The sequence below is a fragment of the Streptomyces sp. NPDC088354 genome, from assembly GCF_044753585.1.
Taxonomy (GTDB): Bacteria; Actinomycetota; Actinomycetes; order Streptomycetales; family Streptomycetaceae; genus Actinacidiphila.
The window spans coordinates 54,311-109,386 of record NZ_JBIVNJ010000028.1 but is presented as its reverse complement, the minus strand read 5'-3'; the positions used below and the strand labels follow the sequence as shown (position 1 = coordinate 109,386).

General features: G+C 72.7%; 48 protein-coding genes and 1 pseudogene (1 of these 49 cut by a window edge). 19 read left to right on the top strand and 30 right to left on the bottom strand.

Annotated elements, in window-relative coordinates; all coding sequences use genetic code 11:
* Nucleotides 1-203 precede the first annotated feature (203 nt).
* Nucleotides 204-1,910, bottom strand: a complete 1,707-nt coding sequence (locus tag ACIP98_RS30735; protein WP_401979021.1) for a glycerol-3-phosphate dehydrogenase/oxidase — start codon at nucleotides 1,908-1,910, stop codon at nucleotides 204-206.
* Between the two features lie 571 nt (nucleotides 1,911-2,481).
* Between ACIP98_RS30735 and ACIP98_RS30730 the strand changes: the two genes are divergently transcribed.
* The 9 genes from ACIP98_RS30730 to ACIP98_RS30690 all read left to right on the top strand — a co-directional run bounded on the left by ACIP98_RS30730 (nucleotide 2,482) and on the right by ACIP98_RS30690 (nucleotide 14,444).
* On the top strand, nucleotides 2,482-3,717 hold the full coding sequence (locus ACIP98_RS30730; RefSeq protein ID WP_319658546.1) for a nucleotide sugar dehydrogenase: 1,236 nt from the start codon (nucleotides 2,482-2,484) through the stop codon (nucleotides 3,715-3,717).
* Nucleotides 3,718-3,852: 135 nt separating this feature from the next.
* Entirely contained in the window at nucleotides 3,853-4,947 is a 1,095-nt protein-coding gene (locus ACIP98_RS30725; protein ID WP_401979020.1) for a LamG domain-containing protein, read from the top strand.
* Nucleotides 4,948-5,260: 313 nt separating this feature from the next.
* Complete coding sequence (locus ACIP98_RS30720; RefSeq protein WP_401979019.1) at nucleotides 5,261-5,890, top strand: hypothetical protein; 630 nt, start codon at nucleotides 5,261-5,263, stop codon at nucleotides 5,888-5,890.
* Between the two features lie 19 nt (nucleotides 5,891-5,909).
* Entirely contained in the window at nucleotides 5,910-7,019 is a 1,110-nt protein-coding gene (locus tag ACIP98_RS30715) for a glycosyltransferase family 4 protein (protein ID WP_401979018.1), read from the top strand.
* Nucleotides 7,016-9,544, top strand: coding sequence for a hypothetical protein (locus tag ACIP98_RS30710; protein ID WP_401979016.1), 2,529 nt, complete (start codon nucleotides 7,016-7,018; stop codon nucleotides 9,542-9,544). The genes ACIP98_RS30715 and ACIP98_RS30710 overlap by 4 nt, the downstream gene beginning before the upstream one ends.
* Nucleotides 9,541-10,680, top strand: a complete 1,140-nt coding sequence (locus tag ACIP98_RS30705) for a glycosyltransferase family 4 protein (RefSeq protein ID WP_401979015.1) — start codon at nucleotides 9,541-9,543, stop codon at nucleotides 10,678-10,680. Before ACIP98_RS30710 ends, ACIP98_RS30705 begins: the two co-directional genes overlap by 4 nt.
* The gene (locus ACIP98_RS30700; protein WP_401979013.1) at nucleotides 10,673-12,001 is read left to right on the top strand and encodes a lipopolysaccharide biosynthesis protein; all 1,329 of its coding nucleotides are present in this window, start codon (nucleotides 10,673-10,675) and stop codon (nucleotides 11,999-12,001) included. Before ACIP98_RS30705 ends, ACIP98_RS30700 begins: the two co-directional genes overlap by 8 nt.
* Nucleotides 11,998-13,281, top strand: a complete 1,284-nt coding sequence (locus ACIP98_RS30695; RefSeq protein WP_401979011.1) for a polysaccharide pyruvyl transferase family protein — start codon at nucleotides 11,998-12,000, stop codon at nucleotides 13,279-13,281. The genes ACIP98_RS30700 and ACIP98_RS30695 overlap by 4 nt, the downstream gene beginning before the upstream one ends.
* Nucleotides 13,281-14,444: a glycosyltransferase family 4 protein gene (locus tag ACIP98_RS30690; RefSeq protein ID WP_319658538.1), complete on the top strand. Its 1,164-nt coding sequence runs from the start codon at nucleotides 13,281-13,283 to the stop codon at nucleotides 14,442-14,444. Before ACIP98_RS30695 ends, ACIP98_RS30690 begins: the two co-directional genes overlap by 1 nt.
* 19 nt (nucleotides 14,445-14,463) lie before the next feature.
* Here ACIP98_RS30690 and ACIP98_RS30685 read toward each other — a convergent pair whose 3' ends face one another.
* The 6 genes from ACIP98_RS30685 to ACIP98_RS30660 all read right to left on the bottom strand — a co-directional run bounded on the left by ACIP98_RS30685 (nucleotide 14,464) and on the right by ACIP98_RS30660 (nucleotide 21,446).
* The gene (locus tag ACIP98_RS30685) at nucleotides 14,464-15,681 is read right to left on the bottom strand and encodes a cellulase family glycosylhydrolase (RefSeq protein WP_319658537.1); all 1,218 of its coding nucleotides are present in this window, start codon (nucleotides 15,679-15,681) and stop codon (nucleotides 14,464-14,466) included.
* Nucleotides 15,682-15,846: 165 nt separating this feature from the next.
* On the bottom strand, nucleotides 15,847-16,680 hold the full coding sequence (locus tag ACIP98_RS30680; protein WP_401979009.1) for a glycosyltransferase family 2 protein: 834 nt from the start codon (nucleotides 16,678-16,680) through the stop codon (nucleotides 15,847-15,849).
* 391 nt (nucleotides 16,681-17,071) lie between these two features.
* Entirely contained in the window at nucleotides 17,072-18,193 is a 1,122-nt protein-coding gene (locus ACIP98_RS30675; protein WP_319658535.1) for a GuaB3 family IMP dehydrogenase-related protein, read from the bottom strand.
* A 144-nt stretch (nucleotides 18,194-18,337) separates the two neighbouring features.
* Complete coding sequence (gene guaB / locus ACIP98_RS30670) at nucleotides 18,338-19,840, bottom strand: IMP dehydrogenase (RefSeq protein ID WP_319658534.1); 1,503 nt, start codon at nucleotides 19,838-19,840, stop codon at nucleotides 18,338-18,340.
* A gap of 122 nt (nucleotides 19,841-19,962) precedes the next feature.
* On the bottom strand, nucleotides 19,963-20,574 hold the full coding sequence (locus tag ACIP98_RS30665; RefSeq protein ID WP_319658533.1) for a sigma-70 family RNA polymerase sigma factor: 612 nt from the start codon (nucleotides 20,572-20,574) through the stop codon (nucleotides 19,963-19,965).
* Nucleotides 20,575-20,834: 260 nt separating this feature from the next.
* Nucleotides 20,835-21,446, bottom strand: a complete 612-nt coding sequence (locus ACIP98_RS30660) for a response regulator transcription factor (protein WP_003948568.1) — start codon at nucleotides 21,444-21,446, stop codon at nucleotides 20,835-20,837.
* Nucleotides 21,447-21,924: 478 nt separating this feature from the next.
* Here ACIP98_RS30660 and ACIP98_RS30655 point away from each other — a divergent pair, with 478 nt between their 5' ends.
* The 4 genes and pseudogenes from ACIP98_RS30655 (at nucleotide 21,925) to ACIP98_RS30640 (ending at nucleotide 24,934) form a co-directional block, all read left to right on the top strand.
* Nucleotides 21,925-22,239: a WhiB family transcriptional regulator gene (locus ACIP98_RS30655; protein WP_319658532.1), complete on the top strand. Its 315-nt coding sequence runs from the start codon at nucleotides 21,925-21,927 to the stop codon at nucleotides 22,237-22,239.
* A 134-nt stretch (nucleotides 22,240-22,373) separates the two neighbouring features.
* Nucleotides 22,374-23,429 (top strand): aminotransferase class V-fold PLP-dependent enzyme, encoded by a 1,056-nt coding sequence (locus tag ACIP98_RS30650; protein ID WP_401979007.1) that lies wholly within the window; start codon nucleotides 22,374-22,376, stop codon nucleotides 23,427-23,429.
* A 48-nt stretch (nucleotides 23,430-23,477) separates the two neighbouring features.
* Nucleotides 23,478-24,138 (top strand): annotated as a pseudogene (locus ACIP98_RS30645) (MOSC domain-containing protein).
* Between the two features lie 10 nt (nucleotides 24,139-24,148).
* Complete coding sequence (locus ACIP98_RS30640) at nucleotides 24,149-24,934, top strand: SDR family oxidoreductase (protein ID WP_319658529.1); 786 nt, start codon at nucleotides 24,149-24,151, stop codon at nucleotides 24,932-24,934.
* A gap of 91 nt (nucleotides 24,935-25,025) precedes the next feature.
* Here ACIP98_RS30640 and groL read toward each other — a convergent pair whose 3' ends face one another.
* The 4 genes from groL to ACIP98_RS30620 all read right to left on the bottom strand — a co-directional run bounded on the left by groL (nucleotide 25,026) and on the right by ACIP98_RS30620 (nucleotide 29,192).
* The gene (groL, locus tag ACIP98_RS30635; RefSeq protein WP_319658528.1) at nucleotides 25,026-26,654 is read right to left on the bottom strand and encodes a chaperonin GroEL; all 1,629 of its coding nucleotides are present in this window, start codon (nucleotides 26,652-26,654) and stop codon (nucleotides 25,026-25,028) included.
* Nucleotides 26,655-26,778: 124 nt separating this feature from the next.
* The gene (gene groES / locus ACIP98_RS30630; protein ID WP_018562788.1) at nucleotides 26,779-27,087 is read right to left on the bottom strand and encodes a co-chaperone GroES; all 309 of its coding nucleotides are present in this window, start codon (nucleotides 27,085-27,087) and stop codon (nucleotides 26,779-26,781) included.
* Nucleotides 27,088-27,246: 159 nt separating this feature from the next.
* A complete protein-coding gene (locus ACIP98_RS30625) occupies nucleotides 27,247-27,822 on the bottom strand; it encodes an NUDIX hydrolase (RefSeq protein WP_319658527.1) in 576 nt (191 codons plus the stop codon).
* Complete coding sequence (locus ACIP98_RS30620) at nucleotides 27,822-29,192, bottom strand: hypothetical protein (RefSeq protein ID WP_401979005.1); 1,371 nt, start codon at nucleotides 29,190-29,192, stop codon at nucleotides 27,822-27,824. The genes ACIP98_RS30625 and ACIP98_RS30620 overlap by 1 nt, the downstream gene beginning before the upstream one ends.
* A gap of 60 nt (nucleotides 29,193-29,252) precedes the next feature.
* Between ACIP98_RS30620 and ACIP98_RS30615 the strand changes: the two genes are divergently transcribed.
* Nucleotides 29,253-30,434 (top strand): methyltransferase domain-containing protein, encoded by a 1,182-nt coding sequence (locus ACIP98_RS30615; RefSeq protein WP_401979004.1) that lies wholly within the window; start codon nucleotides 29,253-29,255, stop codon nucleotides 30,432-30,434.
* 468 nt (nucleotides 30,435-30,902) lie between these two features.
* On the opposite strand, the gene ACIP98_RS30610 is transcribed toward ACIP98_RS30615, so the two are convergent.
* The 4 genes from ACIP98_RS30610 to tsaB are packed head-to-tail and all read right to left on the bottom strand — an operon-like array spanning nucleotide 30,903 to nucleotide 33,427.
* Nucleotides 30,903-31,154, bottom strand: a complete 252-nt coding sequence (locus tag ACIP98_RS30610; protein WP_401979002.1) for a hypothetical protein — start codon at nucleotides 31,152-31,154, stop codon at nucleotides 30,903-30,905.
* Nucleotides 31,151-32,251, bottom strand: a complete 1,101-nt coding sequence (gene tsaD, locus ACIP98_RS30605) for a tRNA (adenosine(37)-N6)-threonylcarbamoyltransferase complex transferase subunit TsaD (RefSeq protein WP_401979000.1) — start codon at nucleotides 32,249-32,251, stop codon at nucleotides 31,151-31,153. The genes ACIP98_RS30610 and tsaD overlap by 4 nt, the downstream gene beginning before the upstream one ends.
* Nucleotides 32,244-32,756, bottom strand: a complete 513-nt coding sequence (rimI, locus tag ACIP98_RS30600) for a ribosomal protein S18-alanine N-acetyltransferase (RefSeq protein ID WP_319658812.1) — start codon at nucleotides 32,754-32,756, stop codon at nucleotides 32,244-32,246. The genes tsaD and rimI overlap by 8 nt, the downstream gene beginning before the upstream one ends.
* A gap of 17 nt (nucleotides 32,757-32,773) precedes the next feature.
* Nucleotides 32,774-33,427, bottom strand: coding sequence for a tRNA (adenosine(37)-N6)-threonylcarbamoyltransferase complex dimerization subunit type 1 TsaB (tsaB, locus tag ACIP98_RS30595; RefSeq protein WP_319658522.1), 654 nt, complete (start codon nucleotides 33,425-33,427; stop codon nucleotides 32,774-32,776).
* A gap of 137 nt (nucleotides 33,428-33,564) precedes the next feature.
* Here tsaB and ACIP98_RS30590 point away from each other — a divergent pair, with 137 nt between their 5' ends.
* Complete coding sequence (locus ACIP98_RS30590) at nucleotides 33,565-34,134, top strand: hypothetical protein (RefSeq protein WP_401978998.1); 570 nt, start codon at nucleotides 33,565-33,567, stop codon at nucleotides 34,132-34,134.
* 43 nt (nucleotides 34,135-34,177) lie between these two features.
* On the opposite strand, the gene ACIP98_RS30585 is transcribed toward ACIP98_RS30590, so the two are convergent.
* The 10 genes from ACIP98_RS30585 to ACIP98_RS30540 form a co-directional block, all read right to left on the bottom strand.
* Nucleotides 34,178-34,366, bottom strand: a complete 189-nt coding sequence (locus tag ACIP98_RS30585; RefSeq protein ID WP_319658520.1) for a hypothetical protein — start codon at nucleotides 34,364-34,366, stop codon at nucleotides 34,178-34,180.
* 134 nt (nucleotides 34,367-34,500) lie between these two features.
* Nucleotides 34,501-35,028 (bottom strand): tRNA (adenosine(37)-N6)-threonylcarbamoyltransferase complex ATPase subunit type 1 TsaE, encoded by a 528-nt coding sequence (gene tsaE, locus ACIP98_RS30580; RefSeq protein WP_319658519.1) that lies wholly within the window; start codon nucleotides 35,026-35,028, stop codon nucleotides 34,501-34,503.
* An 11-nt stretch (nucleotides 35,029-35,039) separates the two neighbouring features.
* On the bottom strand, nucleotides 35,040-36,389 hold the full coding sequence (locus ACIP98_RS30575; protein ID WP_401978997.1) for an alpha/beta fold hydrolase: 1,350 nt from the start codon (nucleotides 36,387-36,389) through the stop codon (nucleotides 35,040-35,042).
* Nucleotides 36,390-36,421: 32 nt separating this feature from the next.
* Complete coding sequence (gene alr / locus ACIP98_RS30570) at nucleotides 36,422-37,558, bottom strand: alanine racemase (RefSeq protein WP_319658517.1); 1,137 nt, start codon at nucleotides 37,556-37,558, stop codon at nucleotides 36,422-36,424.
* A 35-nt stretch (nucleotides 37,559-37,593) separates the two neighbouring features.
* On the bottom strand, nucleotides 37,594-38,532 hold the full coding sequence (locus ACIP98_RS30565; protein WP_319658516.1) for a L,D-transpeptidase: 939 nt from the start codon (nucleotides 38,530-38,532) through the stop codon (nucleotides 37,594-37,596).
* A 69-nt stretch (nucleotides 38,533-38,601) separates the two neighbouring features.
* The gene (locus tag ACIP98_RS30560) at nucleotides 38,602-40,056 is read right to left on the bottom strand and encodes an NAD(P)H-hydrate dehydratase (protein ID WP_319658515.1); all 1,455 of its coding nucleotides are present in this window, start codon (nucleotides 40,054-40,056) and stop codon (nucleotides 38,602-38,604) included.
* 713 nt (nucleotides 40,057-40,769) lie between these two features.
* Nucleotides 40,770-41,138, bottom strand: a complete 369-nt coding sequence (locus tag ACIP98_RS30555) for a holo-ACP synthase (RefSeq protein ID WP_319658514.1) — start codon at nucleotides 41,136-41,138, stop codon at nucleotides 40,770-40,772.
* A 13-nt stretch (nucleotides 41,139-41,151) separates the two neighbouring features.
* Nucleotides 41,152-42,999, bottom strand: a complete 1,848-nt coding sequence (gene glmS / locus ACIP98_RS30550; protein WP_319658513.1) for a glutamine--fructose-6-phosphate transaminase (isomerizing) — start codon at nucleotides 42,997-42,999, stop codon at nucleotides 41,152-41,154.
* Between the two features lie 97 nt (nucleotides 43,000-43,096).
* Nucleotides 43,097-43,903 carry an ABC transporter permease gene (locus ACIP98_RS30545; RefSeq protein ID WP_319658512.1) on the bottom strand — a complete coding sequence of 269 codons (807 nt, stop codon included), beginning with the start codon at nucleotides 43,901-43,903 and terminating at the stop codon, nucleotides 43,097-43,099.
* Nucleotides 43,900-44,874, bottom strand: coding sequence for an ATP-binding cassette domain-containing protein (locus ACIP98_RS30540; RefSeq protein WP_319658511.1), 975 nt, complete (start codon nucleotides 44,872-44,874; stop codon nucleotides 43,900-43,902). The genes ACIP98_RS30545 and ACIP98_RS30540 overlap by 4 nt, the downstream gene beginning before the upstream one ends.
* Before the next feature lie 162 nt (nucleotides 44,875-45,036).
* Here ACIP98_RS30540 and coaA point away from each other — a divergent pair, with 162 nt between their 5' ends.
* Nucleotides 45,037-46,029 (top strand): type I pantothenate kinase, encoded by a 993-nt coding sequence (gene coaA / locus ACIP98_RS30535; protein ID WP_319658510.1) that lies wholly within the window; start codon nucleotides 45,037-45,039, stop codon nucleotides 46,027-46,029.
* A 29-nt stretch (nucleotides 46,030-46,058) separates the two neighbouring features.
* Nucleotides 46,059-47,012, top strand: a complete 954-nt coding sequence (locus ACIP98_RS30530) for a DUF389 domain-containing protein (RefSeq protein WP_319658509.1) — start codon at nucleotides 46,059-46,061, stop codon at nucleotides 47,010-47,012.
* Here ACIP98_RS30530 and glmM read toward each other — a convergent pair.
* From glmM to ACIP98_RS30510, 4 genes are all read right to left on the bottom strand, one after another.
* Nucleotides 47,009-48,367 (bottom strand): phosphoglucosamine mutase, encoded by a 1,359-nt coding sequence (gene glmM / locus ACIP98_RS30525; RefSeq protein WP_319658508.1) that lies wholly within the window; start codon nucleotides 48,365-48,367, stop codon nucleotides 47,009-47,011. The two genes, ACIP98_RS30530 and glmM, sit on opposite strands and share 4 nt — an antisense overlap.
* Before the next feature lie 154 nt (nucleotides 48,368-48,521).
* A complete protein-coding gene (gene rpsI, locus ACIP98_RS30520) occupies nucleotides 48,522-49,022 on the bottom strand; it encodes a 30S ribosomal protein S9 (RefSeq protein WP_319658507.1) in 501 nt (166 codons plus the stop codon).
* 40 nt (nucleotides 49,023-49,062) lie between these two features.
* A complete protein-coding gene (gene rplM / locus ACIP98_RS30515) occupies nucleotides 49,063-49,509 on the bottom strand; it encodes a 50S ribosomal protein L13 (RefSeq protein WP_319658506.1) in 447 nt (148 codons plus the stop codon).
* Nucleotides 49,510-49,846: 337 nt separating this feature from the next.
* On the bottom strand, nucleotides 49,847-51,469 hold the full coding sequence (locus ACIP98_RS30510) for an ATP-binding cassette domain-containing protein (RefSeq protein ID WP_319658504.1): 1,623 nt from the start codon (nucleotides 51,467-51,469) through the stop codon (nucleotides 49,847-49,849).
* 66 nt (nucleotides 51,470-51,535) lie between these two features.
* Here ACIP98_RS30510 and ACIP98_RS30505 point away from each other — a divergent pair, with 66 nt between their 5' ends.
* Together ACIP98_RS30505 and ACIP98_RS30500 are read left to right on the top strand one after the other, a co-directional pair.
* Entirely contained in the window at nucleotides 51,536-52,588 is a 1,053-nt protein-coding gene (locus tag ACIP98_RS30505) for a hypothetical protein (RefSeq protein ID WP_401978994.1), read from the top strand.
* Between the two features lie 35 nt (nucleotides 52,589-52,623).
* Nucleotides 52,624-54,471 carry a hypothetical protein gene (locus ACIP98_RS30500; RefSeq protein ID WP_319658502.1) on the top strand — a complete coding sequence of 616 codons (1,848 nt, stop codon included), beginning with the start codon at nucleotides 52,624-52,626 and terminating at the stop codon, nucleotides 54,469-54,471.
* Between the two features lie 106 nt (nucleotides 54,472-54,577).
* On the opposite strand, the gene truA is transcribed toward ACIP98_RS30500, so the two are convergent.
* Nucleotides 54,578-55,076, bottom strand: the 3' portion of a protein-coding gene (truA, locus tag ACIP98_RS30495; RefSeq protein WP_401978992.1) for a tRNA pseudouridine(38-40) synthase TruA. The gene runs 359 nt beyond the window's last position; 499 of the gene's 858 nt are visible here — the last part of the coding sequence; its start codon lies beyond the right edge, outside the window — the gene reads right to left on this strand; it ends in the stop codon at nucleotides 54,578-54,580.

The following is a 55,076-nucleotide window of genomic DNA, read 5'->3' as shown; positions in this document are numbered from 1 at the left end:
TCGGCCCGCCACACGGTGCCCATCCCGCCACGGCCTATCCGCTCGACAAGCCGGTACCGCCCAGCCACCAAGCGTCCGAGGTCCGACATCGCGCGCCCCTTCCCGCGTTCTTCCGGAAGGAACGATATCCGGCCGGATCACGGCGCCGGCGGGCGCGGTGGTCCAGGCCACAGACGATGCCCGCCGACCCGCGTGACCGCGTGCTACAGCGGGACGATGTCCGGGGCGCCCAGGCGGGCGGCGTCCGCCGTCTGGTCGTCGGGCTGCCGCTGCGACTCCCGCTCGGCCTCCACCCGCTTCTGGTAGTGCTCGACCTCCTTCTCCACCTGCTCCTTGTCCCAGGCGAGCACCGGCGCCATCAGCTCGGCCACCTCGCGGGCGCTGAGCGTGCCGCGGTCGAAGGTCTCGATGGAGATGCGGGTACGGCGGGTGAGCACGTCGTCCAGGTGGCGGGCTCCCTCGTGGGCGGCGGCGTAGACGACCTCGGCGCGCAGGTAGTCGTCGGCGTTGGCGAGAGGGCTGCCGAGGGACGGATCGTCCTTGATCAGCTGCAGCACCTCCTCGGTGAGGGAGCCGTAGCGGTTGAGCAGGTGCTCGATGCGCGCCACGTGCACGCCGGTGCTCTCCGCCATCCGCGCCCTGGCGTTCCACAGGGCGTGGTAGCCCTCGGCGCCGGCCAGCGGGACGTCCTCCGTGCAGCACTCCGCGACCCGGCGGTCCAGCCCGTGCACGGCGGCGTCCACGGCGTCCTTGGCCATCACCCGGTACGTGGTGTACTTGCCGCCCGCGACGACCACGAGCCCGGGCACGGGATGCGCCACGGTGTGCTCGCGGGACAGCTTGCTCGTCGCCTCCGACTCGCCGGCCAGCAGCGGCCGCAGCCCGGCGTACACGCCCTCGACGTCGTCCCGGGTGAGCGGCACCGCGAGCACGGAGTTCACGTGCTCCAGCAGGTAGTCGATGTCGGCGCTGGACGCGGCCGGGTGCGCCTTGTCCAGCGACCAGTCGGTGTCGGTGGTGCCGACGATCCAGTGCCGGCCCCACGGGATCACGAACAGCACGCTCTTCTCGGTGCGCAGGATCAGCCCGGTCGAGGAGTGGATGCGGTCCTTCGGCACGACCAGGTGGATCCCCTTGGACGCGCGGACATGGAACTGCCCGCGCTCGCCTATCAGCGCCTGCGTGTCGTCCGTCCACACGCCGGTGGCGTTCACGATCTGCCGGGCCCGCACCTCGTACACGCGGCCGCCCTCGACGTCCTCGACCCGGGCGCCGACGACGCGTTCGCCCTCGCGCAGGAACCCGATCACCCGGGCCCGGTTCGCCGCGAGCGCGCCGTAGGCGGCGGCCGTCCTGACCAGCATCATCGTGTAGCGGGCGTCGTCCATCTGCGCGTCGTAGTACTGCAGCGCCCCGACCAGGGCGTCCTTGCGCAGGCACGGCGCCACGCGCAGCGCCCCCGTGCGGGACAGGTGCCGGTGGTGCGGCAGGCCGCGGCTGTGGCCCGACGACAGCGCCATCGTGTCGTACAGCGTCACGCCCGCCCCGGCGTAGAAGCGCTCCCAGCCGCGGTGCTGCAGCGGATAGAGGAACGGCACCGGCTTGACCAGGTGCGGGGCCAGCCGCTGGATGAGCAGCCCGCGCTCCTTCAGCGCCTCCCGGACCAGGGCGAAGTCCAGCATCTCCAGGTAGCGCAGGCCGCCGTGGATCAGCTTGCTCGACCGGCTCGACGTCCCCGCCGCCCAGTCCCGCGCCTCCACCAGCCCGGTCGCCAGCCCGCGGGTCACCGCGTCCAGGGCCGTCCCCGAGCCGACGACTCCGCCGCCGACCACGAGCACGTCCAGTTCCTGCTCCGCCATTCGGGCGAGCGCGGAGGCGCGCTCCGCCGGTCCCAATGTCGCCGTCAGCATCCGAGCCTCCCGTGATGACGCCAGGTCGCGCCTCAGCGCATTCCCCGTCCCCACGATCGTTACCCGCGCCGCGCGGCGCTGCTACCTGTGCGGGGTCTCCCGCCCGCCCTCCCTCCCCCAACCTTCGGCCGGGGGTGCCCCCAGCCCTGCGACGTCAGGGCGCCCCGACGCGCGTGCGGGGTGGGCCGGTGCGGTGCCTCCGGAGCTGCACGTCCTGGACCGGGATATTCACGCGCTTCCCGCGATTGCCTTCGTTCACCCCGGACAGTGCGCACGAACATCCCGCACCGTCCGGAACATCCACCCTCCCCCAGCCTCCGGCCGGGGGTGCCCCCACCTCTCCCGCCCCCTCCGTCTGGCATCGCGCCTGATCCCCGGTGGGGGGAAGAGGCGGTCCGGGTGAGCGCAGATGCCTCACTGAACCCTCACCGGCCGTCGGCAGGGGGAAGCCGACCCGGACAGCAACCGCTGCGGCGCCGCGTGGCGTGCGGTCATATCAGCTATCTGTCTGGTTAGCCTGATTTCCAGCTATTTGGGTACCGCACGCAGGACGCCGCAGGAAGAGGACTCCATGCCCGCAGACCTCGCAGTCATCGGACTCGGCCATGCCGGCCTGCCCTTCGCGCAGGCGGCCTGCGCCGCCGGGATCGGGGTGATCGGGTACGACCCGGACGAGCGGACGGTGGACGCGGTCAACGCCGGCCTGCGCGGCCCGTCCGGGGACCTCGCCGCGGCCGACGTGCGCAGGATGCTGGCCGCCGGCTTCCGCGCGACCGCCGACCCCGCCGCGCTGGGCCGTGTCAGGACGGCCGTGATCTGCGCGCCGGTCCCGGTCGGCGAGGACCACGAACTCGACCTGTCCGCCCTGGAGGAGGCCGGCAGCACGCTGGCCGCGCAGCTGCGCCCGCACACCACGGTGGTCCTGCAGTCGCCGGTGTACCCGGGCACGACGGAGGAGTTCCTGCGGCCGCTGCTGGAGAAGGGCTCCGGTCTGCGCGCGGGCCACGGCTTCCACCTCGCCTACTCCCCCGTCCGCGGCTTCGCCGGCCCCAAGGTGATCGGCGGCCTCACCCCCGCGTGCACGGAGGCGGCCGCCGCGTTCTACGCCCGCTTCACCGAGCGGATCGTGCGGGCCAGGGGCCTGCGCGAGGCGGAGACCGTGCAGCTGATGGAGACCAACTACCGGCACGTCAACATCGCGCTCGCCAACGAGATGGCCGTCTTCTGCCACGACATCGGCGTCGACGTCTGGGACGTGATCCGCTGCGCCGAGACCCGCCCCTACGGCTTCCAGGCCTTCCGGCCCGGCCCCGGGGTCGGCGGCCACACGATGCCGCTCGACCCCAACCACCCGCCGTACCAGGGCCGCATGCGCGGCCATCCGCTGCGGCTGGTCGAGTACGCGCAGGAGGTCAACGCCCGCATGCCGCGCTATGTGGTGCAGCGCGCCGCCGCGCTCCTCAACGAGCACGGCAAGTCGCTGCGCGGCGCCCGCGTGCTGCTCCTCGGGGTGACGTACAAGCCCGACCTGCCCGACCAGGAGGGGGCCCCGGCCCGCGAGATCGGCGCCCGCCTCATCGAACTCGGCGCGCAGCTCAGCTACCACGACCCCTACGCCCCGGAGTGGCGCGTCCTGGACCGCCCGGTACCCCGCGCCGACTCGCTGTGGGAAGCCGCGGCGCAGGCCGACCTCACCGTCCTGCTCCAGCACCACCGCACGTACGACATGCAGGGCCTCGCCGCGAAGGCCCAGCTCATGCTGGACACCCGCGGCGCCACCCCGGTCGGCGCGGCCGCCCGGCTGTGAGGGCGCGGGGTGCGGGACGTCATCGCACCTGAACCGGGCCGAACCGGGCGGGAATCGGGCCGGCGGGGCGCCGGAAACCGGTTCGCCCGGGAGCACCCGTAGGGGATCACGCGACGCTGCTCTAGCATCCCTGATGTGACTGACGGCACGGAACACCCGGACGGGGCGAACGCCCCTGGGCAGGACCCCTGGAACACCCCGACCGCTCCGCAGCCGCCCACGGCGCCGAGCGGTTACGGGTATCCCCAGCAGCAAATACCGTACGGGCAGCAGCCCGGATACCAGCACCCCATCTACCAGCAGCCCGGATACCAGCCGCCCCCGTTCACCGGCGGCCCGGACTGGGAGTCGCTCGCCGAGGCCAACGAGGCGCAGCAGCGCCGGCGCCGCGTGCTCAGGACGGGCGCGATCATCCTCGTGGCCTGCGTGCTCGGGGTGGGCGCGGGCGCCGTCGTGCTCCACTACGCGAACGGGACGTCGGACGCCGCGGCCCCCTCCTCCCCCAGCTCCTCCGTCTCCGCACCCGCTTCCCCCTCCGCCTCCGCCGGCGCCGACTCGCCCACGGTCCCCGGGGAGGACAACACCCTCGCGGACAAATCCGGTCAGAACAATCTGGTCCTGGGACCGGACGCCGGCGTGAGCAAGGTGGCCAACGGTTATGTGGCCAGGTTCAGGAGCAACGGCAATTCCTACGCCCAATCGCCGGGGCAGCTGATCGACGTCACCAAGAGCTTCACCGTCTCGGCCTGGGTCTACAACGAGGCGCCGGGCGGCTCCCGCTCCGCGATCAGCCAGGGCGACGGCGCGTCCCCCTCCCTCAGCCTCGGCCGGGAGGCCTCGGGCGCGGACCGCAAGTGGATCTTCAAGGTGCAGACCGCCGACGGTGGCGCCGACAGCACGACCTACCAGGCCGAGGCCGCCAAGAACGTCAACACGGTGAACGAGTGGGCGCTGCTCACCGGCACCTACGACGCCGGAACGAAGACGATCGCGCTCTATGTGAACGGAAAACTCGCCGATTCCACGAAGGTCCCCGGCATCTGGGCCGGAAAGGGCCCGCTGCAACTCGGCCGCGCGCGCACGCATGGCACCTGGGGGGGCTACTGGGCCGGTGTCGTCGGCCACATCATGGTCTGGGACGTGGCATTGACGGCGGAGCAGGTGGCCGGCGTCAAGCAGGGCGGGGCGGGCGGAAACGCGAAGCCGATCGCCTCATGGCTTGTCGGGTGACGATCACTTTTACCCGTACGTCATCACAAATTGGTCACACCAACAACGGTACTTAGCAATACTGGACTACAGTCGCATCTGTTCCGCACGTCATTCTCTGACGGGTCAGCGGCGCGCTTCGCGTCACCGCCACTTCGGCTGATCGTGGCCATTCCCTTCCCCGGAGATGTCCTGCGGAGAAACGCACGAGGGCTTGCCGCCTCGTCCGAGCGCCCGGGGGGGCAAGCCGCATGAGAAGCCCGTCCGTCGCCATCCCCGCGCACGGCGAGGCGCCCGCCCTGCCGACTGCAGGGGGCCGGGAGACCGCAGAGCGGTGCGCATCGGCATGAACTCCCTGCCCGGCGGGCTTGACCAGTTCGACGACAATGCCCCGGAACCGGATGCCGATCCGGAACCGGATCCGGATCCGGATCCGGAGTCGGAGTCGGAGTCGGAGTCGGAGTCGGAGTCGTCTCCCGCGGCGCGTGCGGAAGCGGGCGGGGACGGGAAACACCGCCCCCCTGCCTCGCCGGGACAGAGGATCGCGACGGCGGGAGTCGCCCTGGTCCTCGCCGGCGGGCTGGTCGCGGGACTCTGGTCGGTGCCGTCGGTACGCACGGTCCTGCTGCAGTCCTTCACCCGGCAGCAGGCTCCGTTCACCGAGCTCTACTTCACGGACACGCCCCGCTTCGACGGCGGCACTCTGATCGTCCACGTCGCGGTGAACGCCCATGGGACGGGCGCCGCACCTCTGCGGCTGAAGATGACGCTCGAATCGCGCGGCGGCAAGGTCCTGAACACCAGGACGGTGGGGCTGAAGCCCAAGGACGGCAAAGCGGTGCCCGTCGTCGCGCGGTTCCCGAAGACCTCCGACACAGCGCTTGTGCGAGTGGCCCTCGTCGGCCATGCGCAGTCATTGCACTACACCTTCGTGGCGCCGCGGAACCCGAGCGGCACATCCTGACGTACGAGACTGAAGCCTGATGCGACGCACCATTCTGCAGATCACTCCGTACTACCCGCCTCACCTCGGCGGGCTCGAACGCGTGGTGGAGCACCTTGCCAACCAGCTCGGACGGCGCCACGAGGTGCGGGTCATCACCACCGCGCTCGGTTCCGGCGGCGGACCGCGCCGCTACGGCGCCGGCCGGGTCACCGTGCGGCGGCACCGCGCGGTCGAGGTCGCGCACACCGCGCTCGCACCGGGTCTGCCGGTCTCGCTGGCGCTGCGGACGCCGCGCGACGCCGTAGTGCACCTGCACTGCGCGCACGCGCTGATGCCGGAGATGGTCGCGTTCATCGCCCGGATGCGCGGGCAGCGCTTCATCCTCCACTTCCACCTCGACGTGGACGCCTCCGGGCGCTTCGGCGGGCTGCTGCCCGCCTACAAGAAGCACGTCTTCGCGCGGTCGATGCGTGCCGCCGCCGGGGTGATCGTGCTGACCGAGGAACAGGGCGCCTTCGTGCGCGACACTTACGGCGTGCGGGCGGACCGGGTGTTCGTCGTCCCCAACGGTGTGGGGGCCGGCTACTTCATGCCGGTGCGGGAGACGGCGCGGCGCCCGCTGCGGCTGCTGTACGTCGGCCGCCTGAGCGCGCAGAAGAACGTCGCCCGGCTGCTGGAGGCGGCCGCCCTGCTCCAAGAGCCGGTGCGGCTGCGGATCGTCGGCGACGGCGAGCTGCGGGAGAAGCTGGAGGCGCACGCCGCCGAGCTGGGACTGAGGAACGTCGAGTTCTCCGGCGGGCTCCTCGGTGAGGACCTGGTGCGGGCCTACGCGGACGCCGACGCCTTCGTGCTCCCCTCGGACCGGGAGGGCATGCCGCTGGTCGTCCTGGAGGCGATGGCCGCCGCCCTGCCGGTCATCGCGACCGATGTCCCCGGCACCGCCGAACTGCTCAGAGGGGTCGGCCTGCTGGCCGCTCCCGAACCGGCGGCGCTGGCAGCCGCCATCGACTCGGTGGCGGCCGACCCTGGTGTGCGCCTGCGTCTCGCCCGGCGGAGCGCCGCGAAAGCCCCCGACTACTCCTGGGAGGCCGTGGCCGCCCAGGTCGAAGAGGTCTACGCGCAGGTCTACCCAGAGGACGCCGTATGACGTCCCATGACGCGGGGACCACCCGCCGGCACGGCACCAGGGTCCCGTCGTGGGCCGTGGGAGCGGAGACGGATCCGGACCCGGCCGAGGACGACGGCACGGGGAACGCCCCCGAGCACGGACGCCGGGGTGCGGGCCGATCCCGTTCCGGGCGCCGGGCCGGCGGCCGGGACGAGGCGTCGCCCGCTGACGCCGCCGCCCCGGGCCCGCGGGCGGGCGACCTCCTGCACGGCCGGCTCGCGGCGCTGCTCGGCATCGCACTGGCCTGTGTCGTGGAGATGCTGCCCGGCATGCCCGCAGTGGTGCTCACGGCGGCCGGCCTGTGGCTGCTGTTCGGGGCGCCCATCGCGGTGTGGCGCGGCACGGCCTCCCGCGTGGTGTTCACCAGGGACGGCAGCCTCCTGCTCGCCGTCGGCCTGGCGATCATCACGGATCTCGTGGTCGCCCTCGCTGTGAACACCGTGCTGCCGCTGGCCGGGGTGGAGCGACCGCTGACCCGGGTGTACCTGGCCGGGGCCACGGCACTCACCTTGATCGTGATCGGCGCCTTCGTACCGGAGGAGGAGCGCGCCGAGCGGCGCAGGTCCTGGCTCCGCGACGGGCTGCCGCCGGGTGCGCTGCCCGTGGGGTCGCTCGCCGGCGTCGCCCTGGTGCTGTCCGTGGCCGGGCCGATCCGGCTGAACAACGGTTTCGGCGGCTCGGTCAGCGTGGCCGCGTTCATCACCATCGTCACGCTGCTGGTGCTGCTGATGGCCCGCCGGGGGCGCTACCCGGTCGCCGTCCTCGAAACCGGCCTGTTCCTCGCCGCGGCCGCGCTGCTCCTGCTGAACTCGCTGCGCGGTTGGTCCATCACGGGACACGACATCCAGCGCGAGTACGAGTTCTTCCGGCTGACGCTCGGCGGATCGCTCTGGGACGTCGCCACATATCCCGACGCGTACAACGCCTGCCTGAGCATCACTCTGCTGCCCGTGAGCGTGTTCCGGCTCACCGCGATTCCCGACGTCTACATCTTCAAGGTCTTGCTGCCGCTGCTGTTCGCGCTCACTCCGGTGCTGGTCCACCGCGCGGTGCGCAACGTCGCACCGCATCTGGTGTCGCTGCTGTCGGCCGTCTTCTTCATGCTCTTCCCGACCTTCCTCTCCGACATGACCTTCCTGGGCCGCCAGGAGGTCGCGTTCGTGCTGCTCGGCTGCGGGATGGTGGTCCTCACCGACTCCGGACGGCCGCTGCGGGCGCGGCGGATCGCGTTCGCGGTGCTGCTGGCCGGCATCACGCTCTCGCACTACTCGACGATCTACGTCGTGATCATCATCCTCGGTGTCGCCTTCGTCACCGACCTGATCTGGCGCCTTGCGCAGCGATGCAAGGACAAGCGGGCGCGCAAGCGCAAGCAGCGCCCGGTCGAGGCCCGCTCCTTCCTGACCTGGTGGATCGTGGCCGCGGCGGTGGCCATGGCGCTGGTGTGGGCGGGTCCGGTCACGCACACCAGCGGGCAGTTGCAGAGCACACTGCGCTCCGTGGCCCAGGAGATCACGAACCCGGGGCAGGCGCGGAGCGGTTCGTCCGACACCTCGTACAGCATCTTCGGCGGCGGGTCCTCGATGACGGCTCAGCAGCGGCTGAGCGACTACCGCGACGAGACCGTGAAGGCAACGGTCACCGACCGGGCCGACGGAACGTATCTGTCCCTCAAGACGGTGGACGCCTACCCGACCCCGGTCGTGCCCGAGCAGAACATGGCTGTCACCTCTGCCGGCCGGGTACTCGAGGCCGTCGGCCTCAAGGCGATCACGGTCAACTCCCTGCTGCGCCAGGTCACCGCGGGCCTGCTGCAGCTCCTGCTGATCGTCGGCGTCATCGTGATCGACATCGGGCGCCGCGGTGCCTTCAGGCCGCTGCGCGACCAGACCACGCTGACCATAGGCGCCGTCGCCCTGCTCGGGATTCTCACGGTCGTCCCCCAGCTCTCCGTCGACTACGGCGTGCTCCGTGCCTTCCAGCAGGGGTTGTTCTTCTTCGCGCCGTTCATCGCGGCGGGCATGCTGTCCGCCCTGCGCTGGGCCGGACGGCGCCGCGTGGTGGTGGTGTACGCGCTGGTGGCGGCCCTGTTCCTGGATCTCACCGGCGTGGTGCCGAAACTCCTGGGCGGTTACCCGCCGCAGTTGCAGCTCAGCAATGCCGGCCAGTACTACGACGTGTACTACCCGAGCACCGAGGAGCGGATGGCCGCCTACTGGCTGTCGCAGCGCTTCGCGGCCGAGGGCAAGCCGTCCCTGGTGCAGACCGACCGCTTCACCTTCAACCGGCAGCAGACCCTCCTCACCGGCCCGGTCGTGGGCGACATCTTCCCGACCGTGCTGCGCACGGACTCCTACCTCCTGCTGGGCACCTCGACCGTGCGCACCGGGCGTCTGTCCTTCAGCTACCGGGGCGACCTCGTCACCTACCGGTACCCCGTAGGCCTCCTCGACCGGACCAAGAACGAGATCTACAGCAGCGAGGGGGCGAGGATCTACCGATGAGGGTCCTGCTGGTCAGCCACTACTACCCGCCGCACGTCGGCGGCATCGAGAACGTCGTCCGCATGGAGGCCGTGCACCTCGCCGCCCAGGGCGTCGACGTCACCGTCCTCACCAGCGGCGAGCGCACCGCGATCACCCAGGAGGACGGCGTACGCATCGTGCGCGTCGCGGCCTGGAACGGCGCGGAGAAGGCCGGCGTGCCCTTCCCGGTGCTCTCGCCTCGGCTGCTGACGACCGCACTGCGCTGGGTCCGCCGGGCCGATGTCGTCCATGTGCACGACTGCCTGTACCTGACCTCGTGGGCGGCCGGTCTCGCCGCGCTCCTCACCCGCACCCCGCACCTGGTCACCCAGCACGTCGCCCTCGTGCAGCACCCGTCCGCGCTGGTGCGCGGGGTGCAGCGGGCCGTGTACGCGGTCGCGGGCCGCGGACTGCTGCGGCGCGCGCGCACCGTGATCACCCTCAACGCCTCGGTCGCGGACTTCGTACGCCGCTACGGCGCCCGGCCCGAACGGGCCCGCCATCTGGCGAACGGGGTGGACACCGCCCTCTTCCGGCCCGCCGCATCGGCCGAGGAGCGGTCGCTGGCCCGCAAGCGCTTCGGCCTGCCCGGGGACCGACCGCTGGTGCTCTTCGTGGGCCGCCTCGTCCCGAAGAAGGGCTACGACCTGCTGCTGTCCGGCTACGACCCGGCCGCGGGCTACGACCTGGTGTTCGCCGGCGACGGCGACTCCGCCGCCCTGGCCGGCCGGCCCGGCGTGCACCACCTGGGCGGGCTGCCGCCGCAGGAGCTGGCCGAGGCGTACCGGGCCTGCGACGTCTTCGCCCTTCCGTCGACGGCCGAGGGCTTCCCCCTCACCGTCCAGGAGGCCATGGCCTGCGGCCTCCCGGTCGTCACCACCGACGATCCCGGTTATGCGCCCTACCGCCTGGACCGCTCCAAGGTCACCCTGCTGGACCGGGACCCCGGGACGATCCGCTCCGCGCTGTCCGCCCTCGCCGGGGACGGGCCGCGGCGCGAACTCATGGGCCGGTACGCGCACGGACTCGCGACGACCTCCTTCGCCTGGGAAGCACATGTGAGCACCCTGACCCAGTACTACCGCGCCGCGACAGGGCCGGCCGCCCATGGCTGAGGACCCCGGCAAGCCCTCCCGCGTACAGGACCAGGTGTACCGCAACTCCTTCTTCCTGATGGCGTCCACGGCGATCACGGCCGGACTCGGCTTCGTCTTCTGGGTGCTGGTGGCCCACTTCTACAGCCCCGAACAGGTCGGACTGGCCACCTCGCTCATATCCGCGACCTCGCTGATCTCCTATCTGAGCCTTTTCGGACTCAACAGCACGCTCATTCGCTTCCCGGCGCCGGCGGCTTCCCGCAACGGACAGCTCACCCAGTCGATCGTGCTGGTCAGCCTGGTCTCCTTCGCGGTCGCCGCGGTCTACCTGCTCGGCCTGCCGCTCTACGCGGAGAAGCTGGTCTTCATCCGTGACCACGCGACGGCGGCCGCCGCGTTCGTGGTCTTCTGCATCTGCGCGACGGTGAGCCAGCTGACCTTCTCGGTCTTCGTCAGCGCCCGCATGGCTCATCAGAACGCGCTGGTCTACGGGCTGCTCCAGGGACTGGTCAAACTGGCCCTGCCGGTCGCCCTCGTCGGCTACGGCTCGGTCGGCATTCTCGGTGCCAACGGCGGCGGCTACGTGGTGACGGCGCTGGTGTCGCTGCTCCTGATGCACCGCCGGCTCGGCTTCCGCTTCCACCTGCGCGCCCGGGGAACACGGATGCGGGAGCAGTTCCGCTTCTCCCTGGCGAGCTACGTGTCGAGCCTGCTCAACCTGGCGCCGCTGCTGGTCCTCCCGATGGTCGTGCTGCAGCAACTGGGGGCCGCCGCCGCGGGCTACTACTTCATCGCCTTCCAGATCGCCAACCTGCTCAACTCCGTCTCCTTCTCCGTCGGCGAGGCGGTGTTCGCGGAGGTCTCCTACGACCCCTCGCGCTTCTCGGTGCTGCTCCGCCGGGCCGCCGGCATCATCGCGGCGGTGCAGGTGCCGTCGGTCGTGGTCGTCGCGTTGGGCAGCGGGCTGCTCCTGCGGATGTTCGGCGGCCCCTACGCGACGCGTGCGCAGCCGCTGCTCGCCGTACTGGCCTGCGGAGCCCTGGCCGTCGCACTGAACACCTGGGCCAGCTTCGCCCTCAAACTGGCCCAGAAGATGACGCCACTGGTCCTCAGCAATGTCGTCTACGCCGTGGTGACCATCGGCCTGGCCGCGCTGTGGGCGCCGCGCGGACTGGTCTGGCTCGGCTGGGCCTGGGGTCTGGGCAACCTCGCCAGCGGCATCTACGCCGCGGTCGCTCTGCTCGGCATGCGCACCGCCCTGCCGCAGCCGCCGGGCCCGCCGCCCGGCAACGTCCCGAACGAACGCGAAACGAGCCCAGTCGAGGGGTACCACCGGTGAAGATCGTCGTCATCAACGCGTACGTGAGAGAGAACGCCGGGGACGCCGCACTGCTGTCCGTGTGCCTGCGCCACGTCAAGGAGGCGTTCCCGGAGGCCACGCGGGCCATCGCGGGCATGGAGGACGCCGCCGCCCACCGCTCGTTCGAAGGGGTGGACAACCTCGGATCGATCCGCCGCTATGTCGCCGACGGTGGGGTCTCCCGGTCCCGACGGCTGCTGCGCAAGCTGGTGGTGGCCCTCGTGGGCACGACGGCCCTGCTGCTGCCGCGAGCCGCCGCCGACGTGCTGCTGAAGCTGCTTCCAGCGGAAGCGCGCCGGGAGGCCGACGCCGTGTCCCAGGCGGACATGGTGGTGTCCATGGGCGGCGGATACCTCCTCGCACGGCCCGGCCTCGACGGATACCAGAACGTGTTCTTCGTCCTGCTCCCGGTGTTGCTGGCGCAGAAGTCGGGAGTGCCCGTCGTCTTCGCGCCCCAGTCCTTCGGCCCGTTCCCCGGCAAGCCGCAGCGCCGGCTGGTCGGCCGGGTGCTGCGCCGCGCGGCCCTGGTCCTCGCGCGCGAGGACGTGAGCGTCGGCCTGCTCGAGGAGTGCGGCGTGCCCGCGCAGCAGGTGCGGCGTGCCGTCGACTCCGGCTTCGCGTTCGCCCCCGATGTCACCTCGGACTGGCGGAGCCGGCTGGGAATCGGGGCCCAGGAGCCGCTGGTGGGTCTGACCGCGCGCCGCTGGCTCGCCCCGGCAGCGCAGGAACGCTACGAACGTGCGCTCGCCGAGACGATCGACGCGCTCCAGGCGGACGGGGCCCGCGCGGTGCTCATTCCGCAGGTGACCACGGACTACCTCGGCGACGACGACCGCATCGTCGAAAGGCGTATCGCGGGCCACTGCCGGACCGCGCCGCTGCGGATCGAGGAGCGCGTCGACTACCGCGACCTGAAGGGTCTGTACAGCGAGTGCTCCCTGCTCATCGGCACCCGCTTCCACTCGGTGATCTTCTCGCTCACCAGCGGTGTCCCGTGCGTCGCCATCGAGTACGAGCACAAGACCCGCGGCATCATGGCCGATCTCGGTCTCGGCGAGTGGGTGCTGCCGATCGCCGAGGTCACGCACGCCGACCTGTGGGCGCTGGTCTCCAAGCTCCGCGCGAACCCCGAGGAGTACCGGACGGCGCTGCGGCAGCGGCTGCCGGCGTACATCGACCAGGCGGAGGAGTTCCCCGCCCTGCTCCGCGCCGCCACGGGCGCCACGGGCGGACTGCGCCGGGCCGGGCAGGTCGCGTAATGGCACGCACGGACCTGCCGGAACCCGGCCGGGAGACACGCACGGTCGCGGTGGTCGCCCCGTACTACCCGCCCAAGGTCGGCGGCGTGGAGAACTACGCCGCCCGCATCGCCCGCGCGGTCGCCGAGGCGCCCGGGCTGCGTCCGGTCGTCATCACGACCCGGCTCTCCGGCTTCCGCACCACCGTGGACGTCGAGGACGGCGTGCGGGTCATCCGGCTCGGCGCCTGGCTGAAGCTGTCCAACACCCCGCTCAGCCCCCTGTGGCCGCTGCAACTGCGGCGCTGGCTGCGCCGGACCGGGGCCGAGGTGGTCAACGCCCACGCACCGGTACCGGGGTTGGCCGACCTGGCGGTCGCGGCCGCCGGAAAGCGGCCGTCGGTCCTCACCTACCACGCGGGCTCGATGCACAAGGGCGAGCCCGGCAGCGGTGCGGCGGACCGGCTCATCGGCCTGTACGAACGGCGGGTGCTGCCGCGGGTGTTCCGGCGGGCCCGCACGCTCGTGGCGGTGTCGCCGGTGTCGCTGGCCGCCGGGCACCCGCACGCGGTGGAGATCACCCCCGGCGTCGACATCGAGCGGTTCACACCCGGGCAGCCGGCCTCGGAACGTCCGCGCACGGTCGTCTACGTCGGCCGCATGGCCCGTTCCTCGGCCTGGAAGGGCGTCGACGTCCTGGTCACCGCCTTCGCCGAGCTGGCGGCCGAGGTGCCCGGCGCACGGCTGCGCCTGGTCGGCGGCGGGGACGCGGTGCGGGACCATCTGCGGCTCGCGGCGGACCTCGGCATCGCGGACCGCGTCGAGGCGGTCGGGGAGCTCACCGGGGACGCCCTGGTCGAGGTGGTGCGGACGGCCGCCGTCGCGGTGCTGCCGTCGCGCACCGAGGCGGAGTCCTTCGGCATGGTGCTGGTCGAGGCGATGGCCTGCGGCACCCCCGTGGTGGGCTCCGCCGTGGGCGGCATCCCGCACGTCGTCACCGACGGCGGGACGGGGCTCCTGGTGCCGCCCGGCGATCCCGCCGGGCTGGCCGCCGCGTGCCGCAAGGTGCTGACCGACGGCGAACTCGCCGACCGGCTGGGCGCGCGGGGCCGCCAGGAGGCGGAACGGCGGTTCGCCTGGAACGGCCTGATGGAGCGCTACATCACGCTGTTCCGGGCGCTGTAGCCCTCCGCTCCGCGGAGGACTAACCCTTCTTCTTCGCGCCCTCGTAGGCGGCGATCGCCGCCTTGAGGGCTTCGAAGGACGGCTTCTTCGTTCCGTCGTAACGGCGCATCCCGTAGTACAGCGAACGCTTCTTCTTGTCCGCGGCGACCGCCTGGTCCTGGTCGGTGTACCAGAACATGGCGCCTACGTGCGGGTTGGCCAGCACCGCCGGGACCGTGTCGGTCGCGATCTCGGCCTGGCGGGCCTCGGTCACGTGCGTCGTGTCCGGAGGGTTCACCTTGCCGTCCGACGCCGCGCCGGGCCCGCTGGTGGGTGCTCCCGTCTCGGTCAGCCAGATGGGGAGCTCAGGGGTGCCGTACTTGTCGAGGATCCCCACCAGGTTCTCGCGGAAACTGCTGATCCGCTCGAAGGTCGTCCCGGTTCCGGGGGTGGCGCTGGGCAGGGCGGGAAAGTTGAACGGGTGGTAGCCGACGGCGTCCACGTACTTGTTGCCGCCGAGCTTGCAGACGGCGGCCAGGAAGTCCGTCTGGGACATCCTGCGGGCCGCGGCGCTGGTGCGGGACACCGCGAGCCCACCCATGACCACGTAGGCCTTGGGGTCCGCGGCGCGCAGCGCCTGGCTCGTGGCGCGCAGCAGTTCGGTGTAGGCCTTCGGGTCGGGAGCGGGCCGCCAGAAGCCGATGTTCTCCTCGTTCCACACCTCCCAGGTGTGGATCCCCATCGCGGAGTACCGCTCGGCGGCCATCTTGGCGAAGGCGGCGAAGATCTCGGGGTCGGCCGGTGCACAGTTCTGGCCGGCCGTGCAGTCCGCCACGCGCGCCCACTTCGGGGTGTAGGCGATCACCGGGAGCATCTTCAGGCCACGGGCCTTGGCCGCCTCGGCGACCCGGTCGAAACGGTGCCACGAGTAGGTGTACGGCGAATCCGGCTGGATGTTGTTCCACGAGAGGTCCATCCGGACCCACTTGGCGCCGACCGCGACCGCGTCATCGAGGCCCCGCGCCATGTCGGCGTCGGACTTCCAGGTCAGGGTGTCGCCGTACGAGACGCCCATCCGCACGTCGCGGACACCGCCCGCATCGGACGCGGACGGCGTGGGGCTCCCGCCACTGGCCTGCGGAGCGGCCGGGGAGGATGTCGACGGCACGGACGCGGCGACGATGGTGGCGACCGCCGAGACCACGAACGCCACGAGCGCCACGAGAAAGCGTTGCCGCCTACTGGAATCCTTCACCATGCCCCTCAGCGTAGGCCAATCCCTCACAGTGTGTTCGGGCCCCCCGCGCGTCCCACGGTGCCCGCAATCCCCGTGCCCACGCGGGGCCTTGGGGCCGCCGAACAGGCACGCTCCGACCACCGCCACGGGGCGGCCCCACCCCGCCGCGGCGACCCGCGCAGCCCGTCAGACGGTGTGGCGCCCGGCCTCCACCGACCCCCACTCGGTGTCCCTCATCATGTAGGGCTCGGGGGCCCGCTGAGCGGGCATCAGCGGCAGCGGCTCGGGGCGGGTGGAGCGGTCGTACCACTGGGCCCGGGTCTCGGTGCGCAGCGCGTTGTCCCGGAGCCGGTGGCGGAACAGCTGAGCCAGGTTGGACACTCCGTCGGACAGCGCGTTGAGCTTCACCTCGCCGCCGCGGAGCCGGTACTCGATCGGCACCTCCATGCAGCGAAAACCCTCGCGCACAGCGGCGTTCTTGATCTCCTGGGAGAAGCCCATGCCGTCGGAAGTGACTTTGAGGGTCTCCCAGATGTAGCGGCGGAACACCCACATCCCGCTCTGGGAGTCCTGTATCTCGCTCTTGAACAGCACACGGCTGACCAGGCTGAGGGCGCGATTGGCCACCGCGTGGGAGGGCTTCATCGCGGCGCGGTTCTCACGGCCGAGCCGGTTCGTGTTGAGGAACTCGACCTGGTGCTCGTCAACGATGCGCAGCAGTCGGGGGAGATCGTCGAAAGGATAGGTGCAGTCGGCGTCGCCCGTGGCGATCACATCGCCGGCCGCGGCCGCGATTCCCGCCTTGTAGGCGTTGCCGTAGCCCCGCAACGGCTGGTGGATCACCCGCGCGCCGTAGGACCGGGCGATCTCCCCGGTCCCGTCGGTGGAGCCGTTGTCCGCCACGATGACCTCGACGGCCCACCCCGTCGAGGTGAGCTCCTCGAGCGGGATCGTCGCGAAGACGTGCGGAAGGTTCTCGGCCTCGTTCAGGGCTGGTATGACGATGGACAAAGTGGACACAGCAGGCCCCCCGAGCTGGTGATATACACAGACGCCACCGCACGGGGCCCGGCATCCGTGCCCACACCCCCCGCCGAACCCTCCCATGGCTTCGGTCACTCTAAGCGACAATTAGCACACGGGAACCGCGGATATGGGATTGTAATCGAAAATCCCCGATCCCCACATGACAATTAACCTTCCGGGCTCCGCCACTTCACCAAAAGATCGCCACTACTACTCACAATTGACGGCTCATTAGTAAAAATCTGACGATTGCCGCCATTGTCACGCGGCATCCGTGCGCGGCCCATAAAACGATCACGGAACGACCGCGGACGCACCAGGGGCCCGCACCGCGTGCGGCGGTGCGGGCCCCTGGGGACGGTGACCGGTGACCGGTGACCGGACGTCAGCGGTGGTGCGTGGGCGAGACCGTGACCTCGACCCGCTGGAACTCCTTGAGCTCCGAGTAGCCCGTGGTGGCCATCGCCCGGCGCAGCGCGCCGAAGAAGTTCATCGAGCCGTCCGGGGCGTGCGACGGGCCGAGCAGGATCTGCTCGGTCGTGCCGGCTGTGCCGAGGTTCATCCGCTTGCCGCGCGGCAGTTCCTCGTGGGTGGCCTCCATGCCCCAGTGGAAGCCGCGGCCCGGGGCGTCCGTGGCGCGCGCGAGCGGCGAGCCCATCATCACCGAGTCGGCGCCGCAGGCGATCGCCTTCGGCAGGTCGCCGCTGGAACCGAAGCCGCCGTCCGCGATGACGTGGACGTAGCGGCCGCCGGACTCGTCCATGTAGTCCCGGCGGGCCGCCGCGACGTCCGCGACGGCGGTGGCCATCGGCACCTGGATGCCCAGCACGCTGCGCGTGGTGTGGGCCGCGCCGCCGCCGAAGCCGACCAGGACGCCCGCGGCGCCGGTGCGCATCAGGTGGAGCGCGGCGGTGTAGGTGGCGCAGCCGCCGACGATCACCGGGACGTCGAGCTCGTAGATGAACTGCTTGAGGTTCAGCGGCTCGTGCGAGCCGGACACGTGCTCGGCGGAGACCGTCGTGCCGCGGATCACGAAGATGTCGACGCCGGCGTCGACGACGGCCTTGGAGAACTGCGCGGTGCGCTGCGGGGAGAGCGCCGCGGCGGTGACCACGCCCGCGTCACGGACCTCCTTGATGCGCTGCCCGATCAGCTCCTCCTTGATCGGCGCCGCGTACAGCTCCTGCAGCCGCCGGGTCACGGAGGCGTCGTCCAGCTCGGCGATCTCGGCGAGCAGCGGCTCCGGGTCCTCGTAGCGGGTCCACAGACCCTCGAGGTTGAGGACGCCGAGGCCGCCGAGGTTGCCGATGCGGATCGCGGTCTCCGGGGAGACCACGGAGTCCATCGGCGCCGCCAGGAACGGCAGCTCGAAGCGGTAGGCGTCGATCTGCCACGCGATCGAGACCTCCTTCGGGTCCCGCGTACGGCGGCTCGGGACGACGGCGATGTCGTCGAATGCGTACGCCCTGCGGCCGCGCTTGCCCCGCCCGATCTCGATCTCAGTCACTGTCGCTATGCCTTTCCTCGTGTCCTGCCCGACCAGTATCCCAGTCAGGGCAGGCGAAAGCCCGCGACCGGGGAAGGCCGCGGGCTCTGCCGTGTCCGCTCCGCCGGGTGCGCCGCGCGCCGCGCGCTCCGCGCACCGCGCGGATCAGCGCCCGTGGTAGTTGGGCGCCTCGGTGGTCATCTGGATGTCGTGCGGGTGACTCTCCTTGAGGCCGGCCGCGGTGATGCGCACGAAGCGGCCCTTCTCCTTCAGCTCGGGGACGGTCGCCGAGCCGACGTAGCCCATGGAGGAGCGCAGACCACCGATGAGCTGGTGCGCCACCGCGGAGAGCGGGCCGCGGTAGGGCACCTGGCCCTCGATGCCCTCGGGGACGAGCTTGTCCTCGGAGAGCACGTTGTCCTGGAAGTAGCGGTCCTTGGAGTACGACCTGCCCTGGCCTCGCGACTGCATCGCGCCGAGCGAGCCCATGCCGCGGTACGACTTGAACTGCTTGCCGTTGATGAACATCAGCTCGCCCGGCGACTCCTCGCACCCCGCGAGCAGGCTGCCCAGCATCACCGTGTCCGCGCCGGCGGCGATCGCCTTGGCGATGTCGCCGGAGTACTGCAGACCGCCGTCGCCGATCAGCGGGACACCGGCCGGGCCGGCGGCCAGCGAGGCCTCGTAGATAGCGGTGACCTGCGGGGCGCCGACGCCGGCGACCACCCGGGTGGTGCAGATGGAGCCCGGGCCGACACCGACCTTGATGCCGTCGGCCCCGGCGTCGATCAGCGCCTGGGCGCCGTCGCGGGTGGCGACGTTGCCCGCCACCACGTCGATCCTGATGTTGGCCTTGACCTTGGCGACCATGTCGAGGATGCCGCGGCTGTGGCCGTGGGCGCTGTCGATCACCAGGAAGTCGGCGCCGGCCTCCACCAGCCGCTGGGCACGGAGGAACGCCTCGTCGCCGACGCCGACCGCCGCGCCGACCAGCAGCCGGCCCTCGGCGTCCTTGGCGGCGTTGGGGTACTTCTCCGCCTTGACGAAGTCCTTGACCGTGATGAGGCCCTTGAGCCGGCCCTCGTCGTCGACCAGCGGAAGCTTCTCGATCTTGTGTTTCCGCAGCAGTTCCATCGCCTCGATGCCGGAGATCCCGACCTTGCCGGTGACCAGCGGCATCGGCGTCATGACCTCGCGGACCTGGCGGGAGCGGTCGCTCTCGAAGGCCATGTCGCGGTTGGTGACGATGCCCAGCAGCTTGCCGGCGCCGTCGGTGACCGGGACGCCGCTGATGCGGAACTTGCCGCAGAGCGCGTCGGCCTCGGCGAGGGTGGCGTCCGGGTGCACGGTGATGGGGTCGCTGACCATGCCGGACTCGGACCGCTTGACCAGGTCGACCTGGTTGACCTGGTCGTCGACCGACAGATTGCGGTGCAGCACGCCCACGCCGCCCTGGCGGGCCATCGCGATGGCCATGCGGGCCTCGGTGACCTTGTCCATCGCCGCGGACAGCAGCGGGATGTTCACGCTGACGTTCCGGGTGACCCGGGAGCTGGTGTCCACCTGGTTCGGCACGACGTCCGAAGGCCCTGGGAGGAGAAGCACGTCGTCGTAGGTCAGTCCGAGCAGTCCGAACTTCTCGGCTACTCCGTCGGCGTTCAGCGTCATGACACCTTCCCCATGGTCTTGCCCAGCGAGATGTTCAATGCTAATGGCTCTCGCGGGAAACCTTTTCCGGCCGTGACGCCGGCCCGCGGGACGAAGACCCCGTACGGGACCGGAGCGGTGGGCTAGGCGCTCAGACCGCGGGCGGGCGCGGCTTCCTCCGCGAGCGCGCGCAGCCGGGACAGCGCCCGGTGCTGCGCCACCCGGACGGCCCCCGGCGACATCCCGAGCACCTGTCCGGTCTCCTCGGCGGTGAGCCCGACGGCGACCCGCAGCAGCACCAGCTCGCGCTGGTGCTCCGGCAGATTCGCCAGCAGGCCCTTCGCCCATTCGGCGTCGCTGCTCAGCAGCGCCCGTTCCTCCGGCCCGAGCGAGTCGTCCGGCTGCTCGGGCATCTCGTCGGAGGGCACCGCGGTCGAGCCGGGGCCGCGCATGGCCGCCCGTTGCAGGTCCGCGACCTTGTGGGCGGCGATGCCGAACACGAAGGCCTCGAAGGGCCGTCCCTGGTCGCGATAGCGCGGCAGCGCGCACAGCACCGCGAGGCACACCTCTTGGGCGAGGTCGTCCACGAAGTGGCGCGCGTCACCGGGCAGTCGCGACAGCCGGGTACGGCAATAGCGTTCGGCAAGCGGGTGCACATGGGCGAGCAGATCGTGCGTCGCCTGCTCGTCGCCCTCGACGGCTCGACGTACGAGAGCCCCTATGGCTGTCTCTGTGCCGGTGGCCTCGTCGCGCATCCGTCCATAGTGCCTCGCCGAAGCGCGCTCCGTGGCCTCAGGCGGGTGGTTGTGCTCCGAAGCGTTATGCGATGCGCCCTGTGGCGCGTTTCGAGGGACCGCACCGGCCGTAGTCATGTCATGCACCCGCCGCCCCGCCCGCCCGTGTCCCCGAGAGTCCATGCTCCAAGCATGCGCCCTCGGAGCGGAAACCGGTACGAGCGGGGCAGCCGCACAGCCGCCCCACAGCCCATCGGCCCCTCGCCGCTCAACTCGACGGCCTAGCGCACCAGGCCCCAGCGGAAGCCGAGCGCCACCGCGTGGGCCCGGTCCGAGGCGCCGAGTTTCTTGAACAGTCGCCGCGCGTGCGTCTTGACGGTGTCCTCGGAGAGGAACAGTTCCCGCCCGATCTCGGCGTTGGAGCGGCCGTGGCTCATGCCCTCCAGCACCTGGATCTCGCGCGCGGTGAGCGTCGGTGCGGCGCCCATCTCCGCGGAGCGCAGCCGGCGCGGTGCGAGCCGCCAGGTCGGGTCGGCGAGCGCCTGGGTGACCGTGGCCCGCAGTTCGGCGCGCGAGGCGTCCTTGTGCAGGTACCCGCGGGCACCGGCGGCGACGGCGAGCGCCACCCCGTCCAGGTCCTCGGCGACCGTGAGCATGATGATGCGGGCCCCCGGATCGGCGGACAGCAGCCGCCGCACGGTCTCGACACCGCCGAGACCGGGCATCCGGACGTCCATGAGGATGAGGTCCGAGCGGTCGGCGCCCCAGCGGCGGAGGACTTCCTCGCCGTTGGCCGCGGTCGTTACGCGCTCGACACCGGGCACGGTCGCGACCGCGCGGCGCAGCGCCTCTCGGGCAAGCGGGGAGTCGTCGCAGACGAGAACGGAAGTCATGACCGTCCTCCGCAGCTGATCCGCGTCACGTTGAGCCTCCAGGCTGTACGAATCGTCACTGGTGGGGCTGACGGTCTCGGGCACCTGCCCGATTCGTTCGGCCGCCAACCACTTCCGCACCTTCAACGACCCTCACTCGAAAGAGTTACGGAGTTTGGGGACGGTCTCCCGCACACTGCGTGCCCGCTTCGCCACGCACCAGCAACACCGCAGGTCGCGGCAGTGGACCCGATCGCAAAGGAAGCACTTCGGGCGCCCGGTTGCAGGACACCCACCCGCCGACCGGGGGGTCAATGTCAGATTTTGCCTGTTTGGCGGCTTTTTACCCGCATGGCGGGAGTTCGTTGGCGATTTTGTGATGAATCATATTTACATCTACTTGGACAGTAGATGTACCGTCGACATCACCTCCCGCAGAGCGTCTGGAGCGTCGCCTGGGAGGCAGTCCCGTGCAGCCCACCTCTCGAGGAGATGAGCAATGGCAGACTTCTCCCGCCTCCCGGGCCCCAACGCAGACCTCTGGGACTGGCAGCTGATCGCCGCCTGTCGTGGTGTGGACAGCTCGCTGTTCTTCCATCCGGAGGGAGAGCGCGGTGCGGCCCGGAGCGCGCGTGAATCGGCCGCCAAGGAGGTGTGCATGCGCTGTCCCGTGCGCGCCGAGTGCGCGACCCACGCGCTGACGGTCCGCGAGCCCTACGGGGTCTGGGGCGGGCTCACCGAGGACGAGCGCGAGGAGATGATGGGCCGGTCCCGCAACCGGGTCATGAGCTCGCACGCCGCCGGCGGACACTGAGCGCCGGGGCCCCACCCACTGAGGAAACGTTTCCCTCTGCGGCCACCTCCGCGTCACGGCGCGGGCCGTGACCGGTCGGCACCGAAATGGGCTCCCATGGACTTCGGAGCCCGCCGGCCCCAGGCTGAGGAGCCATGGACCTCACCGGGGAATTCACACTGGATGCCGGGATCACCTACCTGAACACCGCGTCGGCGGGCGTCGGCCCGCGCCGGGCCGTCGACGTACTGCGCACCGCTGTGACGGCCTGGTCCGACGGCAGCGACGACTGGGTGCGCAACGAACTCGTCCTGAACACCACGCGCGCCGCCTACGCCCGGCTGACCGGGGTCGCGGCGGACCGGGTCGCCGTCGGCTCCTCCGTCACCACCCATGTCGGGATGATCGCCGGGGGCCTTCCGCCGGGCGCCGAAGTCGTCCTCGCGGAAGGCGACTTCAGCTCCCTGGTCAACCCCTTCGCCTCCCGCCCCGACCTCACGCTGCGCACCGTTCCCCTGGAGGGCCTGGCCGACGCCGTACGTCCCACCACCGCGCTGGCCGCCGTCAGCGCGGTGCAGTCCGCGGACGGGCGCGTCGCCGACCTCGCCGCGGTGCGCGAGGCCGCGGACCGGCACGGGGCGCGCGTGCTGGTCGACGCGACGCAGGCGGTCGGCTGGCTGCCGCTGGCCGCGGGGGCCTTCGACTACGTGGTCTGCGGCGGCTACAAGTGGCTGCTGGCCCCGCGCGGGGTCTCCTTCCTGACCGTGCGGGAGGGTGCCGAGGACGGACTGTCGCCGCACTTCGCCGGGTGGTACGCGGCGGAGGACCCCTGGGACGACTGCTACGGGCCGGTGGCCCGGCTCGCCCGCTCCGCGCGGCGCTTCGACGTGCTGCCGCCGTTCCTGCCGTACCTGGCCGGCTCGGCCTCGCTCGGGCTGATCGAGGAGGTGGGCGTGGAAGCGATCGGCGCCCATGACACCGCGCTGGCCGAGCGCTTCCGGGAGGGGCTGCGCGAACTCGGCCACAAGGCCGTGCCGCCGGGCGCGCGGCGCTCCGCGATCGTGGCCGTCCCGGGTCTCGGGGACGCGGCGGAGCGGCTGGCCGCGGCCGGCATCCGCCTCTCGGTCCGCGCCGGCAACCTGCGGGCCGCCTTCCACCTGTACAACACCGAGGCGGACGTGGACCTGCTGCTGCGCGTGCTCGCGCGATGAGCCGGAAAACGCCTGGCCGTGCGCCGGGCGCCCGCCTACGGTCGGAGGATGGACGTGCGCTCGGTCAACGTGGGACGTCCCCGGCCGAACCCCTGGAAGGGCACCGGCGTCACCGGCATCGACAAGCGGCCCGTGACGGGCCCGGTGGCCGTGACCGCACCGGGCCCCAAGGGCACCGGCGCGGTGGGCCTGGCCGGCGACCGGGTGTACGACGTGGAACACCACGGCGGCACCGACCAGGCCGTCCACGCCTACGCGCGCGAGGACCTGGACGGCTGGGAGCGCGAGCTGGGCCGGGAGCTGCGCGACGGGATGTTCGGGGAGAACCTGACGACCCTCGGCGTGGACGTCAACGGAGCGCTGATCGGCGAGCGTTGGCGGGTCTGCGGCCCGGGAGGCGCGGTCCTGGAGGTGTCCTGCCCGCGCGTCCCCTGCGGCACCTTCCAGGGCTGGCTGAACGAGGGCGGCCGGCTCCGGACGTTCACCCGCGCCGCGCTGCCCGGCGCCTACCTGCGGGTGGCCGAGCCGGGCCGGATCCGCGCGGGCGACCCGGTGGAGATCGCCCACCGCCCGGACCACGAGGTGACCGTGGCGCTGGTCTTCCGGGCGGTCACCCTGGGAACCCGGCCTGCTCCCCTCGCTGCTCGCGGCGGACGCGCTCCCGGAGGAGATCCGGACGGCGGCGCGCAGTCGCACACGGTCCCACTAGCCTGCCCCGCATGACGACTTCACTCATCACGGGAGCCACCGCGGGCCTCGGCGCCGCCTTCGCACGCCGGCTCGCGAGCGACGGCCACGCCCTCGTCCTCGTCGCACGCGACGAGCAGCGGCTGGAGGACCACGCCGCCGAACTGCGCCGCACCTACGCGGTGACCGTGGAGGTGCTGCCCGCCGACCTGTCGACGGACAAGGGCATCGAGGCGGTCGAGGCCCGGCTGGGCGACCGTGAGCGGCCGGTCGGCGTGCTCGTCAACAACGCGGGCTTCGGCAACCGCGGTGTCTTCGGCGACGTGCCGATGGCCGACGAGCTGACCATGCTCAAGGTGCACTGCGAGGCCGTGCTGCGGCTGACCGGCGCGGCGGCCGCGGCCATGAAGGAGCGCCGGCGCGGCTTCGTCGTCAACGTGGCCTCGGTGGCGGCGTTCGTGCCGCGCGGCACCTACGGCGCGAGCAAGGCGTGGGTGGTCAGCTTCACCCGGGGCGCGGCCCGCGAACTGTCCGGCAGCGGGGTGCGGCTGATGGCACTGTGCCCCGGCTTCGTGCGCACCGAGTTCCACGAGCGGGCCGGCATCGACACCGGCAGCATCCCCGGCTGGGCGTGGCTGGACGCCGACAAGGTGGTCGCCGCGGCCATCCGCGACCTGGCCCGAGGCCGCACGCTCAGCGTGCCCGACCCGCGCTACAAGGCCGCGGCGCTCGCCGCCAAACTCGCCCCGAGCGGGGCCTTCGGCGCGGTCTCGGCGTCGGCCGGCCGCCGCTTCGGTCCCGTCTACCCCCGGGACTGACGGGCCGGCGCGGGGCGGAGCCCGGCGGCCGGCGGCGGAAAAGGCCGAAGGCCCCCGTTCCCGGTGCGGGAGCGGGGGCCTTCGGGCGCACTCAGTGGGAGTGGCCGTGACCGTGGCCGTGACCGGCCTCGGCGGGCTCCTCCTCCTTCTTCTCCACCACGAGGGTCTCGGTGGTGAGAAGCAGGGAGGCGATGGAGGCGGCGTTCTCCAGGGCGGAGCGGGTGACCTTGACCGGGTCGATGACGCCGGCCTTCACCAGGTCGCCGTACTCGCCGGTCGCGGCGTTGAAGCCGTGGCCCTTCTCCAGCTCGGCGACCTTGGAGGTGATGACGTAGCCCTCCAGGCCGGCGTTCTCGGCGATCCAGCGCAGCGGCTCGACCGCGGCGCGGCGGACGACCGCGACACCGGTGGCCTCGTCGCCGGACTTGCCGAGGTTGTCCTCCAGCACCTTGACGGCGTGGACGAGCGCGGAGCCACCACCGGAGACGATGCCCTCCTCGACCGCGGCGCGGGTCGCGGAGATGGCGTCCTCCAGACGGTGCTTCTTCTCCTTGAGCTCGACCTCGGTGGCCGCGCCGACACGGATGACGCACACGCCGCCGGCCAGCTTGGCGAGGCGCTCCTGGAGCTTCTCGCGGTCCCAGTCGGAGTCCGTGGTGGTGATCTCGGCCTTGATCTGGTTGATCCGGCCCTCGATCTCCGAGGAGTCGCCCGAGCCGTCGACGACGGTGGTCTCGTCCTTGGTGACGGTCACGCGGCGGGCGTTGCCGAGCACGTCCAGGCCGACCTGGTCGAGCTTGAGGCCGACCTCCTCGGCCACGACGGTCGCGCCGGTGAGGGCGGCGATGTCGCCCAGCATGGCCTTGCGGCGGTCACCGAAGCCGGGGGCCTTGACCGCGACCGCGTTGAAGGTGCCGCGGATCTTGTTGACCACCAGGGTGGACAGGGCCTCGCCCTCGACGTCCTCGGCGATGATCAGCAGCGGCTTGGAGGCGCCCGCCTGCAGCACCTTCTCCAGCAGCGGGAGCAGGTCCTGGATGGAGGAGATCTTGCCCTGGGTGATGAGGATGTACGGGTCCTCCAGGACGGCTTCCTGGCGCTCCGGGTCCGTCACGAAGTACGGCGACAGGTAGCCCTTGTCGAAGGCCATGCCCTCGGTGAAGTCCAGCTCCAGACCGAAGGTGTTGGACTCCTCGACGGTGATGACACCGTCCTTGCCGACCTTGTCGATCGCCTCGGCGATCAGCTCGCCGACCTGCTTGTCCTGGGCGGACAGCGCGGCGACGGCGGCGACGTCGTCCTTGCCCTCGATCGGGCGGGCCGACGCGAGCAGCTCGTCCGAGACGGCCTTGACGGCGGCGTCGATGCCCTTCTTCAGGGAGGCGGGGGACGCGCCGGCGGCGACGTTGCGCAGGCCCTCGCGGACCAGCGCCTGGGCGAGCACGGTGGCGGTGGTGGTGCCGTCACCCGCGATGTCGTTGGTCTTGGTCGCCACCTCCTTCACCAGCTGCGCGCCGAGGTTCTCGTACGGGTCGTCGATCTCGACCTCACGGGCGATGGTCACGCCGTCGTTGGTGATGGTCGGGGCGCCGAACTTCTTGTCGATGACGACGTTGCGGCCCTTGGGGCCGATCGTCACCTTCACGGTGTCGGCGAGCTTGTTGACTCCACGCTCAAGGGCGCGACGCGCGTCCTCGTCGAACTTCAGGATCTTGGCCATACCGGCGGAATTCCTCGTCTTTGGGTTCTCGTCAAAGACCGCGCCCCGGGCCCCCGGTCCGTGCGAGGACTCGGTGTGCCCGGGGCGTGGTCACGGCATTTCTCGGTTACGAGCGGCGCCGGATTTACTTCTCGACGATCGCGAGGACGTCGCGAGCCGAGAGGACGAGGTACTCCTCGCCGCTGTACTTGACCTCGGTGCCGCCGTACTTGCTGTACAGCACGATGTCGCCGACCTTGACGTCGAGCGGGATGCGGTTGCCGTCCTCGAAGCGACCCGGACCGACGGCCAGGACGACGCCCTCCTGGGGCTTCTCCTTGGCGGTGTCCGGGATGACCAGGCCGGAGGCGGTGGTCTGCTCGGCATCCAGCGGCTGGACCACAATGCGGTCCTCGAGCGGCTTGATGGCAACCTTGGTGCTGGCGGTCGTCACGATCCGACCTCCCCCTTCAAAGGGCTCACGGGAGTGTCTGTCTGGGGTGGCGACCTGGTAGGCCCGTCGTCGCGGGTGCCGGACCTGCCCGTCGCTTTGTTGTTGGCACTCGGCATGGCTGAGTGCCAGGTCCGAGATTATGACGCGCTTAGCACTCGGTCAAGCGGAGTGCCAATGCCACGCCGGACGCGCCGTGCCGAGGGCGCCCAGAGCGGCCAGTGTGAAGCCGTCCCGCAGCTCGCCGGCGCGGACCGCCGCGGCGATCTCGGCCCGGCTCCACCAGCGTGCGCCCTCGACCTCGCCGTCCCCCGCGGCGCCGGGGACCAGGACGGCGTCCGCGGGGACGGCGACCTCCACGACGGCGACCTCGTTCTCCAGCATCCCGGAATCCACGTCCATGCGGGCCAGGACGGTCGCGGAGGTGCCCACCAGACCGGTCTCCTCGGCGAGTTCGCGCAGCGCGTCGGCGGCCGGGTCGGTCTCGCCGAAGCCGCGCGGCAGCTCCCAGGCCCAGCGGCCCACCGCCGGGCGCCACTGCCGGACCATCAGCACGTCCTGGCCGCGCAGCGCGAGCACCACGACCCCGGTGCGTCCGCCGCCGACCCGTACGCGGTGCACTTCCATCTCCGCGCCGGAGGCCGCCCGGTAGCTGTCGAGGTGGACCTCGCACCACCGGCCGCCCTGCGCGTCGCGGTACGCCGTACGGGTCCCGGTACGCGTCGCCTCGTGGTCCATCAGGCCGTCCTCCCCCGGGCTCCGGGCAGCTCGATCACGTCGTACCGCCCGCGGTAGCCCCGCAGGCGCGGCAGCCCGGCGGTCACGGCCGCCACGAGCACGGGGGCGAGCACCCCGGCCGCGCCGGAGGCGAACACCCCGAGGACGTCCTGGCCGAGCACGCCCGCGGCCAGGCTCAGCCCGCCGCCGGCGACCGCCTCGGCCCCCACGCCGCGCACCGCCCGCCCGATCCGCTGGATGCGGGTCACCGGCACCTCCGCCCCACGACCCCGCAGCGGCTCCTTCGTGCGCCCGCCCAGCAGGTCTCCGACCTCCTGGAGGGCGGTGATGTCGTGGTGCTCCCACCAGGCCCGCAGCGCGTCCGCGGCGTCGTCGGTGAAGCGCTGCCACTGCGCCGAGGTCATCAGGCCGAACCGGAGCTCGAAACGGGTCGGAAAGGACACCAGCGGTGTGCGGGCGGCGAGTTCGGCGACCTGTCCGCGGTCCACGCCGTGCCGGGCGGCGGGCAGGCCGAGGGAGCATCCCTCGCCGGCCGCGATGGCCCGGTAGTACGTCGCGTCGAACGCCTCGCGCAGCGTCGCGGCGTCCGCCCGCACGGCCGGGTCGGCGGAGTGCAGGAGAGGGTCCAGGCGCGCGTACAGGCGGCTGCGGCTCGGCATGCCGCCCGCGTCCAGGGCGCCGCCGGTCCACTCGGCCAGCACCGCGCGCGCCTCGTCGCTGCCCAGGTCCCCGGCGCGCGGCGGGGGCTGCACGGCGTACGCCGTCGCGTAGTCGGCCGGGACCAGGGGGCTGACCTCCACCTGGCCCCGAGCGGCCGCCTCCAGCCAGTCGCCCCACCGCGCGACCACCCGGTGCCGCAGCGCGGTACCCAGGACCCCGGTGGCGGCCAGCAGCCGGTCGGCGGCGGCCACCGGCCCGGCGTCGGCGAGCAGCGCGGCCGCGGCGGAGGGGTCCGCGCGGGAACCCAGCTCCCGTTGCAGCCGCAGGCACTGCTCCTCGGACAGCGGCAGCGAGGAGAACAGGAAACCCGTCGACAGCAGGGCGACCAGCTGGCCGGGCAGGTCCGCGTCACGGGCGTTCACCCGGATCGGCAGCATCGCCCCGCCGCCCACCGCGCGAAGCGCCAGTTCGTCCATCAGCTCGCGCGGCCGCAGCACGTGGAAGGCGGCGCCGTCGAGCAGTTGCGCGTACACCAGGAACAGCGAGCCGCCCTGGACGACCTCCCAGCGCAGCCGCCCGAGCAGTTCGGCCCGCCCCTGCGCGTCCAGCCGCTCGGCCGGCACGGCCCCGCCGCCGGGCGCGTACGCGCCGAGCGTGGCCCGCTGCCGGACGCTGTCCCATGCCGTGCTCAGCACGGCCGCCGCTGCCATCCGTCCGCCCCCTCGCCGCCGGTCGGGGCCCAGTCCAGCAGACACCGGTGGCGCGGGACAATGGACGGCGTGGATCTCGACGCGTTCTCCGCCCTGCTGACCGACGAGGGGCAGCGGCTGCTGGCCGGCCTCCGCGACTACGACCCCGCGGACGAGATCGCCACCGCGACCCGGCTGCGGCGCGAGCACGACGCGGCGCTGGTCTCGGCGGCGCTCACCCAGGCGCGGCTGCGGCAGCGGGCGGAGGCGAAGTTCGGCGCGGACGCGTACGCGATGTACTTCACCCCCAACGGCGTGGAGCAGTCGACGCGGGCGTCGGTGGCGCGGCACCGGGCGGAGCGGTTCGCGGCCCTCGGCGTGCGGAGGCTGGCCGACCTGTGCTGCGGGATCGGCGGCGACGCGATCCCGCTGGCGCGGGCCGGGGTGCACGTCCTCGCGGTCGACCGCGACCCCCTGACCTGCGCGGTGGCGCGGGCCAACGCGCGGGCGCTGGGGCTCGCGGAACGCATCGACGTGCGCTGCGCCGACGTCACGGAGGTGGGGACGGACGGCTGCGACGCGGTCTTCGTCGACCCGGCCCGGCGCGGGGGACGCGGCAGGATCTTCGACCCCGAGGCGTACTCCCCGCCGCTGTCATGGGCCGTGACGGCGGCCCGCGGGGCACCGCTGGCGGCGCTGAAGGTCGCGCCCGGCATCCCGCACGAGGCGGTGCCGCAGGACGCGGAGGCGGAGTGGGTCTCCGACCACGGCGACGTGAAGGAGGCCGTGCTCTGGTTCGGCACGGACTCCGGCGCCCGGCGGGCGACGCTGCTCCCCTCCGGCGCCTCACTGCCCGCCGCCGGCCTGCCCGACCCCGCGGTGCGCCCGGTCGGGCGCTGGCTGTACGAGCCCGACGGCGCGGTCATCCGGGCCCACCTCGTCGCGGACGTCGCGGCCCGGGTCGGGGGCGGCCTGATCGACGAGACCATCGCCTACGTCACCTCGGACGAGCGGCACAGCACGCCGTACGCCTCCGCGTACGAGATCACCGACGTGCTGCCGTTCAGCCTCAAGCGGCTCAAGGCGCTGTTGCGCGAACGGGAGGTGGGCGTGCTCACGGTCAAGAAGCGGGGCTCCGCGGTCGAGCCGGAGGAACTGCGCCGCCGGGTCAGGGCCCAGGGGCCCAACGCGGCGACGGTCTTCCTGACGCGGGTCGCGGGTGCGCCCAGCATGCTGCTCGGGGCGCCCGCGCCCTCGCCGTGACCTCCCGGCCCTCCCCGCCCTCCCGCCCGGGTGCCCTGTGAAGTCAGGTACCCCGGCGCGCGTGCGGGGTGGGCCGGGTGCGGGGCCTCCGGGGCCGGCCATTCTGGACAGCACATTTAGGTGCCTCACGCACGCTCAACTGATCACCCCGGGTCATGCACCCAAATATGCTCCACAGTCCAGAACACCCACCCTCCCCCAGCCTCCGGCCGGGGGTGCCCCCACCACCCCCGCCCCCTCCGTAGTTGCGAGCGCCTGATCCCCGTGGGGGTAGAAGCGGCACCGTGCTCGGGCCACCGTTGGCGCAGCGCCGTCCAAGGGCGCAGCCGTCACCGCCGGCAGAACCCCCACCGGCCGTCAGTTCGCCACGCCGACCCGGGAGGGGGCGTGGCGGGGTGCCCCGCTGGGGGAGGGAGGGCGGGGAGCAAGCCTCCCCGCACAGCCCGCGCAGCGCACCCGCACATGGGGTCAGGCCAACGCCTCGAAGCGCCAGCGGTGGACGGCCCGCAGGGCCAACCCCTCCTCCGGCTCGGGGAGTTCCGGAAGCTCCGCGTCGTACGGCGCCTCCCACCACGTGATCACCAGCACCCGGTCCCGCGGCGCGGAAAAGGTCTCCCGGCGCAACGGTGCGGGCGTCAGCGTCTGCGCACGGACCCACGCGAGGAGTTCGGGCCCGCGGCCCTCCACGGCGCGGGCCTCCCACATCAGGGCGACGGTCATGACGAGTAGAGGTTGTCCTTGCTGAGCTCGTGCACGTGATCGTGATCGTGCGTGTGCCCCGGCACGGACACCTCCGTGACGAGCAGCGAGGAGTCCGCGGGCAGGTCCCACGTCGAGGAGGGGCGGCCGCGGGCCACCATCTCCGCCCCGAGCGCCGCCACCATGGCTCCGTTGTCGGTGCAGAGCTTGGGCCGCGGCACGCGCAGGATGATGCCCGCGTCGTCGCACCGCTCCTGGGCCAGCGAGCGCAGCCGGCTGTTGGCCGCGACACCGCCGCCGACCATGAGGTGGTCGACGCCGTTGTCCTTGCAGGCGCGGATCGCCTTGCGCGTCAGCACGTCCGCCACGGCCTCCTGGAAGGACGCGGCGACGTCCGCGACGGGCACGTCCTCGCCCTCCCGGCGCTTGGACTCGATCCAGCGGGCCACGGCGGTCTTCAGCCCGGAGAAGGAGAAGTCGTACAGCGGGTCCCGCGAGCCGGTCAGGCCGCGCGGGAAGCGGATCGCGGCCCGGTCGCCCTCGCGCGCGACGCGGTCGATGGCCGGGCCGCCGGGGAAGCCGAGGCCCAGCACGCGGGCGACCTTGTCGAAGGCCTCGCCCGCCGCGTCGTCGATGGTCGCGCCGAGCGGCCGCACGTCGCCGGTGATGTCGGGCGCCAGCAGTAGCGAGGAGTGCCCGCCGGAGACCAGCAGCGCCATCGTGGGCTCCGGCAGCGCGCCGTGCTCCAGCTGGTCGACGCAGATGTGCGAGGCGAGGTGGTTCACGCCGTACAGCGGCTTGCCGAGGGCGTAGGCGTACGCCTTGGCGGCCGAGACGCCGACCAGGAGCGCGCCCGCCAGGCCCGGGCCGGCGGTGACGGCGATGCCGTCCAGGTCGGAGGCGGCGACGCCGGCCTCCTTCAGCGCGCGCCGGATGGTGGGGACCATCGCCTCCAGGTGGGCGCGGCTGGCGACCTCGGGGACGACGCCGCCGAACCGGGCGTGCTCGTCCACGCTGGACGCGACCGCGTCGGCCAGCAGGGTGTGACCGCGCACGATGCCGACACCGGTCTCGTCGCAGGACGTCTCGATGCCGAGGACAAGGGGCTCGTCAGCCATGGGTCGTCTCAGTTCCTTGTAGACCTGGTGTTTCTCGTGTGTCCGCCGCCCCGGGCGCCGCCGTCAGGTCGGCGAGCCGCATGACGAGGGCGTCGACGTTGCCGGGCTGGTAGTAGCCGCGCCGGAAACCGATCGGCTCGAAGCCGAAGCGCTCGTACAGCCGCTGGGCGCGGACGTTGTCGACCCGCACCTCCAGCAGCACCTCGTGGCACTCGAACGCGGTGGCCTGGTGCAGCAGTTCGCGCAGCAGGCGGGCACCGAGCCCGGTGCCCCACTGGTCGCGGGCGGTGGCGATGGTCTGCACGTCGCCGGTGCCGGCCACGGCGGCCAGACCCGCGTAGCCGACCACGCGGCCGTCCGCCTCCTCGGCGACGACGTAGTGCCGGGTCGCGGCCGGGTGCCGGGCGTCGGCGAGTTCGGACCAGAACATGCCGCGCGACCAGGCGTCGTCGGGGAAGAGCGCGTCCTCCAGCCCCATCACCGGGTCCAGGTCCCACCAGCGCATCTCGCGCAGTACGGCGGTCACTTCGGCAGGACCGCCTTGTAACCGGCCGGCACCTGCGCGTCGGGGCGGCGCAGATAGAGCGGCAGCGGGGGGAGGAAGTCCTCGCCCTCGGCCAGCTTCGCCGCGGCCAGCGCGGCCAGCGCGGCGGCGGACTGGTCGGCGGGCGGGCGGACGTCGGTGAAGACGCCCGGGTACAGCGCGGCGCCCGCGCCCACCGCGGGCAGGCCCGCGACGCGCTCGGCGATGTCGGCCGGGTGGTCCACCGCCGGGTCGCCGACCCGGCCGCGCGGGCCCTCGTAGCGGGCCCAGTAGACCTCCTTGCGGCGGGCGTCGGTGGCCACGACGAAGGGGCCGTCGATCCCGGCCGCGTAGGCGAGGCCGTCCAGGGTGCACAGCCCGTGCACGGGCACACCGAGGACGTCCCCGAAGGAGGCGGCGGTCACGAGGCCCACGCGCAGTCCCGTGTACGGGCCGGGGCCGACGCCGACCACGAGCCCGGTCAGGGCGGCCGGCTCGGCGCCCGCCTCGCGCAGCACGCGGTCCACGGCGGGCATCAGCAGTTCGCCGTGCCTGCGCGCGTCGATCTCCGTCGACTCGGCGAGCACGCGGTGCCCGTCGTGCAGGGCGACGGTCACGGCGGGGGTGGCGGTGTCGAAGGCAAGCAGCAGCACGCGTTCAGCCTACGGCGTTCACCGGGGCGGCCCTGCCGCCACCGGGGTCCCGGCCGGTACGGGGGCGGTGCTCGGATCCCGCTCGCACCGGCTGCTAACGTCAACCTGAGCCTGACGCCCCACTTCCGGAGGACCCCGTGGCAAGGATCGGTTCAGGGACGATCGTGACCGGCCTGACCGCGGCCGCCCTGGCCGCGGTCGGCGTGCTCGCCGTCCAGGCCTCCAGCTCCGCCACGGAGGTGGCCGCCGGCGGCGCCGCGGTGTCCACGGACAACGGCAGCGCCTCGCCCTCGAGCGGCGCCTCCGCCGCTCCCGGCAAGAAGCACGAGCTGCCCGCCGCCTCCGGCAGCGGCCGCCGCGTGGTGTACTCGCTGCGCCAGGACCGCGTGTGGCTGGTGGGCGACGCGGGCGCGGTGAGCCGCACCTACGTGGTGGTCCCGGGCACGGTGGACCCCGACCCGGGGACGTACGACGTGACCACGCGCAGTGCCAGCGGCACCGGCGGCGACGGGGTCCCGATCGAGCACGTGGTGCGTTTCGCGTCGGTGGACAACGTGGTCGTCGGCTTCAGCGCCGCGCGCGACGGCTCGCTGCCCGGCAAGCCCGACCCCTCGCAGCAGACCGGCGGCATCCGCGAGAAGCGCAAGGACGGCGCGGCGCTGTGGACCTTCGCCACGATCGACACCAAGGTCGTCGTCGTCCGCTGACAGCACGCGGAAATCACCCGACCGGATGAACGGCCGACCAGTCCTAGGCCGCGTCGGCCTCCGGGGCCGTGGTCCCGGCTCCGCCGGCGGTCCGTGCGTCCGGGTCGTCGGGCGCCGCGGGCTCGTCCGGTGACTTCGGCGGCGTGCTGACCGCGTTCGCCGCGGCACACGCGGCGAGCAGGGCCTGCACCGAGTAGCCCGGCTCCGGCTCCGGCACCTTGTGGGCCGACATGGTTGCCTCCTGGGGCGGGGGGCGGTGTGGTCCGAGGGGCTGAAGGTTAGGCAGCCCTAACTTCTCCTCGCACCACCAGAAGAACACGTGACCCGTGCCCGGCGCAACATCTTCCCGACACCTTGTCGGAACGGCTACTCCCCCAGCGCCGCCAGGTCCTCCCCGGCCCAGCGTGCGCCGACGCCGGTGACGACCACCTCGCGCACGTCGTGGTCCTCCTGCCCGTTCCCGGACGCGACCTCGCCGACGGCGCGGTGGATCACCAGCTGCAGACGGTCCTCGGAGAGCTCCTCGACCTTGCCCTCGCCCCATTCGACGACCACGACCGACTCCGGGAGCGAGACGTCGAGGTCCAGGTCCTCCATCTCGTCCAGCCCGCCGGCGAGCCGGTACGCGTCCACGTGCACCAGCGCCGGCCCGCCGGTCAGCGACGGGTGGACCCGCGCGATGACGAAGGTCGGCGACGTCACCGCGCCGCGCACGCCCATGGCCTCGCCCAGGCCCCGGGTCAGTGTCGTCTTGCCCGCGCCCAAGTCCCCGCTGAGCAGGACCAGATCACCCGCCCGCAACAGCGGCGCGAGGCGCTGCCCCAGCTCCCGCATCCGCTCGGGGGTCTTGACGACGACCCGGACCGCTTCCTTGCCGATGGCTTCCATGCCCATGGGCCCGAATGCTACGCGCCGCCGGAGACCGCGTGCCCCGAGCGATCCTGCTGCCGCGGCACGCCCGGCCGGGCCGCGGCCAGCTCGCGCAGCGCCTGCGGAACGGGGGCGCGCGAGGCGTCCGCCGCCTCCGCGAGCACCGCGGCGAGGTGCGTGTTGACCAGGTCCGGCTGCTCCAGCATCACCAGATGGCCCGCGCCGGGAACGACCACCAGCTCGGTGTCGGGCAGCCGCTCGGCGATGGCCCTGCTGTGCTCACTCGGTGTCAGCAGGTCCTTGTCCCCGGCGAGCACCAGTCCGGGCAGGCCGTCCAGGACGTCCAGCGCCTCGCTCTTCTCGTGCTCGGTGAAGGCCGGGTAGAACTCGGCGACCACGTCGATCGGCGTCGACTCGATCATCCGCTCGGCGAACCGCGCGACCGCCGGATCGACGTCCGAGCCGAACGAGTAGCGCTTGATGATCCCGGCGAAGAGGTCGGCCGTCGCCCGCCGCCCGCGTTCCACCAGGTCCACCTGGGTGCCCAGGATCCGCAGCACCCCCGGCGCCAGCGCCCGCAGCGCCCGCGCCCCCGCCGCCGGCAGGCCCAGCGTCACACTGGCGAGCTTGCCGGAGGACGTGCCGACGAAGGCGAAGCCCACCACGCGCTCCCGGACGAACTCGGGGAACTGGTCGGCCAGCGCCATGACCGTCATGCCGCCCATGGAGTGCCCGACGAGCACCACCGGGCCCTCGGGGACGGCGGCGTCGACGACCTGCTTCAGGTCGCGGCCGAGCTGGTCGATGGTGGCGGGCTCGCCGCCCGCCTGGTCGTTGCCGCGCGCGGAGCGGCCGTGGCTGCGCTGGTCCCAGTACACGGCGCGCACCGTGCCGCGCAGGGCCGCGCGCTGGAAGTGCCAGGAGTCCTGGTTGAGGCAGTAGCCGTGGCTGAAGACCACGGTGAGCGGGGCGTTCTGCCCGCCGCGCCGGAACAGCCCCCAGCGGCGGGCCGGCGGGACCGGGTCGGCGACGGCCGGATCGGCCTCCTCGACCTCGTAGTACAGCTCGGTGCCGTCCTCGGCGGCCACCCGCCCCGGCATCCCGCGCAGGGACCCGTAGGGTCCGGCCACATCGAGGGCGAGCCGCGCGCGCCGGCGCATGCCGCGGCCGACGGTGACGCGCTCCAGCGCCACCCCGGCGGCGGCACCCGCCGCGACGACGCCGATGGCCGCACCGGCTATCCCGGCGTGGCGCCAGCGGCCGGACGGCAGCACCCCGCCAGAACCGCCCGTCACGGCCTCCGCGACCGCCTCCGCGGCCCCGGCCACCGCCTCGGCCGCCGCCACCGCTCTCCCCGCCGTGTTACCGCTCTCGGACCCGCTCATGTCGTCTTCGCTGCTTCCCCTCGGCTACGCGGTTACGTACCCACGTAGACGCGCGGCACCCGGCTCCCGATCCGGGTGACGATCTCGTACGCGATGGTGCCGGCGGCACGCGCCCAGTCCTCGGCCGTCGGCTCACCGCGGTCGCCCGGGCCGAACAGCACGGCCTCGTCGCCGGCCTCGGCGTGGTCGCCGCCGAGATCCACGACGAACTGGTCCATCGCCACCCGGCCCGCGGCGGTCCGCCACTTGCCCGCCACCAGCACCGGCCCGGTGCCCGAGGCGTGCCGCGGGACGCCGTCCGCATAGCCGAGGGGGACGAGGGCGAGCGTGGTGTCGCCCGGTGTCGTGTAGTGGTGGCCGTAGCTGACGCCGTGGCCGCCCGGCACCCGCTTGACCGAGGCCAGGCGGGCGGAGAGCGTCATCACCGGCCGCAGCCCGAACTCCTCCGGGCCGCCGACCTGCGGGATCGGCGAGATCCCGTACATCGCCACGCCCGTCCGCACGAGGTCGAAGTGCGCCTCGGGCAGGGTGAGCGTCGCCGGGGAGTTGGCCATGTGCCGGACCTCCGGGCGCAGCCCGGCGCTCTCGGCGGCCTCCAGCGCGGCATGGAAGACAGCCAGCTGCGCGGCGTTGGCGGGGTGCCCGGGCTCGTCGGCGCACGCGAAGTGCGACCACAGTCCGGTCACTTTGACCAGCCCGGCCTCCTCGGCGGCCCGGGCCGCGGCCACCAGGTCCGCCCAGTCCCCGGGCTGGGCGCCGTTGCGGCCCAGTCCGGTGTCCGCCTTGAGCTGCACCCGCGCGGTACGGCCGGCGGCCTCGGCCGCCGCGGCCGCCGCGCGGAGCGCCCACAGGCCGCTGACCGTCACGTCGAGGCCGGCCTCGACCGCGTCGCGCCACGGCCCGTTCGGCGTCCACAGCCAGCACAGCACCGGCGCGGTGATCCCCGCGGCGCGCAGTGCGAGCGCCTCCTCGGGGGTCGCGGCGCCCAGCCAGGCGGCGCCGGCCTCCAGCGCCGCCCGCGCGGACGGGACCATCCCGTGGCCGTAGGCGTCCGCCTTGACCACGGCCATCAGCCCGGAGCGGGGCGCGCGGGCGCGCAGAGCCTCGACGTTCGACCGCAGTGCGGCGAGATCGATCGTGGCCTGGGCGCGCAGATTTGTCTCATCCATCGCGCCCAGTGTCTCAGGCCCGCCCGCTGCCCCCGTCACGTGCCGGATTTGTGCCCGAAGACATGCACCTGGTCGTGCAGCTTCAGCACGTTCCACAGCCGTCCCGCGTCGGGTGTGGACAGGTTGACGCAGCCGTGCGAGCCCGGCGCGCGGTAGACGCTGCCGGTGATGGCGTGCAGGGCCTGGCCGCCGCTGAAGAACTGGCTGAACGGCATGGGGGCGTCGTAGATGTCGGACACGTGGTCACGGTGGCGCCAGTAGACCTTGAAGCGCCCGGTGCGGGTCGCGAAGCCCGTACGGCCGCTGCGCATCGAGACGGGCCCGAAGACCACGTTCGTCGCGCTGGTCTGCACCCACAGGATCTGCCGGGTGAGGTCCACGCACGCCACGCGCTGCCCCTTGGGCGGCGTCAGGCACTGGCGGCCCGCGTTCGGGCCCTGCCGGATGGCCAGGTCCAGGCGCAGGTGGCCGAAGGTGGTGGGCCCGGCGAACCCGGTGTCGGGCAGGATCTCGCTCGCCTGCTGGTAGCGCTGGATGGCGTAGCAGTCGTCCTCCGACTGCCTGCCGTCCACCGGCAGCCCCAGCAGCCTCTCCACGTCCCGCTGGTACGGGCCGGCGAGCGGCGTGCAGTACGGCGACAGACGGCCCGCGGCGGCCTCGTCGGGAGGCAGCCACTCGACCTGCTGCGGGTCGATGGGCGCCTGCTCCTCCTCGGCCTCCTCCTCGTCGTAGTCGCCGCGGTTCTCCTCGGCGTCGTGCGAGTGGTCCACGTGCTTGGGCGGCAGACCCTGGTCCGGGGTGTCGGCGGGCCCCGGCAGGTCGTACTGCTGGAACGGAACCCCCGCGACGTAGTCCTCGAGCTTCACGGGGTGGTGATCATCGGCGGAGGCCGTCGTCCCTGTGCCCAGAGCGGACAGGACGACCAGGGCGGCGGTGCACAACCGCGCCCCCCGGCAGGCGTACGTTCTTCCCATGCCTTGACGCATAGACGCGACGTCGCCCGCCGGAACACTCCGCGGGCGGACTCCACCCGTTTCGCCCAGCTACGATCTGACGCTCCGCCAGGCATCGGGGACCGCGGCGGCCACGTCGTGCGCCGCGATCGGGGCCCCCACCGCACCGGAGGCGATGCGCGCCGCGAGGCCGTGCAGATACGCGCCGGCGGACGCGGCGTCACGTGCCGTGAGGCCCGCGGCGAGCAGCGAGCCGGTGATGCCCGAGAGCACGTCCCCGCTGCCGGCCGTGGCCAGCCACGGTGTCCCCGTCGGATTGACCCGGACCGGCACGGCCGCATCCGGTGCCGCCACGAGCGTCGTGGAACCCTTCAGCAACGCCGTCGCGCCGAACTCCGCCGCCAGTCGCCGTACGAAGACCATCCGGGCCGCCTCGACCTCCTCCCGGGCCACGCCCAGCAGCGCGGCCGCCTCGCCCGCGTGCGGGGTCAGCACGGTGGGCGCGGAGCGCTCGCGCACGGCCGCGCGGTCCAGCAGGCGCAGCCCGTCCGCGTCCACGAGCACCGGGACGTCGGAGGCGACCACGTCCTCCACGGACCGCCGCGCCTCCGGCCCGTCGCCGAGCCCCGGGCCCACCACCCACGCCTGCACCCGGCCCGCCTTGTGCGGCGGCCCCGCCGACACCAGCGCCTCCGGGAAGCGCGCGATGACCGCCCGCGCTCCCGGCCCCACGTACCGCACGGCCCCCGCGCCGGCGCGCAGCGCGCCCGCCACCGCGAGGACGGCGGCTCCGGGGTAGCGCTCCGACCCCGCGACGACACCGACCACACCGCGGCGGTACTTGTCGCTCTCGGCCGAGGGGTGCGGCAGCAGCGCCGCCACGTCCGCGTGCTGCAACGCCTCCAGGTCCGGGGCGGGCGGGTCCAGCCCGATGCCGATCAGGCGCAGCGCGCCGGCGTACTCGGCGGCGGGGTCGACGAGCAGGCCCGGCTTGTACGTACCGAACGTCACCGTCATGTCGGCCCGGACCGCCGCCCCGCGCACCTCTCCGGTGTCCGCGTCCACCCCGCTGGGCAGGTCGACGGCGACCACGATCGCGGGCGCCGCGTGCGCGGCCTCCGCCAGCGGCACCGCCTCCGGGCGCAGTCCGCCCTTGCCGCCGATGCCCACGATGCCGTCCATGACGAGGTCGGCGCGGTGGATCAGCGCCTCGGCGTCCACCTCCCGCGGGGTCACGGCCCGGCCGCCCGCGGCGCGCAGGGCCGCCAGTCCTCCGGGGTGGGCCTTCTCGGGGGCGAGCAGGACGGCGGTCACGCCCGCCCCGCGCCGGGCGAGCCGCGCGCCCGCGTACAGGGCGTCGCCGCCGTTGTCGCCGCTGCCGGTCAGTACGACGACGCGGGCGCCGTACGCGCCGCCGCCGAGCGCTGTCGCGCAGGCCGCGGCGAGGCCTGCGGCGGCGCGCTGCATCAGTGCGCCCTCCGGCACCCGGGACATGAGCTCGCGCTCGGCGGCCCTGACGTTCTCCACGCTGTGCGCAACCCGCATGTGCCCCATGTTCCCATCGCCGCCCCGATGTTGCGCGGGGTGGCCGCATGTGCCTGTTTTCCCCCGCCCGCCCGCCCGTGTGCCCCAGGAAGTCTGGGCGCCCCGGCGCGCGTGCGGGGTGGGCCGGGTGCGGGGCCTCCGGGGCTGGCCATTCTGGACAGCACATTTAGGTGCCTCCGGCACCTGCCGTTGATCACCCCGGGTCATGCACCCAAATATGCTCCACAGTCCAGAACACCCACCCTCCCCCAGCCTCCGGCCGGGGGTGCCCCCAACTCCCCCGCCCCCTCCGTTTCGTCATGCGCCTGATCCCCGGTGGGTGGTATTGGACGGCACGATGCTCGGGCCAACCGCTGGCGCCACGCAATCCGGGGGCCCAGCCGTCACCGCCGACAGGACCCCCACCGGCCGTCAGTTCGCCACGCCGACCCGGGAGGGGGCGTGGCGGGGTGCCCCCGCTGGGGGAGCGACAAGCGGAGACTGCGGGGTCCGATGCCGGACAATCTGGGGCCAAACCGCGAGCGCCGAGGTGGGGGCACCTCCCAGCGGTAGCTGGGGGCGCACCCCGGCGCGGCACCGACCCCCACACGAACAGAGCGCAGGCCCGCACTTACCGCGCCGGGTTGGGGGCACCCCCGGCCGAAGGCTGGGGGAAGGAGGGCGGGGAACAATCCTCCCCGCACAGCCCGCGCAGCGCACCCGCAGGCCGGGCGCTAGCCCTCCGCGATGACGACCGCCGACGCGACCCCCGCGTCATGACTGAGCGAGACGTGCCAGACCCGCACCCCCCGAGCCTCCGCCGCCGCCGCCACCGTCCCCCGCACGACGAGGCGGGGCTGCCCCGAATCCTCCGTGACGACTTCCGCGTCCGCCCAGTGGAGCCCCCCCGGGGCTCCCAGCGCCTTCGCGACCGCCTCCTTCGCGGCGAAGCGCGCCGCGAGGGAGGCGGTGCCGCGACGCGCCCCGCTGGGAAGGTGGAGTTCGCCGGGGAGGAAGAGCCGCTCGGCCAGGCCGGGCGTGCGCTCCAGGGACTCCCCGAAGCGGTCGATCTCCGCCACGTCGATGCCCACCCCGATGATCACACGGCCCCCCGGCTCATTCGACGGTGACGGACTTCGCGAGGTTGCGCGGCTGGTCGACCTCGTTGCCGCGGGCCGTGGCGAGCTCGCAGGCGAAGACCTGCAGCGGCACGGTCGCGACCAGCGGCTGCAGCAGGGTCGGCGTCTGCGGCACGCGGATGAGGTGGTCGGCGTAGGGGACGACGGACTCGTCGCCCTCCTCGGCGATGACGATCGTGCGGGCGCCGCGGGCCCGGATCTCCTGGATGTTGGAGACGATCTTCTCGTGGAGCACGGACCGCCCGCGCGGGGACGGGACGACCACGACGACCGGCAGGTCGTCCTCGATGAGCGCGATGGGCCCGTGCTTGAGCTCGCCGGCGGCGAAGCCCTCCGCGTGCATGTAGGCGAGCTCCTTGAGCTTGAGCGCGCCTTCGAGGGCGACGGGGTAGCCGACGTGGCGGCCGAGGAAGAGGACGGTGTTCTTGTCCGCCAGGGAGCGGGCCAGTTCGCGCACCGGCTCCATGGTCTCCAGGACCTGCTCGACCTGCTGGGAGATGTGCGAGAGCTCGCGGATGACGGCGATGATCTCGTCGCCCCACTTCGTGCCGCGCACCTGGCCGAGGTAGAGGGCGACGAGGTAGCAGGCCACCACCTGGGTGAGGAACGCCTTGGTGGAGGCGACGGCGACCTCGGGACCCGCGTGGGTGTAGAGGACCGCGTCGGACTCGCGGGGGATGGTCGAACCGTTGGTGTTGCAGATCGCGAGCACCTTGGAGCCCTGTTCACGCGCGTGGCGCAGCGCCATGAGGGTGTCCATGGTCTCGCCGGACTGGCTGATGGCGACGACGAGGCTGCGCGAGTCGAGGATGGGGTCGCGGTAGCGGAACTCGCTGGCGAGCTCGACCTCGCAGGGCACCCGGGTCCAGTGCTCGATCGCGTACTTGGCGATCATGCCGGCGTGGAAGGCGGTGCCGCAGGCGACGATCACGATCTTGTCGATCTCGCGCAGCACGGAGGTGGGGATGCGGACCTCGTCGAGCGTGAGCAGGCCGCTCGCGTCGATCCGGCCGAGCAGCGTGTCGGCGACGGCCTTGGGCTGCTCGGCGATCTCCTTGAGCATGAAGTAGTCGTAGCCGCCCTTCTCGGCGGCGGAGGCGTCCCAGTCGATGTGGTACGGCCGCACCTCGGCGGGCTTGCCCTCGAAGTCGGTGACGGTGACGCCCTCCCGGCGCAGTTCGACGACCTGGTCCTGGCCGAGCTCGATCGCCTCGCGGGTGTGGTCGATGAAGGCCGACACGTCGGAGGCGAGGAAGTTCTCGCCGTCGCCGACGCCCACGACGAGCGGGGAGTTGCGGCGGGCGCCGACCACGACGTCCGGCTCGTCGGCGTGGACCGCCACGAGGGTGAAGGCGCCGTCCAGGCGGCGGCACACCTGGCGCATGGCCTCGGTGAGGTCGCCGGTGGAGGAGTAGGCCTCGGCGAGCAGGTGGGTGACCGCCTCGGTGTCGGTCTCGGAGAGCAGGTCGTGGCCGCGCTCGGCGAGTTCCGCGCGCAGGGCGGCGAAGTTCTCGATGATGCCGTTGTGGACGACGGCGACCCGGCCCGCGTTGTCCAGGTGCGGGTGCGCGTTGGCGTCGGTGGGGCCGCCGTGCGTGGCCCAGCGGGTGTGGCCGATGCCGGCCGGGCCGGTCGGCAGCGGGCGCTCGTCCAGCAGCTTCTCCAAGTTGGCGAGCTTGCCCGCCTTCTTGGCCGCCGCCATACCGCCGTCCGCCAGGACGGCGACGCCCGCGGAGTCGTACCCCCGGTACTCCAGACGCTTCAGACCTGCGATGACCACCTCGAGGGCGGACTGCCCGCCGACGTATCCCACGATTCCGCACATGAGGAGAACTCTAAGCGGCGGGCGCCCGCCGCCGAAGCCGGAGCCGGCCGCCCGGATGCCCGTGCGGCCGGGCATCCGGGTATCCGGTGGCGCTCGGTCAGGTCCGCGCGCGGTAGGCGCGCATCACCAGGGGGACGAAGACGACGGCGATTCCGGCGGCCCACAGCAGCGACCACAGCACCGGGCCGGCGACCTCGCCGGTGCCGGTCGTCAACGCCCGCACCGCGTCGGCCAGTCGGGTGACGGGATTGATGTCGGCCCACGCCCTGAGCCAGCCCGGCATCGTGTCGGCCCGCACGAAGGCGCTGGAGGTGAAGGTCAGCGGCATCACCAGGACGAAGCCGAAGGTCATCACCTTCTCCGGCTCGGAGACCAGCATCCCGATGAGCAGCGTCATCCAGGACATCGCCAGCGCGAAGACCAGCAGCAGGCCCGCGGCGCCGAGCACGCCGGGGACGCCGCCGTTCACGTCGAAGCCCATCAGCATGCCGAGGCAGAGCATCAGCAGCAGCGACCAGAGCTGCTTGCCGAGGTCGGCGACGACGCGGCCCATGAGCGGCGCGGAGCGGGCGATCGGCAGGGAGCGCAGCCGGTCCAGAACACCCTTGGTGAGGTCGATGTTGAGGCCCATCGCGGTGTTCATCGTCGCGAAGAGCGCGTTCTGCACGATGATCCCGGGCAGCGCGTACTGCAGATAGGCGTCCGGCGAACCGGCCATCTGGCCGCCGAAGACGTAGGTGAACAGCAGGACGAACATGATGGGCTGGACGCTGAGGTCCATCAGCTCCATCGGGTTGTGCTTGATCTGCACCAGGTTGCGCCAGGCGAGCGTGCAGGTCTGCTGCAGCCCGTCCCAGGGCCGCACCTTGGCGGCCGGCGCCACGTCCAGGGTCACGGCGGTCATACCAGGGCCTCCGTCTTGTCCTCGTCGGTCGTCGTGTCCTCCACCGCGCGGTGCCCGGTCAGCGACAGGAACACCTCGTCCAGGCTGGAGCGGCGCAGCGTGAGCTCGCCCACCCGCACCCCGGCCTCGTCCAGCCGCCGTACGACGGCGGGCATCAGCTCCGGGTCGTTCACCGGCGCGGTCACCGCGCCGTTCTCCACGGTGGCCGCGGGGCCGGCGATCACCGAGACCATCGCGTGCACCTTGTCCAGCTCTCCGGCGTCCATGGGACGCACCTGGAGCACCTGGCCGCCGACCTGTTCCTTCAGGCCGTCGGGGGTGCCCTCGGCGATCACGCGGCCGCGGTCGATGACGGCGATGTCGTCGGCGAGCTGGTCGGCCTCCTCCAGGTACTGCGTGGTGAGCAGGACGGTCGTGCCGTCCCCGACCAGGCCGCGGACGATGTCCCACAACTCGTTGCGGCTGTGCGGGTCCAGGCCGGTGGTGGGCTCGTCGAGGAAGAGGATGCGCGGCCGGCCGACCAGGCTCGCGGCGAGGTCGAGCCGGCGGCGCATGCCGCCGGAGTACGTCTTGGCGGCCCTGCCGCCCGCGTCCGACAGCCGGAAGTCCTCCAGCAGGCCGGTCGCCCGGGCGCGGGCCTCGCGCCGCGGCATCCCGAGCAGCCGGGCGATCATCAGCAGGTTCTCGTGGCCGGTGAGCATCTCGTCCACCGCGGCATACTGCCCGGTGAGGCCGACCAGGGCGCGCACCGCGCCCGCCTCCCGTACGACGTCGTGCCCGCCGACCAGCGCACGGCCGGCGTCCGGCCGCAGCAGCGTGGCGAGGATGCGCACCGCGGTGGTCTTGCCGGCCCCGTTCGGGCCGAGCACGCCGAGCACGGTGCCCGTCCGGGCGGCCAGGTCGACGCCGGACAGGGCCTCCGTCTCCTTGAAGCGTTTGACCAGGCCTTCCGCCTGGATCGCGTAACTCATCCGCGATGTCCTCCCCGTCATGGTTCCTGCGGTCTTCGTGCGATGCGCACCACTGTCCTCGCCCCCACTGACAACGGGCTGACAGGCCGCTGACAGCCGGTTGGGGGCGCCGCCGGGCGACCCCACCGCGAACGCCGTTCATCCCGGCGCAACAATGAGTCCGTGCCGCCGACCACTTCGCCCCACCAGACGCGCCGCCGCGCCGAGCCGACCCCGTACGTCGACCTGACCCGGGACGAGTGGAGCGCGCTGCGCGACCGCACCCCGCTGCCGCTCTCGGCCGAGGAGGTCGAACGGCTGCGGGGCCTCGGCGACGTCATCGACCTGGACGAGGTGATCGACGTCTACCTGCCGCTGTCGCGGCTGCTGAACCTCTACGTCGGCGCCACCCACGGCCTGCGCGGCGCGGTCAACACCTTCCTGGACGACACCGCGGGCGGGCACGGCGCCCAGTCCGGCACGCCCTTCGTCATCGGGGTCGCGGGCAGCGTGGCGGTCGGCAAGTCCACCACCGCCCGCATCCTCCAGGCGCTGCTGGCCCGCTGGCCGGAGCACCCGCGCGTGGAACTCGTCACCACCGACGGCTTCCTGCTCCCCAAGGCCGAGCTGCAGCGCCGCGGGCTGATGTCCCGCAAGGGCTTCCCCGAGTCGTACGACCGCCGGGCGCTCACGCGCTTCGTCGCCGACGTGAAGGCCGGCAAGGACGAGGTGCGGGCGCCGGTCTACTCCCACCTGATCTACGACATCGTGCCCGGCGAGGAACTGGTCGTCCGGCGTCCCGACGTCCTGATCGTCGAGGGGCTCAACGTCCTGCAGCCGGCCCTGCCGGGCAAGGACGGCCGCACCCGCGTGGCGCTCGCCGACTACTTCGACTTCAGCGTGTACGTCGACGCGCGCACCGAGGACATCGAGCAGTGGTACCTGGCGCGCTTCCGCAAGCTGCGCGAGACCGCCTTCCAGAACCCGCGGTCGTACTTCCACCGCTACACCGAGGTCTCCGAGGAGGAGGCCATGGAGTACGGCCGGCACACCTGGCGCGCCATCAACCAGCCGAACCTGGTCCAGAACGTCCTGCCGACCCGCGGCCGGGCCACGCTCGTGCTGCGCAAGGGCGCCGACCACAAGGTGCAGAAGCTCTCCCTGCGCAAGCTCTAGCAGCGCACGGCGGCCGGTAGCCTGCGCGCATGCTGCATCTTCGGATGATCGTTCCGGAAGCCGACACCGACCGGGTGATCTCGCTGGTGGAACGGACGGTGGGCACCGCCCACGTCGCCGTGCTGCCCGGCGCCGCGCGCAACCCGCGGGGCGACGTCGTGATGTGCGACGTGGCCCGCGAGTCCGCCGACGAACTGCTGCACGGCCTGCGCGGCCTCGGCATCGCCGACACCGGGGCGATCACGGTCGAGCACATCGACCTCACGCTGTCCCGGCGGGCCGACAAGGCCGAGCAGGAGGCGCCGGGCGAGGGCGCGGACGCCGTGCTGTGGGAGTCGCTGACCGAGGCGACGCACGAGGAGTCCACACTCACCGTCACCTACCTGGCGTTCCTGTCGGTCGCCACGATGCTGGCCGCCTGCGGCGTGATGCTGGACAGCGCGATCCTCATCGTGGGCGCGATGGTCGTCGGGCCGGAGTTCGGGCCGCTGGCGGGGGTGTGCACAGGGCTGGTGCGGGGACGGCTCGCGCTGGCCCGGCGCTCGCTGATCGCGCTGCTGGTCGGCTTCCCGCTGGCGATGGCGCTCACCGGTGGCTTCAACTATGTGATGGACCTGCTCGGCGTCTTCAGTGAGGCGGACTTCACCGCGCCCCACCCGTCCACCGAGTTCATCTGGCAGCCCGACCTGAGCTCCCTCGTGGTGGCGCTGCTCGCCGGGGTCGCCGGCATCCTCTCCCTGACCTCGGCCAAATCCGGGGCCCTGGTCGGGGTGGCGATCTCGGTCACGACCGTCCCGGCCGCCGCCAACGCCGCCCTCGCGCTGAGCTACGGCGACTACCGCGAGCTGTGGGGCTCCTCGGCCCAGCTGGGTGTGAACCTGGCCGGCATCGTCGTCGCGGGCGTCCTGACGCTGCTCGCCCAGAAGGGCTTCTGGGCGGTGCAGCGCAGGCGGCGTACGGGACCGGGGGCGTTCGCGGCCTAGCCGAGCGCGGACTTCACGACGTCGGCGAGCCGGCCGGCCACCGAGCGGGCGTGGTCGATGTCGGCGGCCTCGACCATGACGCGCACCAGCGGCTCGGTGCCCGAGGAGCGCAGCAGGACGCGGCCGGTGGTGCCCAGTTCGGCCTCGGCCTCGGCGACGGCGGCGGTGAGCTCGGGCGAGGAGTCCACCCGGTGCTTGTCCACGTCGCGGACGTTGATCAGCACCTGCGGCAGCCGCTCCATGACCTGCGCCAGGTCGGCCAGCGGGCGGCCGGTCGCGCTGACCCGGGCGGCCAGCATCAGGCCGGTCAGGGTGCCGTCACCGGTGGTGGCGTGGTCCAGGATGATCACGTGGCCCGACTGCTCGCCGCCGAGCGCGTAGCCGTGCTCCTTCATGGACTCCAGCACATAGCGGTCGCCGACGGCGGTCTGGATCAGGTCGATCCCCTCGCGCTCCATGGCGAGCTTGAAGCCCAGGTTGGACATGACGGTGCCGACGACGGTGTTCTTGCGCAGCCGGTCCGCCTCGCGCAGGGCGAGCGCCAGGACGGCGAGGATCTGGTCGCCGTCGACCTCGTTGCCGAGGTGGTCGACGGCCAGGCAGCGGTCCGCGTCGCCGTCGTGGGCGATGCCGAGGTCCGCGTGGTGCTCGATGACGGCGGCCTTGAGCAGGTCCAGGTGGGTGGAGCCGCAGCCGTCGTTGATGTTGAGGCCGTCCGGCTGGGTGCCGATCGTGATCACCTCGGCGCCGGCCCGGGCGAAGGCCTCGGGCGAGACGCGGGCCGCCGCGCCGTGCGCCTCGTCCAGGACGATCGTCAGTCCGTCCAGGCGGTTGGGCAGGACGCCGATCAGGTGGGCGACATACTGGTCGAAGCCCTCGTCGTAGTCCCGGACCCGGCCGACGCCGGAGCCCGTCGGGCGGTCCCAGGGTGCTCCGGTGCGGTGCTCCGCGTAGACGGACTCGATGCGGTCCTCCAGCTCGTCGGCGAGCTTGTGGCCGCCCCGGGCGAAGAACTTCACGCCGTTGTCGGGCATCGGGTTGTGGCTCGCGGAGAGCATCACGCCGAGGTCCGCGCCGAGCGCCCCGGTGAGATACGCCACAGCCGGGGTCGGCAGCACGCCCACCCGCAGGACGTCCACGCCGGCACTGGCGAGGCCGGCCACCACGGCCGCCTCCAGGAACTCTCCGGATGCTCGCGGATCACGCCCCACCACGGCCACCGGCTTGTGGCCCTCGAACGTGCCCGCCTCGGCCAGCACGTGCGCCGCCGCGACCGACAGCCCGAGCGCCAGCTCGGCCGTCAGATCGGCGTTCGCGACACCGCGCACACCGTCCGTACCGAAGAGTCGTCCCACAGTATTTCCTCCGAGATGTTGCCGTGCGTCGCCCCGTGTCAGCGGGCGTTCATCCGGTTATACGCCGCTTTCCCCGAAACGCGTACGCCCCGGAGACGCACAAAGTGCCTCCGGGGCGTACATGCAGTGCAGCGCAGCAGCACGCGCGCGGTGATTAGCGCTTGCTGTACTGAGGCGCCTTGCGGGCCTTCTTCAGACCGGCCTTCTTGCGCTCGATCTCGCGAGCGTCACGGGTCAGGAAGCCGGCCTTCTTGAGCGGGCCGCGGTTGTTGTCCACGTCCGCCTCGTTCAGCGCACGGGCGACGCCCAGGCGCAGCGCACCGGCCTGACCGGAGATGCCGCCGCCGTTGATGCGGGCGACGACGTCGTAACGGCCGTCGAGCTCAAGGATCTTGAACGGCTCGTTGACTTCCTGCTGGTGCACCTTGTTGGGGAAGTACTCCTCAAGGGTGCGACCGTTGATGGTCCACTTGCCGGTGCCCGGGATGATCCGGACGCGGGCGACGGACTCCTTGCGGCGGCCCGTGCCGGCGGCCGGCTGGGGCTCGCCGAAGCGGGATGCGAGGGACTCGGAGGTGTACTCCTCCGGGATCTCGATGGTCTCCACGATCTCGCCGTCCTCGACGAGAGGGGTCTCAGCGGTGGTCTCGGCCACGATTCTCCTCAGATGCTTTCTGTGTTGACGGTGGCCGGGACTAGCCCTGCGCGACCTGGCTGATCTCGAACGGAACCGGCTGCTGAGCGCCGTGCGGGTGCTCGGCACCCGCGTAGACCTTCAGCTTCGAGAGCATCTGACGGCCCAGGGTGTTCTTGGGCAGCATTCCCTTGACGGCCTTCTCGATGGCCTTCTCCGGGTTCTTGTCGAGCAGCTCGTCGTAACGAACGGAGCGGAGACCGCCGGGGAAACCGGAGTGGCGGTAGGCCAGCTTCTGCTGCTTCTTGTTGCCGGACAGGTGCACCTTGTCGGCGTTGATGATGATGACGAAGTCACCAGTGTCAACGTGAGGCGCGTACACCGGCTTGTGCTTGCCCCGGAGGAGGGACGCGGTGTGGGCCGCCAGTCGGCCCAGGACGACGTCCTGCGCGTCGATGACGTGCCACTGGCGCTGGACATCGCCGGGCTTGGGGCTGAACGTACGCACGGTCGTAGCCTTCGCTTCTTCAGTGAGTGGGTACTGACAAGGCCACCCGGACGATCACGACAGCCCTGTCGTCCTGCGGCGACGCAACCGCTGGACGAACGCTGGTCATCGGCCCGGTGGACCGGCGTAGCGGCCTCTCACGTGAGAACGAGCAAGCCAATACGCATAACGAACCTGCAGAATACCCGCGGTGCCCTGTTCGGGTCAAAACGCGTCGCCGACGCCGTGTGCGGGCCCCTCCGCACAGCCCACAGCCGGCCAGCCACCCGCCACCGGACCGCCTGTCCGGTCGCGGGTGGCGGGTGGCGGGTGGCGGGTGGCGGCGGCAGGTGACCGGCTACCGCTCCCGCACCACGCGTGTCTCGTCCCACACCGGCTCCGGCACCTCCCGGACGACCCCGTCCGCGCCGAAGACCAGGAAGCGGTCGAAGCTGCGGGCGAACCAGCGGTCGTGCGTCACCGCGAGCACGGTCCCGTCGAAGGCCTCCAGGCCCTCCTGAAGGGCCTCCGCCGACTCCAGGTCCAGGTTGTCCGTCGGCTCGTCCAGCAGGAGCGCCGTGGTCCCCGAGAGCTCCAGCAGCAGGATCTGGAAGCGCGCCTGCTGCCCGCCCGACAGCTGGTCGAAGCGCTGGTCGCCCTGGCGGTCGAGCTCGTACCGGCGCAGGGCGGACATCGCCTTGCCCCGGTCACGGGCGTGCTCGGTCCACAGGATGTCGACGAGGGTGCGCCCGAGCAGCTCCGGGTGCGCGTGGGTCTGCGCGAAGTGCCCCGGCACGACCCGGGCGCCGAGCTTCCACTGCCCGGTGTGCCGGACCCCGGCGTCCCCCGCCAGCAGCCGCAGGAAGTGCGACTTCCCGGAGCCGTTGGAGCCCAGCACCGCGACCCGCTCGCCGTAGAAGACCTCCAGGTCGAAGGGCTTCATCAGCCCGGTCAGCTCCAGCCGCTCGCAGGTGACGGCGCGCACTCCCGTGCGCCCGCCGGACAGCCGCATGCGGATGTCCTGCTCGCGCGGCGGCTCCTGCGGCGGCCCCGCGTCCTCGAACCTCTTCAGCCGGGTCTGCGCGGCCCGGTAGCGGGAGGCCATGTCGGGACTGATCGCCGCCTGCTGACGCAGGGTCAGCACCAGCTTCTTCAGCTTGGCGTGCTCCTCGTCCCAGCGCCGCCGCAGTTCCTCGAAGCGGGCGAAGCGTTCGCGGCGGGCCGCGTGGTAGGTGGCGAAGCCGCTGCCGTGCACCCACACGTCCGACCCCGCGGGGCCCGGCTCGACGGAGACGATCTTCTCGGCGGAACGGGCCAGCAGCTCGCGGTCGTGGGAGACGAAGAGCACGGTCTTGCGGGTCTGCCGCAGCTGCTCCTCCAGCCAGCGCTTGCCCGGCACGTCCAGGTAGTTGTCCGGCTCGTCGAGCAGCAGCACCTCGTCGGTGCCGCGCAGCAGCGCCTCCAGGACCAGGCGTTTCTGCTCGCCGCCCGAGAGCGTCCGCACCTCGCGCCACTGCGCGCGCTCGTACGGGACGCCGAGCGCTGCCATGGTGCACATGTCCCAGACCGTCTCGGCCTCGTAGCCGCGCGCCTCCGCCCAGTCGCTCAGCGCCTGCGCGTACGCCAGCTGCGCGGCCTCGTCGTCCTGCGCCATGATCTCCAGCTCGGCGGCGTCGACCGCCGCGGCCGCCTCGCGGATGCGGGGCGGGGACACCGACACCAGCAGGTCGCGCACCGTGCGGTCGTCCCGTACCGAGCCGACGAACTGCGGCATCACGCCGAGTCCGCCGCCGACGGTGACCGTGCCGCCGTGCGGCTTCAGGTCCCCGGAGATCAGCCGCAGCAGCGTCGTCTTGCCCGCGCCGTTCGCGCCCACGAGGGCCACCGCGGCGCCTTCGCCCACCCGGAACGAGACATCGCCGAGCAGCACCCGTCCGTCCGGCAGGTAGTACTCCAGATGTGCAACGTCGACATGTCCCATGTCCTGGATTCTCGTTGCGCGGCCGCCCGCCGCCAAACGGGTTTTCTCCTCTATAGAATCCGCGCCATGACTGAAGGGCCGCAGCAGCCGTACAACCCGAACCAGGGATGGACCGCACCACCGGGGCCGCACGACACTCCCCGCACGCCGGGGACGCCCGGACAGGCGCGCCAGGTACTGCGCGGCACCATCGTCGGCGACCCGGGCCACCAGCCGCAGCGGCCCGCACGCACGCCCCGCGCCGAATGGGCGCCGCCGTTGCCCGGCCACGGCACCCGCGGCCCGTCGCAGCGGGAGCACCAGCGGCTCGGCCGGCCGGCCGCCGTCGAGCCCGGCTGGGCGGCGCTGGCGGACGCGAACGAGGCCCGTGCCCGGCGCCGCAGGCGCCGGCTCACAGGCGGCGGTGTCCTCGCCGTCGCCGCCGTCGCGGGGGTCGTCGCCACCGCCGTGGCCGGCTCCGGCCGGCCGTCGGTCTCCCCCACGGCGGCCGCCCCGTCGGCCCCCTCCGAGGTGGCGCCGCCGCGGGAGCCCTCGTTCTCCGGGCTCTCCGTGCAGGCCCGGCTCGATCCGCTGGTCTTCATCTCCGACCGGGAGAAGGACACCGCCCCGCTGTCGGTGGCGGGTCTGTTCCCCGGCAAGAGGCTCGTGTGGAGCGGCCGCACCTACACCAGGGCCACCGCCGCCGAGGGGAAGTGCTCCTCCGCGGCCTCCGCCGACCTCGCCGCCGTGCTGCGGAAGAACGGCTGCGGCAAGGTCCTGCGCGTCACCTACGTCGGCGGCGAGGTCGCGGTCACCGTCGGGGTGGCCGTCTTCGACGACCCGTCCGCGGCCGGCAGGGCGAAGTCGCAGGCCAAGGGGTATGTCAGGCCGCTGTCCGGCGGCGGTGCGGGCGCCTTCTGCCACGCCACCTCGTGCCGGACGACGACCAATGCCAAGGGCCGCTACGCGTACTTCACCATCGCCGGACTCAGGAACAACGGACGCGTCACCGCCTCCGACACCGTTACCAGGCAGGCGGGCACGGACGGCTCCGACTACGCCTTCAACCGGATCGTCCAGCGCGGCAGGGACCAGGCCGCCGCCGCGACGGTCCCCGCCGTGGCCTCCCCGGGCCACTGACCCGCCCCTCCCCCCGCGACCCGGACCGGAACGGCATGCCCTCCCTGCGTACGCTGCTGACCCTCCCCCGCATGCTCCGCCACGGCACCGCCGTCGGCGCCGGGCTGCCGCCGGACGAGGCCGTCGTGCTCGACGTGCCCGGCGCTCCGCTGCGCGCCGCGCTGGCCGTGGCGGGCACCGGCGACCCCGGCCCGGCCCGGGACCTGCTGTCGGCCACCCGGCTGGGCTGCGAATGGGAACGGCGGGACGTGTACGTGGCCGAGATGGCGCAGTTCGCACTGCACAACCCCGGCTGGCTGGACGCGTGGCTGGCCGCATCCCCCGACGACCCGGACGCGACGCTGGTCAAGGCCGACCTGTCCCTCCTCCAGGCCTGGGAGATACGCAGCGGCGCCCGCGCCAAGGACGTCGAGCCCGAGCAGTTCAAGGCCTTTTTCGCCCTGCTCAAGGACGCCGTCCCGGTGATCGGCAGCGCCGCCGAGCTCAACCCGTCGGATCCCGTGCCGTGGCGGATCGCGCTCACCCACGCACGCGGCATCCAGGCCTCCCGCGAGATCTTCGACGCCTACTGGGCCGAGGCCGTCGAGCGCTCGCCGCACCACTACGGCTGCCACGCCACCGCGCTGCAGTACCTGTGCGCGAAGTGGTACGGCTCCCACGAGGAGATGTTCGACTTCGCCGAGCACGCCGCAGACGAGGCGCTGCCCGGCTCGAAGATCAACGCCCTGCCGCTGCTGGCCGCCGTGGAGTACGACATCGTCGCCGGCGGTGCCCCCGCCGACGGCGAGGACGGCGAGGACGTCATCGACCCGGCCCGGCTCACCGCCGCCGTCGACCGCGCCATGGAGCTGTCCACCTGGTACGAGCCCGGTGACCCCGAGGCGGCGGACTTCCGCAACCACCTGGCCCTCATGCTGCTCCGGACGAGCCGCTGGGAGGAGGCGCTGGCCGTCTTCCGGGACATCGGCGTGCACGCCACCAGCCTCCCCTGGGTGTACCTGGGCGCCGATCCGCGCCAGGAGTTCCTGGACTTCCGCACCGGCGTCCGCATGCAGGTGGCCACCCGCACGCGGTTCTTCCACGCCCCGCCGCGCCCGCCGGTCCCGGCCAGCCCTCCGGAGTGGGCCCCGCGCGCCCTCGCGGTCGCCGCGGCGCCGTTGCCCGCGGTCGCCCAGGCCGCGCTGCTGTGCCGCACGGCGCTGCGGCTGGCGCCCGCCGGGGGCGGCTTCACCTACGTCGAACTGACCGGTGAGGGAAGCCTCGCGGGCGTGGTCGACCTGTTCACGGCGGGCGAGAAGTGGCCGGCGGTCGTGCTGCAGCGGTCCGGCGACCGGTACGGGATCACGCTCTCCTCCCGCGGCAGGAGGCTGGCCGCCCACGAATGGGCGCCCGGCGCGCCGGTCCCCTCCCTCGACAGGGCCGGCTCCACGGCCGCCGCGCTCGCGGCCGCCTTCGGCATACCCGACGCACGGCCCCTGACGTCCCTGCTGCGCGGCACTGACGCCCCCGCACGGCGGCTCGCGGACACCGCCGCGGCCCTGGGCCTGCCGGCCCTCCCGGAGGGCTTCGGGGACCACCCTGGCGTCCTCGACGGGCTGCCCGGCGCGCGCATACTGGCCCAGCGGGGCTTCCTGACCGGCGTGAAGGACTCGCTCACCACGGACGAGAGCGCCCTGTCGTTCCCCGCCCCGGGTACCGCCGTCCGGCTGCCGTACCGCTGGTGGCTGCTGCGCGTCCTGTACCTGTTCTTCCTGCTGCCCGGTGCCGCCTTCACCTGGTACAGCGCGTTCCACGGCCACCTGCGCGCGGTCCCGCTCGTGGTGACCTCCCTGGGCGCGGCCTACGTCCTCGCGCAGGTCGCGCTGGCCCTGCGCCGACGCTAGGCGCTCCGCGGGAACCGGGGGGCGTGCGCCTGCGGTGCGCCGTGGCGGGCCGCGCAGTTCCCCGCGCCCCTTCTGCCCCCACCGCGGGCACGCCGTGGCGGGACGGTCAGGGGGTGGTGGGTGGGGCGCAGGGGAGGGTGCGGAGGTTGCGGGCCTCGCGGTTGCGGGCGGCGAGGAGGTCGTCCGCGGGGTAGCCGACCTCTTCGAGGGTCAGGCCGTGCGGCCGCACCACGTTGACCGCCGAGTGCCGCACCCGCCCGGCCAGCACCTCGCCGGGGAAGCCCTCCGGGCGGTGCCCGTCGCCGACCAGCAGCATCGCCCCGACCAGGGCGCGCACCATGTTGTGGCAAAACGCGTCCGCGCGGACCGTCGCGACGGCCACCCCGGACGGATCACGCTCCCAGTGCAGCTCCAGCAGGGTGCGGATGGTCGTCGCGCCCTCGCGCTTCTTGCAGTACGCGGCGAAATCGTGCTCCCCGAGCAGCCGCTCCGCCGCCGCGTTCATGAGGTCGACGTCGACCGGCCGGTCGTGCCACAGCACATGGCCGCGCAGCAGCGGGTCGACCCCGCCCTGGTGGTCGCCGACCCGGTAGGCGTAGCGCCGC

Bases quoted from the DNA above. Each gene is read 5' to 3' on its own strand.
- ACIP98_RS30735 (WP_401979021.1), bottom strand. From the start codon at position 1,910: ATGCTGACGGCGACATTGGGACCGGCGGAGCGCGCCTCCGCGCTCGCC.
- ACIP98_RS30730 (WP_319658546.1), top strand. From the start codon at position 2,482: ATGCCCGCAGACCTCGCAGTCATCGGACTCGGCCATGCCGGCCTGCCC.
- ACIP98_RS30715 (WP_401979018.1), top strand. From the start codon at position 5,910: ATGCGACGCACCATTCTGCAGATCACTCCGTACTACCCGCCTCACCTC.
- ACIP98_RS30710 (WP_401979016.1), top strand. From the start codon at position 7,016: ATGACGTCCCATGACGCGGGGACCACCCGCCGGCACGGCACCAGGGTC.
- ACIP98_RS30705 (WP_401979015.1), top strand. From the start codon at position 9,541: ATGAGGGTCCTGCTGGTCAGCCACTACTACCCGCCGCACGTCGGCGGC.
- ACIP98_RS30700 (WP_401979013.1), top strand. From the start codon at position 10,673: ATGGCTGAGGACCCCGGCAAGCCCTCCCGCGTACAGGACCAGGTGTAC.
- ACIP98_RS30690 (WP_319658538.1), top strand. From the start codon at position 13,281: ATGGCACGCACGGACCTGCCGGAACCCGGCCGGGAGACACGCACGGTC.
- ACIP98_RS30685 (WP_319658537.1), bottom strand. From the start codon at position 15,681: ATGGTGAAGGATTCCAGTAGGCGGCAACGCTTTCTCGTGGCGCTCGTG.
- guaB (WP_319658534.1), bottom strand. From the start codon at position 19,840: ATGACGCTGAACGCCGACGGAGTAGCCGAGAAGTTCGGACTGCTCGGA.
- ACIP98_RS30665 (WP_319658533.1), bottom strand. From the start codon at position 20,574: ATGCGCGACGAGGCCACCGGCACAGAGACAGCCATAGGGGCTCTCGTA.
- ACIP98_RS30660 (WP_003948568.1), bottom strand. From the start codon at position 21,446: ATGACTTCCGTTCTCGTCTGCGACGACTCCCCGCTTGCCCGAGAGGCG.
- ACIP98_RS30655 (WP_319658532.1), top strand. From the start codon at position 21,925: ATGGCAGACTTCTCCCGCCTCCCGGGCCCCAACGCAGACCTCTGGGAC.
- ACIP98_RS30650 (WP_401979007.1), top strand. From the start codon at position 22,374: ATGGACCTCACCGGGGAATTCACACTGGATGCCGGGATCACCTACCTG.
- ACIP98_RS30640 (WP_319658529.1), top strand. From the start codon at position 24,149: ATGACGACTTCACTCATCACGGGAGCCACCGCGGGCCTCGGCGCCGCC.
- groL (WP_319658528.1), bottom strand. From the start codon at position 26,654: ATGGCCAAGATCCTGAAGTTCGACGAGGACGCGCGTCGCGCCCTTGAG.
- ACIP98_RS30625 (WP_319658527.1), bottom strand. From the start codon at position 27,822: ATGGACCACGAGGCGACGCGTACCGGGACCCGTACGGCGTACCGCGAC.
- ACIP98_RS30620 (WP_401979005.1), bottom strand. From the start codon at position 29,192: ATGGCAGCGGCGGCCGTGCTGAGCACGGCATGGGACAGCGTCCGGCAG.
- ACIP98_RS30615 (WP_401979004.1), top strand. From the start codon at position 29,253: ATGGACGGCGTGGATCTCGACGCGTTCTCCGCCCTGCTGACCGACGAG.
- ACIP98_RS30610 (WP_401979002.1), bottom strand. From the start codon at position 31,154: ATGACCGTCGCCCTGATGTGGGAGGCCCGCGCCGTGGAGGGCCGCGGG.
- tsaD (WP_401979000.1), bottom strand. From the start codon at position 32,251: ATGGCTGACGAGCCCCTTGTCCTCGGCATCGAGACGTCCTGCGACGAG.
- rimI (WP_319658812.1), bottom strand. From the start codon at position 32,756: ATGCGCTGGTGGGACCTGGACCCGGTGATGGGGCTGGAGGACGCGCTC.
- ACIP98_RS30585 (WP_319658520.1), bottom strand. From the start codon at position 34,366: ATGTCGGCCCACAAGGTGCCGGAGCCGGAGCCGGGCTACTCGGTGCAG.
- tsaE (WP_319658519.1), bottom strand. From the start codon at position 35,028: ATGGGCATGGAAGCCATCGGCAAGGAAGCGGTCCGGGTCGTCGTCAAG.
- ACIP98_RS30575 (WP_401978997.1), bottom strand. From the start codon at position 36,389: ATGAGCGGGTCCGAGAGCGGTAACACGGCGGGGAGAGCGGTGGCGGCG.
- alr (WP_319658517.1), bottom strand. From the start codon at position 37,558: ATGGATGAGACAAATCTGCGCGCCCAGGCCACGATCGATCTCGCCGCA.
- ACIP98_RS30565 (WP_319658516.1), bottom strand. From the start codon at position 38,532: ATGGGAAGAACGTACGCCTGCCGGGGGGCGCGGTTGTGCACCGCCGCC.
- ACIP98_RS30560 (WP_319658515.1), bottom strand. From the start codon at position 40,056: ATGCGGGTTGCGCACAGCGTGGAGAACGTCAGGGCCGCCGAGCGCGAG.
- glmS (WP_319658513.1), bottom strand. From the start codon at position 42,999: ATGTGCGGAATCGTGGGATACGTCGGCGGGCAGTCCGCCCTCGAGGTG.
- ACIP98_RS30545 (WP_319658512.1), bottom strand. From the start codon at position 43,903: ATGACCGCCGTGACCCTGGACGTGGCGCCGGCCGCCAAGGTGCGGCCC.
- ACIP98_RS30540 (WP_319658511.1), bottom strand. From the start codon at position 44,874: ATGAGTTACGCGATCCAGGCGGAAGGCCTGGTCAAACGCTTCAAGGAG.
- ACIP98_RS30530 (WP_319658509.1), top strand. From the start codon at position 46,059: ATGCTGCATCTTCGGATGATCGTTCCGGAAGCCGACACCGACCGGGTG.
- ACIP98_RS30510 (WP_319658504.1), bottom strand. From the start codon at position 51,469: ATGGGACATGTCGACGTTGCACATCTGGAGTACTACCTGCCGGACGGA.
- ACIP98_RS30505 (WP_401978994.1), top strand. From the start codon at position 51,536: ATGACTGAAGGGCCGCAGCAGCCGTACAACCCGAACCAGGGATGGACC.
- ACIP98_RS30500 (WP_319658502.1), top strand. From the start codon at position 52,624: ATGCCCTCCCTGCGTACGCTGCTGACCCTCCCCCGCATGCTCCGCCAC.